Origin of the sequence: Arthrobacter sp. Bi83 (assembly GCF_918698095.1) — a bacterium.
Taxonomy (GTDB): domain Bacteria; phylum Actinomycetota; class Actinomycetes; order Actinomycetales; family Micrococcaceae; genus Arthrobacter.
In genome coordinates, this window is record NZ_CAKKLY010000001.1 from 56324 (window position 1) to 113994 (window position 57671).

46 protein-coding genes and 2 pseudogenes (2 of these 48 running past the window's edge) are annotated in these 57671 nt (G+C 62.6%); 26 read left to right on the top strand and 22 right to left on the bottom strand.

The window, feature by feature from the left end:
* From LQ144_RS00285 to LQ144_RS00315, 7 genes are all read left to right on the top strand, one after another.
* Positions 1-895: the 3' portion of a carbohydrate ABC transporter permease gene (locus tag LQ144_RS00285; protein WP_230116575.1), read on the top strand. 53 nt of this gene lie to the left of the window's left edge; only the last 895 of its 948 coding nucleotides appear in the window; the start codon falls outside the window, past its left edge; it ends in the stop codon at positions 893-895.
* A 60-nt stretch (positions 896-955) separates the two neighbouring features.
* Positions 956-1912, top strand: coding sequence for a nucleoside hydrolase (locus tag LQ144_RS00290; protein ID WP_230116576.1), 957 nt, complete (start codon positions 956-958; stop codon positions 1910-1912).
* A 90-nt stretch (positions 1913-2002) separates the two neighbouring features.
* Complete coding sequence (locus tag LQ144_RS00295) at positions 2003-2788, top strand: SDR family oxidoreductase (RefSeq protein WP_230116577.1); 786 nt, start codon at positions 2003-2005, stop codon at positions 2786-2788.
* The gene (locus LQ144_RS00300; protein ID WP_230116578.1) at positions 2788-3717 is read left to right on the top strand and encodes a polysaccharide deacetylase family protein; all 930 of its coding nucleotides are present in this window, start codon (positions 2788-2790) and stop codon (positions 3715-3717) included. Before LQ144_RS00295 ends, LQ144_RS00300 begins: the two co-directional genes overlap by 1 nt.
* Before the next feature lie 69 nt (positions 3718-3786).
* Positions 3787-4851 (top strand): M24 family metallopeptidase, encoded by a 1065-nt coding sequence (locus tag LQ144_RS00305; protein WP_230116579.1) that lies wholly within the window; start codon positions 3787-3789, stop codon positions 4849-4851.
* A gap of 29 nt (positions 4852-4880) precedes the next feature.
* A complete protein-coding gene (locus LQ144_RS00310; RefSeq protein ID WP_230116580.1) occupies positions 4881-5648 on the top strand; it encodes an SDR family oxidoreductase in 768 nt (255 codons plus the stop codon).
* Between the two features lie 146 nt (positions 5649-5794).
* Positions 5795-7144, top strand: coding sequence for a multidrug effflux MFS transporter (locus LQ144_RS00315; RefSeq protein WP_230116581.1), 1350 nt, complete (start codon positions 5795-5797; stop codon positions 7142-7144).
* A gap of 425 nt (positions 7145-7569) precedes the next feature.
* Here LQ144_RS00315 and LQ144_RS00320 read toward each other — a convergent pair whose 3' ends face one another.
* Entirely contained in the window at positions 7570-8421 is an 852-nt protein-coding gene (locus tag LQ144_RS00320; protein WP_354962044.1) for an NAD(P)-binding domain-containing protein, read from the bottom strand.
* Complete coding sequence (locus LQ144_RS00325; RefSeq protein ID WP_230116583.1) at positions 8324-8947, bottom strand: TetR/AcrR family transcriptional regulator; 624 nt, start codon at positions 8945-8947, stop codon at positions 8324-8326. Before LQ144_RS00325 ends, LQ144_RS00320 begins: the two co-directional genes overlap by 98 nt.
* 190 nt (positions 8948-9137) lie before the next feature.
* Here LQ144_RS00325 and LQ144_RS00330 point away from each other — a divergent pair, with 190 nt between their 5' ends.
* The 5 genes from LQ144_RS00330 (at position 9138) to LQ144_RS00350 (ending at position 15992) form a co-directional block, all read left to right on the top strand.
* Positions 9138-10616, top strand: a complete 1479-nt coding sequence (locus tag LQ144_RS00330) for an MDR family MFS transporter (RefSeq protein ID WP_230116584.1) — start codon at positions 9138-9140, stop codon at positions 10614-10616.
* A gap of 83 nt (positions 10617-10699) precedes the next feature.
* On the top strand, positions 10700-11164 hold the full coding sequence (locus LQ144_RS00335; RefSeq protein WP_290369689.1) for a flavin reductase family protein: 465 nt from the start codon (positions 10700-10702) through the stop codon (positions 11162-11164).
* Positions 11165-11167: 3 nt separating this feature from the next.
* Complete coding sequence (locus LQ144_RS00340; protein ID WP_230116586.1) at positions 11168-12496, top strand: NtaA/DmoA family FMN-dependent monooxygenase; 1329 nt, start codon at positions 11168-11170, stop codon at positions 12494-12496.
* An 83-nt stretch (positions 12497-12579) separates the two neighbouring features.
* Positions 12580-13902 carry an NtaA/DmoA family FMN-dependent monooxygenase gene (locus LQ144_RS00345; protein ID WP_230116587.1) on the top strand — a complete coding sequence of 441 codons (1323 nt, stop codon included), beginning with the start codon at positions 12580-12582 and terminating at the stop codon, positions 13900-13902.
* Positions 13903-14960: 1058 nt separating this feature from the next.
* Positions 14961-15992, top strand: coding sequence for a DUF4192 domain-containing protein (locus LQ144_RS00350; protein ID WP_230116588.1), 1032 nt, complete (start codon positions 14961-14963; stop codon positions 15990-15992).
* Between the two features lie 8 nt (positions 15993-16000).
* Here LQ144_RS00350 and LQ144_RS00355 read toward each other — a convergent pair whose 3' ends face one another.
* The 5 genes from LQ144_RS00355 to LQ144_RS00375 all read right to left on the bottom strand — a co-directional run bounded on the left by LQ144_RS00355 (position 16001) and on the right by LQ144_RS00375 (position 19961).
* On the bottom strand, positions 16001-17053 hold the full coding sequence (locus tag LQ144_RS00355) for an alpha/beta fold hydrolase (protein WP_230116589.1): 1053 nt from the start codon (positions 17051-17053) through the stop codon (positions 16001-16003).
* A 127-nt stretch (positions 17054-17180) separates the two neighbouring features.
* Positions 17181-17630: a hypothetical protein gene (locus LQ144_RS00360; protein ID WP_230116590.1), complete on the bottom strand. Its 450-nt coding sequence runs from the start codon at positions 17628-17630 to the stop codon at positions 17181-17183.
* Entirely contained in the window at positions 17627-18658 is a 1032-nt protein-coding gene (locus LQ144_RS00365; protein WP_230116591.1) for a hypothetical protein, read from the bottom strand. The genes LQ144_RS00360 and LQ144_RS00365 overlap by 4 nt, the downstream gene beginning before the upstream one ends.
* The gene (locus LQ144_RS00370; RefSeq protein WP_230116592.1) at positions 18655-19143 is read right to left on the bottom strand and encodes a hypothetical protein; all 489 of its coding nucleotides are present in this window, start codon (positions 19141-19143) and stop codon (positions 18655-18657) included. Before LQ144_RS00370 ends, LQ144_RS00365 begins: the two co-directional genes overlap by 4 nt.
* A gap of 494 nt (positions 19144-19637) precedes the next feature.
* Positions 19638-19961: a hypothetical protein gene (locus LQ144_RS00375; protein ID WP_230116593.1), complete on the bottom strand. Its 324-nt coding sequence runs from the start codon at positions 19959-19961 to the stop codon at positions 19638-19640.
* Between LQ144_RS00375 and mobF the strand changes: the two genes are divergently transcribed.
* Positions 19961-23533, top strand: a complete 3573-nt coding sequence (mobF, locus tag LQ144_RS00380) for a MobF family relaxase (protein WP_230116594.1) — start codon at positions 19961-19963, stop codon at positions 23531-23533. The two genes, LQ144_RS00375 and mobF, sit on opposite strands and share 1 nt — an antisense overlap.
* Before the next feature lie 884 nt (positions 23534-24417).
* Here the strand turns inward: mobF and LQ144_RS00385 are convergent.
* Complete coding sequence (locus LQ144_RS00385) at positions 24418-24624, bottom strand: DUF1508 domain-containing protein (RefSeq protein WP_230116595.1); 207 nt, start codon at positions 24622-24624, stop codon at positions 24418-24420.
* 460 nt (positions 24625-25084) lie between these two features.
* Here LQ144_RS00385 and LQ144_RS00390 point away from each other — a divergent pair, with 460 nt between their 5' ends.
* Together LQ144_RS00390 and LQ144_RS00395 are read left to right on the top strand one after the other, a co-directional pair.
* Positions 25085-25930 (top strand): hypothetical protein, encoded by an 846-nt coding sequence (locus LQ144_RS00390; protein ID WP_230116596.1) that lies wholly within the window; start codon positions 25085-25087, stop codon positions 25928-25930.
* A gap of 88 nt (positions 25931-26018) precedes the next feature.
* Positions 26019-26411, top strand: coding sequence for a hypothetical protein (locus tag LQ144_RS00395; protein WP_230116597.1), 393 nt, complete (start codon positions 26019-26021; stop codon positions 26409-26411).
* 441 nt (positions 26412-26852) lie between these two features.
* Here LQ144_RS00395 and LQ144_RS00400 read toward each other — a convergent pair whose 3' ends face one another.
* A complete protein-coding gene (locus LQ144_RS00400; protein WP_230116598.1) occupies positions 26853-30374 on the bottom strand; it encodes a hypothetical protein in 3522 nt (1173 codons plus the stop codon).
* A 408-nt stretch (positions 30375-30782) separates the two neighbouring features.
* On the opposite strand from LQ144_RS00400, the gene LQ144_RS00405 reads away from it, so the two are divergent.
* Entirely contained in the window at positions 30783-32129 is a 1347-nt protein-coding gene (locus tag LQ144_RS00405) for a competence protein CoiA family protein (protein WP_230116599.1), read from the top strand.
* On the opposite strand, the gene LQ144_RS00410 is transcribed toward LQ144_RS00405, so the two are convergent.
* The 3 genes and pseudogenes from LQ144_RS00410 to LQ144_RS00420 form a co-directional block, all read right to left on the bottom strand.
* Entirely contained in the window at positions 32126-32968 is an 843-nt protein-coding gene (locus LQ144_RS00410) for a GIY-YIG nuclease family protein (RefSeq protein WP_230116600.1), read from the bottom strand. The two genes, LQ144_RS00405 and LQ144_RS00410, sit on opposite strands and share 4 nt — an antisense overlap.
* Positions 32969-33042: 74 nt before the next feature.
* A complete protein-coding gene (locus LQ144_RS00415; RefSeq protein WP_230116601.1) occupies positions 33043-34884 on the bottom strand; it encodes a zinc-ribbon domain-containing protein in 1842 nt (613 codons plus the stop codon).
* Positions 34885-35305: 421 nt separating this feature from the next.
* Positions 35306-35775 (bottom strand): annotated as a pseudogene (locus LQ144_RS00420) (GatB/YqeY domain-containing protein); the annotation flags it as partial.
* A 156-nt stretch (positions 35776-35931) separates the two neighbouring features.
* On the opposite strand from LQ144_RS00420, the gene LQ144_RS00425 reads away from it, so the two are divergent.
* From LQ144_RS00425 to LQ144_RS00435, 3 genes are read left to right on the top strand one after another with little or no spacing between them, the layout of a single operon-like run.
* On the top strand, positions 35932-36387 hold the full coding sequence (locus tag LQ144_RS00425) for a hypothetical protein (protein ID WP_230116602.1): 456 nt from the start codon (positions 35932-35934) through the stop codon (positions 36385-36387).
* Entirely contained in the window at positions 36387-36584 is a 198-nt protein-coding gene (locus tag LQ144_RS00430) for a hypothetical protein (RefSeq protein WP_230116603.1), read from the top strand. Before LQ144_RS00425 ends, LQ144_RS00430 begins: the two co-directional genes overlap by 1 nt.
* Positions 36585-36619: 35 nt before the next feature.
* Positions 36620-37300 (top strand): hypothetical protein, encoded by a 681-nt coding sequence (locus LQ144_RS00435; protein WP_230116604.1) that lies wholly within the window; start codon positions 36620-36622, stop codon positions 37298-37300.
* Here the strand turns inward: LQ144_RS00435 and LQ144_RS00440 are convergent.
* Positions 37297-37413, bottom strand: a pseudogene (locus LQ144_RS00440) (thymidylate synthase); the annotation flags it as partial. The gene LQ144_RS00435 and the pseudogene LQ144_RS00440 sit on opposite strands and share 4 nt — an antisense overlap.
* 372 nt (positions 37414-37785) lie before the next feature.
* Between LQ144_RS00440 and LQ144_RS00445 the strand changes: the two are divergent.
* Positions 37786-39534: a hypothetical protein gene (locus tag LQ144_RS00445; RefSeq protein WP_230116605.1), complete on the top strand. Its 1749-nt coding sequence runs from the start codon at positions 37786-37788 to the stop codon at positions 39532-39534.
* 417 nt (positions 39535-39951) lie between these two features.
* Positions 39952-40725: a hypothetical protein gene (locus LQ144_RS00450; protein WP_230116606.1), complete on the top strand. Its 774-nt coding sequence runs from the start codon at positions 39952-39954 to the stop codon at positions 40723-40725.
* Positions 40726-40980: 255 nt separating this feature from the next.
* Here LQ144_RS00450 and LQ144_RS00455 read toward each other — a convergent pair whose 3' ends face one another.
* From LQ144_RS00455 to LQ144_RS00465, 3 genes are all read right to left on the bottom strand, one after another.
* A complete protein-coding gene (locus LQ144_RS00455; protein ID WP_230116607.1) occupies positions 40981-41406 on the bottom strand; it encodes a recombinase family protein in 426 nt (141 codons plus the stop codon).
* 252 nt (positions 41407-41658) lie between these two features.
* Positions 41659-42171 carry a single-stranded DNA-binding protein gene (locus tag LQ144_RS00460; RefSeq protein WP_230116608.1) on the bottom strand — a complete coding sequence of 171 codons (513 nt, stop codon included), beginning with the start codon at positions 42169-42171 and terminating at the stop codon, positions 41659-41661.
* Positions 42172-42232: 61 nt separating this feature from the next.
* The gene (locus LQ144_RS00465) at positions 42233-43396 is read right to left on the bottom strand and encodes an ImmA/IrrE family metallo-endopeptidase (protein ID WP_230116609.1); all 1164 of its coding nucleotides are present in this window, start codon (positions 43394-43396) and stop codon (positions 42233-42235) included.
* Positions 43397-44181: 785 nt separating this feature from the next.
* Between LQ144_RS00465 and LQ144_RS00470 the strand changes: the two genes are divergently transcribed.
* Positions 44182-46926, top strand: a complete 2745-nt coding sequence (locus LQ144_RS00470; protein WP_230116610.1) for a restriction endonuclease — start codon at positions 44182-44184, stop codon at positions 46924-46926.
* 289 nt (positions 46927-47215) lie between these two features.
* On the opposite strand, the gene LQ144_RS00475 is transcribed toward LQ144_RS00470, so the two are convergent.
* The 6 genes from LQ144_RS00475 to LQ144_RS00500 form a co-directional block, all read right to left on the bottom strand.
* Positions 47216-47725, bottom strand: coding sequence for a hypothetical protein (locus LQ144_RS00475; protein WP_230116611.1), 510 nt, complete (start codon positions 47723-47725; stop codon positions 47216-47218).
* A complete protein-coding gene (locus tag LQ144_RS00480) occupies positions 47712-49523 on the bottom strand; it encodes a type IV secretory system conjugative DNA transfer family protein (protein WP_230116612.1) in 1812 nt (603 codons plus the stop codon). The genes LQ144_RS00475 and LQ144_RS00480 overlap by 14 nt, the downstream gene beginning before the upstream one ends.
* 9 nt (positions 49524-49532) lie before the next feature.
* Positions 49533-50951, bottom strand: coding sequence for an ATP-binding protein (locus LQ144_RS00485; RefSeq protein ID WP_230116613.1), 1419 nt, complete (start codon positions 50949-50951; stop codon positions 49533-49535).
* 38 nt (positions 50952-50989) lie between these two features.
* Positions 50990-52480, bottom strand: coding sequence for an SCO6880 family protein (locus tag LQ144_RS00490; RefSeq protein WP_230116614.1), 1491 nt, complete (start codon positions 52478-52480; stop codon positions 50990-50992).
* Entirely contained in the window at positions 52473-53639 is a 1167-nt protein-coding gene (locus LQ144_RS00495) for a type IV secretion system protein (RefSeq protein ID WP_230116615.1), read from the bottom strand. Before LQ144_RS00495 ends, LQ144_RS00490 begins: the two co-directional genes overlap by 8 nt.
* 237 nt (positions 53640-53876) lie before the next feature.
* Positions 53877-54164, bottom strand: coding sequence for a hypothetical protein (locus LQ144_RS00500; protein WP_230116616.1), 288 nt, complete (start codon positions 54162-54164; stop codon positions 53877-53879).
* A gap of 255 nt (positions 54165-54419) precedes the next feature.
* Between LQ144_RS00500 and LQ144_RS00505 the strand changes: the two genes are divergently transcribed.
* The 4 genes from LQ144_RS00505 to kdpB all read left to right on the top strand — a co-directional run.
* Positions 54420-55004 carry a hypothetical protein gene (locus LQ144_RS00505; RefSeq protein WP_230116617.1) on the top strand — a complete coding sequence of 195 codons (585 nt, stop codon included), beginning with the start codon at positions 54420-54422 and terminating at the stop codon, positions 55002-55004.
* An 892-nt stretch (positions 55005-55896) separates the two neighbouring features.
* Positions 55897-55995 carry a potassium-transporting ATPase subunit F gene (locus LQ144_RS00510; RefSeq protein ID WP_230116618.1) on the top strand — a complete coding sequence of 33 codons (99 nt, stop codon included), beginning with the start codon at positions 55897-55899 and terminating at the stop codon, positions 55993-55995.
* Positions 55996-56002: 7 nt separating this feature from the next.
* Entirely contained in the window at positions 56003-57670 is a 1668-nt protein-coding gene (gene kdpA, locus LQ144_RS00515; RefSeq protein ID WP_230116619.1) for a potassium-transporting ATPase subunit KdpA, read from the top strand.
* A protein-coding gene (kdpB, locus tag LQ144_RS00520; RefSeq protein ID WP_230116620.1) for a potassium-transporting ATPase subunit KdpB crosses the window boundary here: on the top strand, positions 57667-57671 show its 5' end (the start). 2134 nt of this gene lie beyond the right edge of the window; 5 of the gene's 2139 nt are visible here — the first part of the coding sequence; its start codon is at positions 57667-57669; the stop codon falls past the right edge of the window. The genes kdpA and kdpB overlap by 4 nt, the downstream gene beginning before the upstream one ends.

Genomic DNA, 57671 nt, shown 5'->3' on the forward strand with positions numbered 1-57671 from the left:
ACCGGCACCCGGGTCCCATGGCCCGTCCGGTCCGCCCATAGGTTCCAAGCACCCCTCAACACGGCGGATCTGGCGGCGAGTCTGGACGACAGCAGTTATCCTGCTGATCATCGCAGTCTTCCTCCTGCCCTACGAATGGATGTTCATCTCGGGACTGAAGACCCAGGCCGCCATATTCGACGACATCAAGCCGCTCAGCTGGAAGACGTTCGTTCCTCTTGAGACCACGTTCGAGAACGTCCGTGAGCTCTTTATGGACCGGGGGGTCGGCAGGGCGCTGCTGAACTCCGCGTTCGTCGCCGCCTTCCAGGTGGTCTGCTCACTGGTACTGTGCACCACGGCAGCCTATGCACTGACTCGCATCAAATTCCGCGGGCGGGGCGTGATCTTCGCGATCATCCTCGCGACCTTCATGCTCCCCGCCGAGGCCCTCGTCGTTCCCCTTTACCAGCTCATCTCAACGATGAACCTCCAGGACACCCTGGTCTCCGTGGGCCTTCCGTGGATTGCCAGCGCGTTCGGGCTCTTCCTGCTCCGCCAGTCGTTCGAAAGCGTCCCCGTCGAACTTGATGAAGCCGCGAAGATCGACGGGGCGGGGCACTTCCGGGTTTTCTGGTCGGTCATCCTGCCGGTTGTGAGGGTCGACCTCATCACCTTCATCCTGATGATCTTCCTCTTCTCCTGGAACGCATTCCTCTGGCCCCTTGTGGTTATCCAGAGTCAGGAGAACACCCTGGTTCAGGTTGCCGTAGCCCAGTCAGTCTCCCCCGGCGCTCTGCCCAACTGGGGCCTGACCTTCGCCGGTGCCTCAGTGGCCACAGCCCCGCTCATCATCCTCTTCCTCTTCCTGCAGCGCCTGTTCCTGCCAGGACTGGCCCGCACCGGCCTCAAATGACCCATCAGGCCCCCAAGGCCTGATGCACCTCTAGTACACCCATCCATGAAGGAGAAACACATGCCGAAGAAGATCATCCTCGACGTTGACCCCGGTCACGACGATGCAATCGCCATCCTGCTCGCCAAGGGCAACCCCGAGATCGAACTGGCCGCGATCACCTCGGTCGCCGGCAACCAGATCCTGTCCAAGACCACCTACAACACTCTGAGGGTGGCAACCCTGGTCGGCGCCACTGACATCCCGATCGCCGCCGGCGCCGAGTTCCCGCTCGTCCGCGACCAAATCACCGACGCCGATTCCATCGCAGGGTCCGTGCACGGCGAGTCCGGGCTGGACGGGCCCGTCCTGCCCGAACCGGCGATGGAGCTTGACCCGCGTCATGCAGCCCAGCTCATCATCGACCTCGTCATGGCCGGAGAGCCCGGGGAATATACCCTCGTCCCGACCGGGCCTTTGACCAACATCGCCCTGGCGATGCGTCTTCAGCCCGAGATCGTTACCCGGGTCAAGGAAGTCGTCCTCATGGGCGGCGCCTACACCCAGGGCAATGTGACACCGGCGGCCGAATTCAACATCCTCGCCGACGCCGAGGCCGCGGCCGCGGTCTTCAACGCTGACTGGCAGGTCACCATGGTCGGACTCGACCTGACCCACCAGGCCGTCGCGACCCCCGAGATCAGGGAGCGCATCCGCGCCATCGACACCGACATCTCACGCGTCGTGGACGAATGGCTCGACTTCTTTGGAGCAAACTACGACTCCGTCTGGAAGATGCCGTACCCGCCCATCCACGACGCCTGCGCCGTGGCCCGGGTTATCAGCGCGGACATCGTCAAGGCCGAGAAGGCATTCATCACGGTCGAGACGGCAGGGAAGTGGACCTACGGCGAAACCGTCACCGACTTCCTCGGCGCGTACGGCCTGCCGTTCAACAACCTCGCAGCCACCGAGCTCGACTTCGACGCGTTCTGGGACCTCATCATCGATGCGATCAAGACGGTCAGCAAGTCCTGAACAGCGCCTTGTGAATGAAAGCGGGGCCGGCCACGCTACGGCCGGCCCCGCCGCACGGACCCACCCAACCGTCAACCGAAAGGTACACACATGCGTCTCTCCGGCCGCACCGCAATAGTCACCGGCGCCGCATCCGGCATCGGACGCGCCATCGCCCTCCGCTTCGCCAGAGAAGGCGCATCGGTGGTCGTCAGCGACATCCGCGAGGAGCCCATCTGGAGCGGCGAGGAAGCTGTCCCCACGGTAACTGCGATCCAACAGGAGGGCGGGACCGCGGTCTACCAGCAGACAGATGTCTCCAAGGCCCAGGACATCGACGCGCTTATTGCCCGGACCGTCGACGAGTTCGGCCGCCTCGACATCCTCGTGAACAACGCCGGCGTCGTCTTCTCCTCCTCGGTCCTTGACACTTCAGAAGAGGACTGGGACAAGGTCATGGATGTTAACCTCCGGGGCCAGTTCCTCAGCTGTAAACGCGCCATCCAGCAGATGATCGCCCAAGACCCGATCGGCGAAGTCCGGGGCCGCATTGTCAACATCGCATCCCAACAAGGCTTCATCGGGCCCCCCAACTTCTTCGCCTACGCGGTGAGCAAGGGCGGCATGATCCAGATGACAAGGCAGCTCGCCGTCGATTACGCCCAACACGGAATCCTGATCAACGGGGTCGCGCCCGGACGGATCATCACCGGCACTCACCCAGGGGAGATCGACATGAGCGACCCCGTGCTTGCCTACTCACGGTCCCGCACCCCATACCCCCGGCTCGGCAGGCCCGAAGATGTCGCCGGAGCCGTCCTGTTCCTCTCCTCCGACGACTGCACGTTCGTCTCAGGCCACAACCTGCCCGTCGACGGCGGATGGTTGGCCTACTGATGGCGCACACCTTGACGAACGGCCCGGAACGCGACCTCATAGGATATGGAAGGCTCCAGCCCAAGGTCACCTGGCCGGACGGGGCGAAGATCGCCGTCAACATCGTCGTCAACTACGAAGAGGGCTCCGAATACTCCTACGCTTCCGGCGACGGGGAGAACGACATCCTCGGCGACTCGGGATACCGATTCCCTGCCGGAGTCCGCGACCTCGCCCAAGAATCGATGTACGAGTACGGAAGCCGCGCCGGAGTCTGGAGGCTCCTGCGGCTCTTCGACGAGTTCGGCGTCAATTGCACCTTCTTCGGCTGCGCCGTGGCGTTCGAGAAGAACCCGGAGGTCGCCCGGGCGGCGAGCAACATGGGCCACGACCTCGTCTCCCACGGATGGCGTTGGGAGGAGCACTGGCGGCTGAGCCGGGAGGAGGAACGCGAGCACATCCGATTGGCCGTCAAGTCATTCGAATCTACCTGGGGGTCGCGGCCGACCGGCTGGTACTGCCGGTACGGGCCCTCGGTCAACACCCGGGAGCTCGTCGCCGCGGAGGGGGGCTTCGACTTCGATTGCGATGCCTACAACGACGACCTGCCCTACTTCACCACGGTTCAGGGGCGAAAGCACCTCGTGGTTCCCTACTCCCAGACGTACAACGACTCGCAAGGGTCGAAGAACCCGGCCGAGTTCTACGACTACATCCGGCGCGCCTTCGACGAGCTGTGGCTCGAGGGCGATCGTGGCTTCCCGAAGATGATGTCGATCGGGCTGCACCCCCGCCTCGTCGGGCAGGCGGCCCGAACCTCGGCGCTGCGGGATTTTCTGATCCATGCCCAGTCCAAAGGCGGGGTCTGGTTCGCACGTCGGACAGACATTGCCCAGTGGTGGCTTCAGCACGGCGAATCGTTCCCCCGAGCAAGCGTAGTGGGCGACTAGATGCGTACGCGGGCCCCAGAGGTCGCCGGCAGCATACTCCCAAGGCGGTGGGAACGGGTCTGGCGGGCGATGGATCAGGATCGGGTCGATTCCCTGATCGTCTACGGCCTCGGTGCACTCTCGAACTACGGCCCCTTCACGTACCTCACAGGCCACCTGCCCAGCAACAAGGGCCTCTACGCGGTCATCCGCCAAGGAGAAGCGCCGGTGATCATTGCCCCCAGCACCGTCGCCGCCCAGGCAATCCATGCCGATGACCCAGCGCCGGGGGCCCTCGTGGCAGCGGCATCCGGCATCGGGCGGGAGGCCTACTTCGAGACCGTCATCGGGCGTTCAGTCGGGGCGGTCGGGATCGTCGCCCCGACGGCCGCCGGGCTCCCGTACGCAGACTACCGCCGGCTGGTACGCCTCCTGGGCGCGGAGCCGCACGACAGCGCACCACTGCTCTCAGAAGTGAGACGCTGGACCGACCAAGACGACGTGCAGGCACTGGGCGAAGCCGTGCACAGGGCACAAAGGGCGCTGGAAGCATTCGGCCAGGTCGTCCGCGTCGGCGACACCGAGCAACAGGCGGCCGCCGCCGTCACATCCCAGCTGAAACGCCAGGGTTCCCGGATCGACGTCGTCCACGTATGCGCGGGCGTATTCCGCGGTCAGCACCCCACTACCGAACCCATAGCGGAAGGCTCCGTGGTCACAGCCTTCGCCGAAACCGCAGGATCGAGCGGACACTGGGCCGAGCTCGGGGCCGTGTTCCTCGCCGGCGAGGTCAGCGACGGGCGCAGGAAGCTGGCCTTGACGGCCATCTCAGCCCTATCGGAAGGAGCATCCCTACTCAGGGAGGGCGCACAGATCCAGAGCATCGCCCAATCGCTCACCGCGGCGATCGGCCGTGTTGGGCACCCGACGATAGGTCTGGGCCACAGCACGGGGGTCGACGAAGGCCACACCCTCATCGAAGCGAGCGAGGAGGAATCGGTGCGGGCTGGAGACACCTATGCCCTCCATCCCTCTGTTTCCTCCGGAGACCGGGCGGCCGCCGTGGCCGTCGCAAACACGTTCGTAGTCGCAGCCGACGGCCCCAAACCGTTCACCGATTTCCCCCATCATCTGCACCAAATCCCTGCTCACTAAGACTGCCCCGGCGGGCGGATTGGAGAAAAATGTCAACGCTGAAGAGCGCCATCATCACCGGAGCCGCAAGCGGTATCGGCCAGCAGACAGCCGTCGCATTCGCGCGGGCCGGAATCAGGTCAGTCATCGGCTGGTTCCCCGGTGACCCGCACGACCCCTACGAAACAGTCGCCCGCGTCAAGGAGAACGGCGGGGAAGCCGTCGTCCACGAACTCGACGTCAGATCCGCCCAAGAGACAGAGCGCTTCGCCCAACGCGCCTTGGACGAGTGGGGACGGCTCGACATCGCCGTCGCCAACGCCGGCATAGTGCGCCGGCACCCGCTCCCAGATCTCACCGACGAGGCGTGGGACGACCTGATGTCCGTCGACCTCACCGGAGTGATGCGGGTCTTCCGAAGCGCCGCAGCCCGGATGGGAAATGACGGCGCGCTAGTCGGTGTCTCCTCCATCTCCGGAGGCGTGTACGGCTGGCCAGAGCATGCCCACTACACCGCCGCCAAAGCAGGTGTCCTGGGCCTCTGCAAAGCCCTCGCAGTAGAACTGGCGCCCCGCGGCATTCGGGTCAACTCCGTGATTCCCGGCGTGATCGACACAGCCCAGACCCAGGATGAAATCAACTCCTTCGGCCGCCAAGGCCTCGGACGCGCCGGCGCCAGCATTCCAGCCGGGAGGGTGGGCCGGCCCGAGGAGGTCGCCGCCGCGATCAACTTCCTCGCCTCAGAAGCCGCCAGCTACATCACCGGACAGCAGCTGATCGTGGACGGAGGACTCACCGTCCACATGCCCGTCGCCTGAGCCGCACCGCATCCGCCAGTCAACCGCCGAGTTAGTTTTCGAAGAACCCCTTAGTGCTGAGGCTCTCCCCGCGAGCTCCCAATTTGCCATACCGGGCCACACCGACGCGCCCCCTCAGCCCATTGACCGACAAAAGGACCGCCGTCATGCCTCAGCCCACCGCGAATCGCGCATGCAGCCTCAGCACGGGGTGGCTCCTCGTGCTGGCCTTCCTCCAAACGGCCGGGCCAATGTCCACGGACTTATACATTCCCGCGTTCCCGCGGGTGCAGGGGGACTACGGGGCGACCGCGTCCGAAGTGCAGCTCACACTCACAGGGTTCTTCCTCGGCTTGGCCTGCGGGCAGCTGTGCTTCGGCGCGCTTTCCGATCGCTTCGGGCGGATCGTTCCTCTCCTGTTCGGCAACGTCCTCGCAATCGGGGCATCGGTGATCGCCGCCCTCGCGCCCTCGATCGAGGTGCTGATAGCAGCTCGCCTTGCGCAGGGACTCGGCGCCGCAGCCGGTCTCGTCATTGGTCAGGCCATACTCGTGGATCTCACCCGAGGTCCAGAAACGGCCCGGATAATGGGCCTCATGGGGACAATCGGCGGAGTCGCGCCGGTCCTTGCCCCTTCGATCGGGGCCCTCCTGGAGGGCCCAATAGGCTGGCGAGGCCTCATGTGGGCCCTCGCCGGGCTCTTCGCAATCATGATGGGCGCCGTCGCCCTGGTCCTCCGTGAGACGCGGCCGGCCGAGGCGAGGCGTACCGCAAGCCTCATCGGCGGGCTCGGGCAAGTGATGCAGGTGCCAAGCTATCGTCTGTTCGTCCTACTCTTCGGCACGACGTTCGCGGCCATGATTGGGTACGTTTCCGCGTCGAGCTTCGTGTACCAGGAAGTCATGGGATTCACCGCCTTGCAGTTCGGGATAGCCTTCGGGATCAATGCGGCGGGGATGATCTCCTCGGCATACGTGGCTTCGCGTCTCGCGCGTTCAACAGGGCCGCTCCGAATCGTGAAGATCGCAGTACCGGCCGCACTCGGGTTCAGCGTGTTGGTCCTCATAATCGCGGTCCTCCCCGTCCCCCGCTGGTACCTTGCCTTACCGATCTGGCTCACAGTCAGCACTATGGGCTTCATTCAGGGGAACTTGACCGCCCTCGCTCTCGAGGCTGTCCGGCATGTTTCCGGCAGCGGCGCGGCGGGGCTGGGGTTCACCCAGTTCATCTTCGGCGCCGCAGCTACTCCCCTATCAGGGCTTGGCGGCGCAGACACCGCCATTCCCATGGCGCTGCTCATGACAGCAGCGACAGGCCTCGCCATGCTCTTGCTAACCACGGCAATTCACCGCGGATCCCTGTGGGATGACGGACGTGGCGGGTGTGAGCAATCCTGGCCGTATAGCATTGAGCCGTTTCGCTTCGCCCCTCCGCGTACCGCGACCGAGCCCGACTCGACCCTGAGTACAGGCGAGAATTCATCGCCTACGGCCGCACGGCCGCCGTCCGAGCGTTGACCAGTCGTAAAAGTGCCCAGCATCGGGAGTTTGAGCAGACACCGTCTACGCACCCCGCTCGCCTGCCCACAGTCGGGGACAATTCTGATGGGTTATCCACTGCGACTGCTGCCGAGGGAGCTACCCCATTGGCTCCCACGTTCCAGCCGTGGATAACCCGGATTGACCCCATACGGTGTTGACCAGACGCCTGCCGAATCGATAGCTCCAGAACGAGTGAGGGCCCTGGTGTCCCACGAACCAAGTTCGGCAGCTGGGTCCATTTTGATTCCTGAGTCGATTCGTCGAGGACGAGTGCCAGGAGTCCGGGAAAGCGTAGATCGAGTTGTTCGCGGCGGAGTCAATTTGGGTGCCTGTTTCCCTGCGCCTCCTGCCTGACGAGACCTGACTCCCGCAGAATGCGCCAGTGCCGGGGTGGGTCGCGGTCAGAACTGTCGCGCGGCGACGTCGGGGCGGTGTGAGGCGGCGAGTAGCTCCCAGAGGCGTTCTGCGGAGACAGGCGCTCCGGGGTCAGCGAGGTAATCCCGCTTCATGCCTTCCAGGTCGGCGGCGTAGATCGGCGTGTAGGCACCGGAGTCCGGTTCGAAGCGCCATGACTCAGCGAGCGTTCCGGCGTCGACGGTGTCGAAGCCGAGGGCGTCCACGATCGCCGCGACCCGCGTCTTGGCCTCGTCGTCGTCACCGGCGAGTGCCAGCGCGGTCCGGGGAGTGGAATGCGCGAGGTTCGGGATGTGGTGGAAGAGGATGTTGTTGAAGGCCTTGACGATCACCGTGTTCGGAAGGAGCGACTGCTCGTACTCGGCGGTCGTGCTCTCGAGGGAGTCCAGCTGCTCGATGCGGCCTTCACGGTGGGGGTAGTAGTTCCCGGTGGAGAGCATCGTCTTCCCGGCGAAGGCCTCCACAGGCAGGTTCGGGTAGGCGGCCAGCGGCACCGCCAGGACCGGGATGTCGCCGAACTCAACTGCGGCGCGGACGTCGCCGGCCTGCGCCCGAGGGCCGAGCTCTTCGATCAGGCCGGCAAGTGTCTCCGGTCCTCGCGAGTTTGCGATGAGGACCTCGTAGCCGGCGGCGACGGCCAGTCGGGCTACGGCGGTTCCGATCGATCCGCTGCCAATGATTCCGATTCGGCTCATGGTGTTCTCCTTAATGGTGTCTATCCGTCTCATATGGTGTGACGTTCTAGTCGGCGGTTGTCGGTGACACCCCGCGTGTGTGGGACGGGTCCAGTTCCCACCCGTTCCTGGTGATACCGGCCAGGGCCGCGGCGGATGCGCCATCGGCCAAAGCCGCTCCGCGGACCCAGCTCGTGGCCAGTGCCACCAAGAAGAGATCCCGTGCCCGGATCTCCTTGCGGGCACTTCCGTCTCGTTGTGCGGCGTGCAGGAATTCCTCGGTTGTTGTGATGAATCCTTCGCACGTAACTGCGAGCGGGGATGTGCTGGTGGCCGCCGCAGCGCGGAGGGGGTCGGGCAGCCCGTCGAACGCGCCTGCCCACTCGGTCAGCGCGTCAAGCCAGCCGTCGAGTGCGTCGGCTGCGTTTGCCGCCTTGGTGCGGAGCTCGTCCCGGCGGGACATCAGAGCCTCATCGCGCGCGGCGAGCAAGGCCGCGAGCAGAGCTTCCCGGTTGGGGAAATGCCGGTACAGGGTTCCCGCGCCGACGCCTGCTTGTTTCGCGATCGCGTCGAGCGAGCCGCCCACTCCGTGCTTGGAAAAGTACTGCTCGGCGGTGTCGAGGATGTGATCTCGATTGCGTCGGGCATCAGCCCGCGGGGCGCGGGCACCGCTCGTAGCGGTCCTGGACATAACGGTTGCCTCACTTTTGACAAAACGGGGAGCGTCTCCGTATAGTCGTACGCCTAGGAGGAGACACTCTCCACTATAGAGCACACTGCAGGTGATCGATGGTGTGTCCCCACAGTCCGGCTCGGTCGACCCACTGTGATAACCGGGTGTCGTCGCCCCCAATCAACCTCTCAATGAACGGAATGTAGCTATGTCAGATACCTCCACCGCATCGCTTCCTCAGGTGACGCATTCTCACCGGCAGGAGGTCGACGCGCGCAATCGGCTCGTGATCGGGGTACTGCTTGCATCAACGTTTGTCGTGATCCTGAACGAGACGATCATGAGCGTCGCACTTCCTCACCTCATGGACGATTTCGACATCGAGGCAAGCGCGGCGCAGTGGCTCACCACCGCCTTCCTCCTTACGATGGCGGTCGTGATTCCGATCACCGGCTTCCTGCTGCAGCGCGTCAGTACCCGCGCGGTCTTCGTCAGCGCCATGTCGTTTTTCAGTGTCGGCACACTCATCGCGGCCATCGCGCCCGGCTTTGAGGTCCTGGTCGCCGCGCGTGTTGTGCAGGCCTTGGGTACAGCGATCATGATCCCCCTGCTTTTCACCACCGTGTTCACCCTCGTCCCCGCAGAGCGACGCGGACGCGTGATGGGCAACGTCTCGATCGTGATCTCTGTCGCCCCCGCGGTCGGCCCGACCGTGTCGGGCCTCATCCTGAGCGCGCTGAGCTGGCGCTGGATGTTCATCATCGTGCTGCCGGTCGCCGTACTTGCTCTCGTGGTCGGGGTCCTGCGCATTCCCAACGTCAGCGAGCCGCGCAAGACCCCGCTCGATTACGTGTCGGTCGTTCTTTCGGCCATCGGCTTCGGCGGGCTCGTTTTTGGCCTCAGTCACATCGGCGAGACCGAGGCAGGAATCTCCAGCCCGACCAGCTGGGCGCCCCTCGCCCTTGGCGCAGCAGGCATCGCGCTTTTCATCCTGCGCCAGTTGCAGCTGCAACGCACAGACCGCGCATTGCTTGACCTGCGCACCTTCACGAGCTCGGGCTTCACGCTCGCTATAGCGGTGATCGCGATCTACACGACCATATGGTTTGGCACTCTCACCCTGCTGCCGATCTACACGCAGAACGTGCTCGAACTCGATGCCCTGACCACCGGCTTGCTGATGCTGCCCGGCGGACTTGTGATGGGGGTCCTCGCGCCGTTCGTCGGGCGCCTCTATGACAAAGTCGGCCCGACCGTGCTCGTTGTTCCGGGCTCGATCATCGTGAGCGGTGCGCTGTGGTTCATGACGACGCTGGGCGCTGGTTCGAGCATCGTCACGGTCCTCGTCGCCCACATCGTGCTAAGTATCGGCCTGGCCCTCACATTCACCCCGTTGTTCACCTCGGGGCTCGCATCGCTCGGCCCGCGGTTCTACTCCCACGGCAGCGCCACGGTCAGCACCGTGCAGCAGCTCGCCGGCGCGGTCGGCATCGCGGTGTTTTTCACGGTGATGACCGCGACATCGACACGGCGAATCGAAGACGGGGCCAGCGTCGTCGCGGCCACGGCCGACGGCATCCACGCCGCGTTCGTCTGTGGAGCGGTCCTCTCGCTTATCGCAATCCCGCTCGCATTCTTCATCCGCAAGCCCGCCTCCAGCGGTGCCCCGGTGCCCGTCGGGCACTGAGCATCACCCCCCGTCTGCTCCGAAACAACCTCGATCATCCGATAGGGAAGATATCGACAGTGCAAACCTCGTCAGCCGCTACTATGCGTCACTCCTTCGCCGCCTACCCCACCGGGATGGCACTTATTGCCGCCGAGGTCAACGGCCAGAACGAGGCGATGCTCGCGAACTCCTTCACCAGCGTTTCTCTGGAACCGCCACTCGTCTCCATGGCCTTTACCCATACCTCGACCACCTGGCCCCGGCTTCGCCAAGCGCAGGAGTTGGGTATCACGATTCTGGGAGAGTCCCACCTCGCCCTCGTGTCTCAGTTTCGCCTGTCCGGCCCGGCCCGGCTCGACGGCATCGCTCTAGATCACGCCACCGCCCAGGCACGCACCCTGCCGCAGGCGGCAGCCACCTTCGTCGTTCGGCCCCACCAGCACGTGCCGGCTGGTGACCACGAGCTCGTACTCTTCGAAGTCATCGATCACGAGCGCTTCGACGACATGGGCCCCTTGACCTTTTACAACCGCCAGGTCGCTACGATCCAGCGCGAGAGAGAGTAGACGATGTCCCGTAAGAAGATGCATCTGGCCGCAGCAAGTGGCACTCCCTACGGCGCCAGCCCTTACGCGTGGTTGGATCCCGGGGTCGATCCCCAGGATTACGACAACATTCACGCCCTGGTGCGCGGCGCTCAGGCCGCCGAACGTGGGAAGTTCGATTTCCTTTTCCAGGGCGACTTCCTCGCGCAGACCCAGCGCAGTGAGGCGCACGCGCCGAACCAGACCCTCGAGCCGACCATCGTGGCCACCGCCATCGCCCTGGCTACCGAGCGGATCGGTCTCGTCACCACGGTCAGCGCCACCTTCCAGGAGCCCTACAACATCGCTCGCGTGCTCAAGTCACTCGACGTCGTTTCCGGCGGGCGCATAGGCTGGAACGCCGTGACCACCTCCTCACCTCAGGCCGCCGCGAACTTCGGGCGCGCGATCGAGGACCGTGACACCCGCTATGCCCGCGCCGACGAGGTCGTTCAGATCGTCCAGGCGCTCTGGGGGAGCTGGGAAGAGGATGCCTGGACCGGCGACCAGCAGTCCCGGAGGATCACCGACCTGTCCAAAATCTCGCCCGTGAACCTCAGAGGAACTTACGTCTCCTCCCGCGGCCCACTCGAGATCCCGCCGTCCAAGCAGGGCCAGCCGGTCATGGCCCACGCCGGCGCGAGCCCGCACAGCCTCGCCTTCGCCGGCCGCTACGCCGACATCCTGATCAGTGAGGTCTTCACTATCGAGGAGGCCCGGCACCAGCGCTCAGCAGTGCGCCACGCCGCCGAATCTGCCGGTCGCAGCCCTGACGATGTCAAGTTCTTCGTCGGGGTGATGCCCACCATCGCGCCGACCCACGCGCAGGCTCTTGCTCGACGCGGAAAGCTGATCGAACCCGACATCGCGCAGCAAGTGCGCCATCTCGGCCAGCTCCTCGGCCTGCCGTTGGGGCCAATGGACCTCGACGCCCCGTTGAGTGTGGATCAGTTGGCCGTTGCGTACGCCAATCCTGGTGACCCGCGGTCGCCCAGAGCGCTTGAGGTCGCCAAGGAAGGCTGGACGGCGCGTCAGGTACTCCACCACGCCGTCATCGACTACCACCCTTCCCCTATCGGTCCCCCCGAGGTGATCGCCGATCACCTGCAGGAATGGTTCGAAGCTGATGCCGCGGACGGCTTCTTAGTCATCCCCGGTGTTATTCCCGAGGGCATGGAGTCCTTTGTCGACGGAGTCATTCCGATCCTGCAGCAGCGCGGCCTGTTCCGCACCGAGTACGAAGGCGAGACCCTCCGCGAAAATCTCGGCATCGACCACCAGTACGGCCTGCAGCGCCGACCTCGGACTCCCTAACAACGGGTCCGCCTACACGGCCCACACCTAGAGCGCACTCGACAGCAACGACAGCTCAGATTTACACACGGAGAGAAAACATCATGACCAGACAGATGCTCATCGGCCTGCACTTGGGTAACGGGTACGGAAACTTGCCTGGCGCCTGGCGCGCCCCAGGAGTCGATCCCACAAGCTATACGAGCTTCGACGCGAAAGTTCGGCACGCCCAAGCCGCCGAACGCGGAAAACTCCAATTCCTGTTCCTCCCCGACGGCCCCACCCACGTCGGCGACATCGCGAACGAGCCACCCAATTTCAACCTCGACGTCATGGTCACCTTGGCAGCGGTCGCCCGCGAAACCAGCCAGATCGGCCTCGTAGCAACCGGCTCCACCACCTTCAACGAACCATTCAACCTCGCCCGACAGTTCAAAGCACTCGACGTCCTGAGTCACGGACGGACGGGATGGAACGCCGTCACGTCCAGCGGCGAAGACGTCGCCGCCAACTACGGCCAACATATTCCGTCCAGCCCGGAACGCTACGGAAGAGCACACGAGACAGTCCAGCTCGTGCAGGCTCTCTGGGGCAGCTGGGGCCAGACCGCCTGGGTACACGACAAGGCCACGGGCCGCTTCGCCGACCCGGAGCAGGTCGCCCCGATCAACCTTGGTGGCGAATACGTCGCCTCCCGCGGGCCCCTGTACATTCCTCCCTCTGAGCAGGGGCAACCCGTCATCTTCCACGCCGGAGGCAGTCCGAACGCCCACGAGTTCGCCGGACGCTGGGCCAACGCCGTCATCGGCGCGGCCTTCACGATCGACGATGCGCGGGCACAGCGTGCCGCGTTCCGGGAAGCAGCCGAACGCGCCGGACGGAACCCGGACGAGATCAAGTTCTTCGCCGGCCTGATGACGACGATCACCGCCGATAAACGAGGAGGCCTCGATCGCCGCATCACGCTGAGCGGACGAACGTTCCCTCAACGCGCGGCGTATCTCGGGCGGATGCTCGGCCTGTACCTTGATCCCGCACGCCTCGATGAACCACTCTCCGCTGCGCAGTTATCCGAAGCTCGACCATCACGGGCCGACCCCCGCTCGATCCACGCACTGAAGATCGCGCGTGAAGGCTGGACCGTCCGCGACGTACTCGCGCACGGCGTCATCGACTACCACCCCGTCATCGTCGGCCCGGCAGCTGAAGCCGCCGACCACATGCAGGAATGGTTTGAGGCAGAGGCTGTCGACGGCTTCTGGGTATCCCCGGACATCTATGACGGCGGAGTCGATGCCTTCGTCGACGGCGTCGTGCCGATCCTCCAAGACCGAGGTCTGTTCCACCGGGACTATAACGGAGCCACCCTGCGCGATCATTTGAACACCCCAGCCCAATATGGAGTCGACCCGCGCGTAATACGGTGATGCGGATCACCGCCGACTTCGCGATCGACGATTCCTTTATCGGCTCATCTATTGACATGGCATGGGAGCGGTCTGAAAGGGGGCTGGTTTCTGCCGCGCTGCCGGTTCATTGACCACCAGTATGCGCCGACGGTGGACTGCTCCTCTCCCCCACGGTGCGACTCTCAAGGGCCGCGGCCCGATGCCGGTGAGCAGAAGTTCGCGACCTATTGAAGTCTCATCGGCACATCGACTACCTCAAAATTGAACATTGGTGGTCACAAACTATCAGCCGGAGATGGGTAGCAGAACGGCTTTGACCTGCGGAAATGTGCGAAAGTGCCCGATTCTTGACCCATATAATTCTTCAATTAATCTTGCCGGAGACGGCGGTGAGATGGCTTAGTCTGCTGGCCTTTATCGCCGCGTCGAGGTCCGCGCTCACCTCTCGCCGTCGTCCACGGCGAGCCCGGGCAGCAGCTCGGCGGGCTCGGGCAGCCGCTGCTTCCCCCCGATGAATGTCGCGCTCATGTTTCACGGCAAGTCGGCCACCGCTCGTATGCCTTTACGCATACATGGTTACGGACGGCATCCGAATTCCGGCTCATTGTTAAGCCTTTGACCGACAGCACCTTCTCTTAACCGAACGGTGCTGTCGGTGAGGGTCGAAGCACGTCGCCGTCACAGACACGCCCCGACGCCGAACCGGCACCCAACGGACCCAGTGAAAGCCCAGCGCACGCAGAAGAATTCGTGCCGACGTGTGGCACTTTAACGCGTCATGCCGCCCCGCTCCCCCACCTCCATGAACCACCAGAAGCAACTTCGCTGTTTGTCACTCTGATTCCCATCATCGCTGGGCCGGTCCTCCGCGCAACCAGGGCGCCATGCGCCGGGTTCGGTCCAAAGTTTCGTTCGGCGCTTCTCCGTCGCTTATTTCCTCACGGAACTTTGGATCGCTCCCGGTCCCCCAAGTTGCACTCCGGACCCTCAAACCCAGCGGTGACTCCGTGTATCAGAACGACGCCGAAATCTGACAGACACATCCGGTGCCCGCCAGTCGCTGAAGGAGAAGGAACATGGAACCGCTCACCATCAAAACCCCGGCCGACGTCCTCAGTTTCGTCGGGCACACCCTCGGGTTCTGGCCGCAGGAAAGCCTCGTGTGCATCACGCTAGACGCCAACCGCATCGGCGCAACACTCAGAGTCGACCTCCCCACCCGCGAGGGCGGACTCAGCTACGCCCGCACAGTGGCCGACTACCTCGCCCACGACGCCAGCGCCGCCAGCGTGCTCTTCGCCGTATACACCTCCGAGCCACAAAAACCCGGGCAGCCCAAACCGCACGCAGCAACCATCGCAGCCCTAACGTGCGCGCTGGCCGAACGCGGAATGAGCATCCGTGACGGGCTCCTCGTCGGAGACAAAACCGTTTCCCAGTACGACGGCGATCCCCAGGACGGACTGACACTCCCGCTGAAGGCGACCCAGACCAGCCAGATCAACGCCGAATTCGTCTACCGCGGCAGCACCATCGCACCGACCAACCGCATCACCCTGCCGGCCTCCACAAAAGAAGGCCGCACAGCGGATGCCGTCGACGACCGAGTAAAGTCAATCCACAGGATGAACCCGGGCGAGGCCCTCGAGCAAGCCAGGACGCTCTGGGACGGCATGTTGGACGCGATCTCCTATCCGGACGACGACCAGACCATCAGCCTCATTGCCAACTTCCAAGCCCCCGCCATCCGGGACCAACTCGTGGCCGATATCCCAGGAATTGACGAACCCATGGACCGGGTTCTCCTGGCCCAAACGCACGGCGACCCTCAGTGGTCCCGCGTCGAATGGGCACAACAGCTGCTGCTCCACGCTTACACGCACAGCAGCACCAAACACTCGGCCCCCATCCTCACCGCCATCGCCTTCGTCAACTGGTGGGAAGGCCGAGGCAGCAAAGCCCACCAATTCCTGCAACTCGCCCTCGAAGCAGACCCCGCCTATAGTTTGGCCAGGCTCAGCGACCTCATGATCGGCTCCGGAATGGTCGCCGGCTGGAACATGGACAAGAACCGGGCCTTCCGGCCCTGGGGCCTCGAAGCGTCATAAGCCCGCAGTCATAGGGATACGGGGGCAGACGACGGCGGGTCGTTCCGAAGCCAGTTCTCCACCGCCGCGTCCCACCCGTCCGGGTCGGAATTCCACTCCTGCGTGTGCTCCGCGGAGGCGAAAGTGAGCAGCGTTGCCAGCTCTGGGCGCCGGGTGACGAACTCGCGAGAAATGGCAAAGGGTGTCGAGCGGTCCCCATCATTGTGGATGACAAGGATGGGAACGCTGAGTTCGTCCGCCCGGGCCAAAAAGTCCAAGGTATGAAAGCTCAAGGGAGCGTCCAGACCAGTAATCCAGCGTGTTCCAGATGAGCCGAGAATCTTCAGTCCGAGCCCCGCAACCTGCCGCGGAAGCTTACTGGACACGGCGTTGGCCACCAGCGTGCTTCTCCAGTCGATAACGGGGGCATTGAGCACGAGCCGAGAAATGTGATGCCGAAACTCCGATGTTGCCGCCAGCTGAAGGGCAATTGAGGCACCGAGTGACCAGCCGAATAGAACTATCTGCCTTGCTCCCTGGCCCACGACATATTTCACCGCAGCTTCGACATCGTGCCATTCGGACTGCCCCAGGTGGTACCGGCCGTCCGCGGAAGCAGGCGCATCGCGGTCGTTCCGGAGTGAAACAACGAGGGATGTGTATCCCAGTCGGTCCGCCACAGGCACGCCGCGGAGTGCGCCGGCTTTCGATCCACCCAAGCCATGAATGTGGATGGCCCAAGTGGTAGAACCTCCGGACGCCTGCGTCGGTGTGAACTTCCAGGCGGGCGCCATGCCGTTCTCCACCGGAATCTCAACGTCCGAGTAGGGCAGCCCTAACGGATGCGGTGTCGGATAGACGTAACCGCTCCAGATGCCGGCGGTGGCAGTCTTGAGATCGCCGGAGTCCACCCGTTCAACGAGGCGGGTTACTGTCCCCGCAGCATCGTCAGAGGACACGATTTCTCCAATACAGGCGTGGCCTGTGCCGCTGGAAAACCAGATGCTGTAGCGGCCTGGAGCCGTCGTCCGTGCAGTTGCCGGCAGCTCCACCATCAGCGTTTCGTCGGCGTCGTGGAACACACGACGGATTTGTAGATCTTCCCTCCGCTGCCTCTTGGGCACCACCACTTGCCGAGCAAAATAGGCAGCTGCGAGGAAGGCGGCAGCGCCGGCAATGCCACAACCTATGGCCACAGCTATAGCGGCCCTACGCATCGGCGTCGTCCTCGGGAGCTTTCAGGCGTTCGTCGATGGCTTTGCGTAGACGCACTAGTGTCTCCGGAGAAATCCCGTGCAGTTGTCTCGCAGCGAAGTTTCTAACGCGGTTTTCCCGCAGTGTGCGCAGTAGTTCGAGTTGTGCGTCTACCAAGTCGGGAACCTCGCCGTCGTCGTCCAAAAGGTATCTGGGGTCAACGCCGAAGAATTCGGCGAGGTTCGTCAAAAGCTGCGGGTCCGTCGCCAGGGAACTGTCGCCGGCGCGCATGTAGGCCCAGCGGGAGCGAGACAACGGCGTACCGCGGTCTGACATGTGCTTGCTTATCTGTGGAAACGTCAGGGGCGATGATCCCTTGGCCTCAAAAAGATCCAGGAGGAGATTCAGCTTCCGCGCGAGTCTCGCCTGCGGCTGTTCGGATATCCCGCCGTCGCTGTCGGTCACGGAGTCGTATCCCCTTTCCGTGACAACAACCCTGGCCGTCGATGTCCGGATCCTGCAAACCGAGCTCCGAGATGCTGCTCCGCTTCTCTGAGTACATTCAAATCATCTTGACTCAGTAATTGGGCGAGGTGCGGGTCCACGAACAGTGCGTCCTGGATCTCCACCAGCATCCGATGCAGCCGGCGCTTGGGGGCATCGTGGCGGTCGACCGCAGTTTGAGACACTTTTAGTCGGATCTCAGATCGTTCCGACGTGATTCGATCCCAGGGCCCAGCCAGTCGTTCGACGAGGACAGCTGCGGCCCGGGCATCAGATCTGCGCTCCAGCCGACGTGCGACGGGCGGCAAGGCCAGACCCATGCAGAGGAAGACCATGGCGCCCACTTCGGCTGCGTCGTAAACGTAGGAGAGACACTTCGTTGCCTCAAGCTCACCCATGAGATGAAGAACGTCCATCCCCAACACGGCAAGGACCAACACCACAGCCAGTGCGCAGCCGAGGCCGATGAGCTCGAAAGCGACGCGAAAGTACGGCCTTGCCATCTCGCCGCGGAACCTGAAACAGGTTATGCCGGTGATGGCCACCACCGCGCCGATGTAAAGGAACTGAACACTTGAGTACACGGCCGCCGGCCACTGACTTCCAAAATCCCTCATAAAGGAGGTGGAAGTCCGCGGAGCATCAACCAGGCTGAAGCTGACAATCAAAGCCACGACGACAATCCCCAGAACCGCTTGCCCGACCCTGTTGTGGATGCCCACCGTCTCACTGACATCGGCGGCGCGCAGAATCGCCCGGGACAGGAAGTAGATACCGACAACCATGAAGATGTTGGCAACGAGGTCAAGCAGGTTGCGGTTCCCGAGTACCTGGTCCCCCGCGATGTAGATTCGGTCAACGTTGAGCGTGAGTGCAGTGGCGATGGTTACGGCCGCCACCAGGATGCTCTGGTCTTTGCGCCGCTTCAGATCGGGCAGGAGGCACAACGCCAGACACCAAATCACGCCTGCGGAAATCTCTTGAATCATCCGAATATCCGTTCAAACGACCGCGGCTCGAGGCTGCTGTCCCGGATCGCAGCGGCAAAGAGATCCGCCAAAGTTTCGGCAGCGGCCTCGATATGGTCCAGGAAGTCACTTCGCCCGAGGATCCGAGACACCGTCTCGCCGGACAGGTTAGGAAACAAAGTCTCCGCATAGTTTGAGGACACCACCAGCTCATCGTGTCGGAGCACCATATGGCCCAGTTCGTGAAGGATGAACTGCTGTCGATGTAGTGCCGACGGTGTCGGCGCGTGCAGGATTATCTCCGTGTTGTCCGTGGACAGCCACAGCCCGCAGACCGATCCTCCGTTTAGGGACTCGGAAACATCGATCTCAATCCGCCGATGCCGGAGGTTCTCAACAATCGATATCAGCCGTTCCAACGAAAGACGGCTCGGCAGATTGAGTGCGAGGAAGCCTTCTGCAGCGCATCGCGCCGGCGAATATTTGGCGGAAGCTGTGCCGTCCATTGGAACCCCATCCTGCGGCCGACGTGTACCGCCCGGTCGCCGTTCAATCCAACGGCCCCGTCTTCCAAGGACCGTCAAGAATCGCCTAACTTCCATTGAACGCTCAGGCTCTGGACATGTCCAGAGCCGATCAAGCCCCTGTTCATCTCCGGCGTACCCCCTCCGATTGTCTAACGCTCACAGCGCACCAACGGCCAACAGCCTCACACCTCTGGCATCCAAGGTATTCGCCGTGAGCGCAGACTCACGGCAAGTCATGTCGTCAGCAGAGCTCTCAAAGATGAACCAACGTGAGCGGTAAGATTTGCAGGGAATGTGGCGAGAGCTTCACGCCGTCGCGCGCGTCTCAGCGCTTCTGTTCTGTTCGCTGCGCCAACAGACAACGCGATCGACGACGGCGGCACCCAGTTGCAGCGTTACGCCCGAAACCCGCCTCGGCCGTTCAACTCCGGGACACCGATGCAGAGACGGGCCAGGCGGCCACCCACTCTAAATCACTGGCCAGGCTGGCTACCGCTCTCGCCGGCGGCAAGCAAAGCCAAGACTCCTTCCAAACCCAGCTCCGATCTCAAGCTGTAGACATCGACCGACTCGAAGCCGAGAACGACGAGCAGCATGACGTCATCAGGACCCTCCGTGCCGACCTCGCACGTCTCCAAACTATCCAGCGGGCCGATGCCCACGACCTGGTCCACCTCGCCGGCAGGCTCCTGGCTGTCTCCCATGCCGCCGGCGTCGAGCTCCACAGCAGCACCAAGGCACTCTTCCGCCGCCGGGGCTGGACGGCCACCAAACGGAACCCAGAAACCCAAAGCCAATGACCATGTCCATTGCCCGGCTCTCCGCTCAGTCGGGCCTGAAGTATCTCTTCAAGACCACCATGATGGACGACCTGACAATCACGCCCGCCGATGCCACCACCTACTACATGAAAGCCGGTACGCCGCTGGGCCGCTGGCTCGGCTCCGGCCTGCGAGGCATCAACCGGACCGCGGGAGACGTCGTCACGGAATCGGACGCCAAGGCAATCTTCGATCACGCCACCCACCCGGACTCCGGCGCAACTCTGGGCCGCCCCCACGGCCAACCCACCATCGTGCAAAACAGCCAGGGCCGCACCGAGACGCGTCACGCCGTCGTCGGTTTCGACCTGACCTTCAGCGTCCCCAAATCGATGTCCGTCCTCTGGGCGCTGAGCCCCTGTACACTTCAAGACCAAATCCTCGAGACCCACCACCAGGCGCTCAACGCCACCCTTGAGTGGCTCGAAACTTACGTCATCCACACGAGGGCCGGCCGCAACGGTGTCGCCCACCTCGGCACACGCGGAGCTATCGCTGCTGCCTTCGACCACTGGGAGTCGCGGGCCGGGGATCCGCAGCTCCATACGCACATGGTCATCGCCAACCGCATCCAGCGCATCACTGACGGCGCATGGGTCACGCTCGACTCGCGGACTCTGTACAAGGCCGCGGTAGCTGCCAGCGAGCACTACAACGGTCTCCTCTTCGACGCCCTCCACCGGAACCTCGGCACCGATACGGATGTCCGAGTGCCGGCCGCGAACACCCACAACCCCAGCCAGCAACTGACCGGTGTCGACGATGCGCTGATCCGCGAATTCTCCAACCGATCGCGTCTCATCGATCTCGAAACCGACCGGCTGGTGGCCGAATGGACCGCCAGTCATGGCACTCCCCCAACCGCGACAACCACCATCAAGCTCCGCCAGCAGGCAACACTTTCCACCCGGACCGCCAAGCCGGAAACAGCCATCCCTCTGCGCCAGCTCTCCGCCCAGTGGTGCGCGCGGGCGGCCGCCATGGGCTTCGAATCCCGAGAAGTGCTCGCCAACACCATTCGGCGCTCCCGGATAGCGCCCTTCCGCACCTGCGACTTCACGCCAGGCTGGGTAGACGCGGTGGGCTCCCTGACCCGCGAGCGCGTGGCCACGAAGCGCGCCACCTGGAACCGGTGGAACCTCATCGCGGAAGCCGAACGTGTCTGCGCCGAAATCCGCTGCCACACACCGGCGGACCGTCACACCATGATTGACATCGTAGCCAGCGCCGCCGAAGCACAGTCCGTTCCACTCAATGAGTACCGGTACACCGTCCCCGCGGACGCCCAGGCCGATCTCCGCTTCGCAGACCACAGCATCTTCGATTTCCACGGCTCCCGCCTCTATACGGACGCATCCACCCTCGCCAACGAGGACGTCGTACTGGGAGCAAGGAACGACGACGGCGGCCCAGCGGTGAGTGCGGCCGTCACCATGGAATCACTCGCCAGCTATAAGCACCGTGGTCGGCTCGATCTGCACTCCGACCAACGGGCGGCGGCCGCCAACGTCTTGCTCAGCGGCAACCGGCTTGACGCCGTCGTCGGTCCTGCCGGAACCGGCAAGACGACCACCCTCGGCGCGGTCAAGGCAGCCTGGGAAGCGGAGTTCGGGGCCGGCACCGTGGTCGGGTTGGCGCCAGCGGCGGCGAGCGCCGAGGTCCTTGGGCGGGAGCTTGCACTGACCACGGAGAATGTAGCCAAGTGGCTCTACGAATCTGTCGGTCAGGGCGCCGGCAACCGGACCGCACAGTTCTTCGACACCGAACAGCGGCTCGCCAACCAGGTGACCGTCGGAAGCCCGCAGGCCACTCGCCTCGCCCAGAAGACCACCCGGCTTGCCGCCGAACAGGACAGATGGCGGTTTCATCCCAACCAACTAGTCGTGGTCGACGAGGCCTCCATGGTGTCCACCCTGCAGCTGTCTGCACTGGTACAGCAGGCGCGGGATGCCGGAGCCAAAGTGCTCTTGGTGGGAGACCCGGGCCAACTGGACGCCATTGACGCCGGCGGTGTTCTCGGCTGGCTGGACCGGCAAGGCAAGACGGTACGGCTGAGCACGATTTGGCGGTTCAAGGAGGCATGGGAGCAAGGCGCCTCGCTGAAGCTTCGTGCCGGGGACTTCGGTGCCATTGCTGACTACGACAGCCACGGGCGCATCCAACACGGGGTGCACCTCGACATGGTCGACCAGGCGTACCTCAGATGGAAGGCCGACACACTCGCCGGCAAGTCGTCCATTCTCATCGCAGCGGACAATGCCACGGTTGGCATGCTCAACCAGCGTGCCCAGGCCGATCGCGTGGTCCAAGGTGCCGTGGATGCGGACGACTCGGTACGGCTCAGCGACGGACTTCATGCCGGCACTGGCGACACTGTCATTGCCCGCCAGAATGACCGGGCTATTACCGATAGCAGCGGTGACTTCATCCGGAACGGAACCATGCTCGACGTCGTCCGTATAGGTAGGCGCGACGGCTCGCTGATCGCGGTTCGCCGGGACACCGGCGCAAGGATTAGCTTGAGCCGTGACTACGTCGAGGCTTCAGTTGAGCTGGGATATGCGACGACGGCCCACCGATCGCAGGGCATCACCGTGGACACGGGCCACACCGTGGTGACACAAGGCAGGCTGACGCGTGAGCTGTTGTACGTGAGCATGACGCGGGGACGCACAGGGAACCACGCGTATGTCAGCGAGAATGATCCCCTGGATGACGAGCCTATGGATCCCGCTATGCAAGCGTCGTGGCGGCAAATCCTAGGCGAAGTCCTTGCCGCCAAAGGCGCCGAACGAACGGCTCACGAAGTCCGTGATGCCGAGCAGTCGAAAGCGGACAGCTTGGAGCGCCTCAGTGCTGAGTACGACTACCTCGCACAACTGGCTGCGGCTGAGGATTTGCGGGAGTTCCTTGAGGCGCACTCGCCGGGCAGGGCCTCCGCTCTTCAGCAATCGCCCTCGTGGGGCGCAGCTGTCACTGCGTGGCGCAGGTCCGTTGAAGTGAGCCGACCAAGCACGCAGCGTGTTGTCTCTACCGCACTGGATACGAGCGCATCCGCCCACGACACAGTGGCGATCGTCCACTCTCGGCTCCGGCAGTTCCTGTCCGCGATGCCCGCGGGCGGAATTGATCCCTTGACCGAGGAACTCCGCACCGTTCGTCCTGACCTTGCCAACTTGATAACCCAGGTGCGGGAGCGGATGCAGCGCAGGACGGACCACGTCACCGTAGCCGCGATGGTGAGCGACACCGAATGGAAACGGAACCTCCTTGCGGCCCTGGGACCCTTCGTCACACAAGAAGAGACCGCCGGTGTGCTTCGCCGAATCGCCATCTATAGGGACCGGTGGGGAATGGACGATTCGCCGCTTCCCCTGGGGCCAGTTCCAGCTGCCTATGAGTGGGAGCAAAAGGAGCAGCGTGTAAGTATCGATCGACTCGTTGAGCAAGCAGGTGTCTCGTCCCCCGGCCCCGTGGACTCCCCGACGTGGACTGATGACCCGAAAACTAGGGAAGACCGCCTTATCAATGTCGGCTGGCAACTCTAAACTGGTCGGGAAGGTAAGCCATGAATGCGAATCCAGTCCTTAGGCCTAAGGTTGCAACGCCTGCTTTGATTCTGGGCAGCGTGGCAATCGCTGCGTGCGTCGTTTATCTCTTCGGAGCCGCGGCCGCCAACGGGCCGGGTAACTTGTTTTTGTTACTGACCGCGGCCATGGCCCTCCTCGCATCCGCAGCCGTTGGAGAGGTCTGGTGGGTCCGAGCACGCCGCCGGCGTTCATGGATGGCTGGCGCTAACGAAAAGTGGGATCACTTCAACGACATGAAGCGAAGCAGTGGCACGACGGCAGAGGTCACAGTCGTGAGCGTTGACGCCCTCGAACCCACAGGCTCTTGGATCACGATCAAGTGGAACCGCTTCGACCACGTTCAGCCTGCATGGATCGAAGCCCTGCCGGAACCGATCTGGCCCGGATCTGTTCTGCTTATCTCACCGGACCCGACACAGGTCAGGCCTGGCGCACCATGGCCGGCAACTTATTACCTACGGGCTTCAGATTCCCTGACCTGGGCACCGGGCAGCGAGGCTTGATCAAGGCCGGAGCCCACCCCTCAAGGCGTGCGTATGCGCTTGAGACGTCAAAATACTCCCCGCACTCAGCACTGAGCGTCCGAGTAGCCGAGCCCACGGGACGTGAGGGTCAGGATATTGGTGAACGGACGGTGCCGTGGGTGAGTTCAGACTTTGGTGACACCCTCAAAGGTGGTGCAACTATGACGTGTACCTGAACGCTAGACGATCACGGTAAAAATGGAACAGTTTGCCATAGCCAGTCCTCCCACCTCAAGCAGCCAGGGCGCCCAGTTCCCGCCCGGCCAACGGCGGAGACGCAGAAGTGGGCTGCCTATTTGAACCTGTTGCCGGACGCCTTCACGTCCGCCCCAGTTCGCCTTCGCCCTGAGTCAGGTCCTCGACTCTTATCGTGGCGGTGTTCTTCCAGAATCGCTCGATACCCTGGACAACACTGCTTATGGTTTTGTATCTCTCCGACGTCGCAGTGACGTCACCGTTTGATGCCTTGAGCCGGAACCGGAAACCGCCGGTTTCATCAGCAAAGATCTCGTACCTTCCTGCCATGATCTCCCCTTCGTTCCTAGTCAGGCCAGCCCAGTGGCAGGCCCAACTTTTCTGCCGGTCAGCGGTCACCTCCCGGCGAGCCAATCCTAACGACTGCTCGTCAAAGCCGACCGGGGACGGTAGGCCTGCACACCTCCGCTGACGCGGCAGACCATGCCGCCCTTGGCTCTATCCAGCCTGCCTTGGTCATCTCCCCAAAGTCGGTAGCTCTCTTCCCCGGACTAACCGTCCGCCACGCCACCGACGAACCTCTCGGATCAGTCATCGCCGTACAGGTCAAACTCTCCGGACGCGCAGACGGCAAAGCCTGGAAACTCATCAGCGTCACCAACCCCGACCAGGTGACGGAGGCCCTGCCGCTCCTGGAGGCGGGGAGCCGTGGATCCGCTGGCAGCCGGAGGCACCCTCCGAGAACGTTTCCGTCCAGCCTGCCGAAACACCGGTTCCGCCCGAGTCTGCGGTGCCGGCAACGGCACCATCTCCCGCACCGGCTACACCCGAGTTCGCAGGCGGGGACGCCTTCGCCGCACTGGATGCGGTCCGGGCACGCCTTGAACACCTGTCCGCTGAAAACGATCGCCTGAGCGGCGAGCTTGAGGCACGGCTCCTGGAATCCGTCGCGGAACAGACGGGCGCACCGCTGCCCTCCCCTGTCCCTGGCGGCGCCGAAGTGGAACGCCTCCGCGCCCAGGTGGCCCTGATGACCCGGGAACGGGTCGACATGCTCAAGGACCACCGCCGCGCGATGGCCGACGCAGACGATTTGGCCGCAGAAAATGCCCGCTTGGTCCACACCGTCGAACGCCTCCGCGATGACGTCCGCAAGGAACGCGCACGTGCTGACCGGGCACGGCAGATGAGCCGCGACATCGACGACGTCACCGACAGCGGGCCGCTGTTCAACGACCCCGCCGAGCAGTTCCGCCACGAGGTCTATCTGGAGTGGGCCAAGCGGATCCCGGCCGGCTCCAAGGCCGAGACTCCGCTGGCCGAGTACGGCTTCGCTGACGGCTACATGACGACGGGCCGGGACATCCAGGGAATCGACCGGTCTAAAATCATTGCAGTCGCCGTCGAGGTGCTGACAGGGCTGGCCGATTCGCTGCCGGGCCGGGACATGCACCGCCTGCGGGGCGGTGTAGCCGGAACATCCGGCTTCGTCGAGGACCCGGAGCTCGGCACTGCCTGGCGGGTGGCACTGCAGGTGAAGACCGCCTCGGCCCGGCGCGTGCAATTCTGGCGCGGCACCGACAGGAAGATCGTCTTCGCGACGGTCGGCCTGCATGACGACATGGACATCGGGTAGCCGGCCCCTATCGCGGTCTCACGTTGCGGCGTACCCTGATGCCCACCAAGGCCTGTAGACCTTGGCACTGCGTGAGAGGGAGAAGGTCATGGACTCGTATGTGAAGATCATCGGCGAACTCGTACAGGGCATACAGCGGGAGGGATACGCCGGCCTCGTGCGGGCGGTGGCTCTCGATAACGACATCGACCCCAACAGTCCAAACGCGGACTGCATCTCGGCCGCCGATGACGCCATGGACTCAGCAGCCAGCCCGGAGGATTTCTGGGGTGCAGCACTGGGCATGGCTACCTGCCTGAGGAACTCGCCTCCCGAACTCGCCCCTCCCGACCCTGGCGAGCCGGAAGACCCGGAACCGCCAGACCCTCCCGAACCCCCGGACGATCCGGGGCTTCCAGAGCCGCCGGCAAAGCCATCGCTTGGGGACCTGGTGCTCGCGGCCCTCATCGTCAACCTTCGCGGAGGTTCCGGGAAGAGCTGACGGTGGCCGTCCGGGGAGCGTACTGGCTGTTTCCGCACACATGGCAAAACATGAAATCCCTTGACTTCTTTGCAGGGTTCGTGGCTGTGGTGACGCACACCCACAGTCCGCTCTAAGCCGGAGGTTGATTGTGTGAATATGCTCGGTCGGGAACAGCGGAAAACACAGTTTGCTGCATACGCATCGCTCGACGCGGTTGCGAAGGAGAAAAGCAAGAAACCCGCTGCGCATCACCATGCTGATCGGTTGTCGAAACCCGCACGTACCCCAGTAGCAGTCCCATGCACACATGCTAATCAGGGGGTGTGTCAATAAGCCTCGAGGGTTTGTGAGACGATCCGGTGAGACGGACTTGGTGAGACATTTCCCAGGCCTCAAAAGCCCGGATTTCAGCGGTTGTAGCGGCGTCCCATCAAACTAGAGTTCGTGAGACGCTGCGAACTAAACGCGAGGAACCCTCGGGACCCACTCCCTGCCTCTCGCTTCGTCGGCCAATGCTGATTCTCGGTTTGAGGCGGAGTACCAGCCTTCCGCTGCGCCTACCCAAGCGCTTGGGTATGCCGCAGGGGCCTGGAGGATGAGGTCCGTAACCCTTGCATCTACTGGGGATCCGACATACCCGATTCCAACGGGACAGTCGGGTCCAAGCGCGGCTAAAGCTCTCACAAGAGGGTCGCTGAACTTGTGAAGCAACCGAGAGGTAACGGCTTTAGCGATGCTCCAGTTGTGGGGTCCTGGCGAGGCCATCTCGAGTAGTTGCTCATCGCTCAGAGGCTCTAAGGAGTCACCATCGTGGTCCGCGCTGAAGTGCGATACGACAAGCGCTAAACGGTTCGATTGCAAGGCAGCGGCACTAAGGATGCCACCACCGAGCCGGCGTGGAATAGGCGTTGCCCCAAGCCGGCTCGTTGACGTGGCAAAGGCATAAAAATCGTCATCCGAAGTGTTCGCTAGGACGTCGGCAACATGCGGCAGATGTTCCAGAACGATGCTCTCGTCCGCCGTCGCCAAGAGGGCAAATGCCCAGGTCCTCCCTGAAAGAGAATCCTGGTAGTTCTCAAAGGCGTCCTCCCACCAATCAAGTGGCGGCTTCTTACGGAGGGCCATCACAAGAGTCCCGTAGTCCACTTCGGGGCCGAAAGGTTTTCCATCCCTGTTCGCTGTGCCTTCAGGTCGCGTATCTTGGGTGGCGGCGCCGATGACTGCGATGTCGGCGGCAAGCCAGCAAGGGCCGTGCAAGCGAGCCAGTTCTCGAGCCGCATTCTGCCACGGCTCCGTAGTACCTTTCTGACCCATCGCCTGTGATCTAGCCGCCAACTGAAGGCGCCCGTATCGATCATCTTTCTCGATGAGAGACTTAAAGAATTCAGCCCGAGGAGGACGCTCCGTCTGCTCGGTCCAGAAGTGATAGGAGGGAACGCGGGTCCCCTCCCGGCCTTCTTCAGCGATGCGGATGAACCAAAACGGGCGCATACTCCGGAGGAGGTAGCCAGCTTGGCTTGTGCTTGTGGTCTCCACCTCGGAGCACCAGCCGTCGAGTACGGACTGGAGCAGCCGGTTATCGTGGGTTGTTCCCCAGGCAGGGGATGCGCCTGCCCGCAATGCCGAACGGCATGTTTCTGCGTCGACCAGTCCGAGTCGCTGCGTTGCAGGGTCGCTAACCCCGGGGACTCCAAAGCGGCCACCAATTGCCAGCCAGGCCGACTCGAGGCGAGTGCCGAGAGCAGCCTCTGCCTTGGGGAGCCACCATGCTGCGAAGGACTTGGCGTCGACCATGCTGTGCTGTCGGAGCATGGAAACTTTTGCAAGTGAAATGTGGGCTTCGGGCGCCCGGTAGATGTCCTCCATCAGTGCTGACGCCAAGTCATCACCTCCAGACCCTGCCGCCAGTCGTGGAAAGCTAGTCCCACTTACCTGTGGCGAGGTAGCCAGCCTGACCGTAAGGTCGTCGGTGAGCAATTTGGCGACGTCTCGCTGAACCGCAGGCTTATTGGTGAATATTCCGTCACTGAGCAAAGTCCAAGCAGCGACTCGCTCCTGCAAGGGGTGTGCCCCTTCGGCTATTACCTCGTCCAGACCGTACCGTAGGCTTGCCAGCTCGTTTGGATTTGCAAAGCCAGCGTAAAACCTGGCTGTGTTCAGCCAGAAGTTTCGCTTGATGAGCTCTTTCAGAACATCTGATTTCGGCAACGGATCCCGACGATCCTGTCCAGCCCACTCGGCAAGGAACTTAGCAGCAAAGTATTCGCGGACAGGTTGCACGGCAAACTCAAATGTCCCCTCCGACTTGCTCGTGAGGGCCCAAAACCTGTCAGTGACGGCCTGAAAAAGCTCCTCTGCGCGGTCAGCCGGCCCACCAGTGCGACGGAAGTAAAGCAGCAGTGTGTCCTGAATGGCCTGCAAAGTCATACGGTCCGCTCCGCGCTCACTCTCCACGCCGGATTGCATGTGCCACCCGAGGAAGGACGTTACTTCAATGACGTGTGGAACGTGGTCGCGATGGATCTGCTGTTTGTTCACCTCTCGGTCCATGAACGTGGCCATGTAATCCGTATAGAGAGGCGTTCTGCTAATCGGCACGGCGTCACCTTTTCTGCTGATAAGGAACAACAGAATCGTCAGCTGCATCGGGTTGTCAGCAAGCTGGGCTACGTGATCGTAAGTCGTCCGTTCCTCAAATGTCCGGAGCAGTTTCTGGAGCGCCAAGCCGCGGACTCCATTTACCTCTGTCCAACGGTTTACAAATTCCCGCTGCAGGCTTGCATCAAGAGGGCACAGTTCAAGGGTCTGGAACTTCTCTTTATCCGGCTCAGGCAAGCTCGAAGCGTTGGGCCGTGCCGTCACCAAGATCTGGAATCGCCGTTTAGCCTCAGATCGTCCCATCCTCAACGAGAATCGATCGATTTCTTCGACGACAACCTTGCGCAGGCGCTGATCGCCGACCTCGTCCAGACCATCTAGGACCAGCAGGCTGGGGTACCGCTCCAAGTGGCTCTGAAGGTGCTCGACCGTCACGTGACGCCCGCCGCTATGGAAAGTACAGAGAGCTACCAGGAACAACTCAAGGGAACGCTGGTCCTTACGGCGATCGCGAGGCTTGCGTGTCGATTCCTCTTCCCCAAACGGGTCGCGTCCCGAGAGCCATAACGCATAATCGCTCAGATCTACGCGCAGTGGCAGCTTCGGGTCCACCACTGGAGGCAACCCGGTGATGTTTGTCGCCAGATCAGGTGCGATCGCAGCTCGGTGGATCTGGCAGAGATACTGCCCGAGGGTCGACTTTCCCTGCCCCGGAACGCCAAGAAGATAAGTCAAGGGGAAAAGGGTGTTCAGCATGTAGCCGACAGCACCGGTGCCATCACCTACGTCCTCGTGGCTGGCGAGGAAGCGCTCCTTCGGGGCTGCGGGCTGCTGGACCTGTCTTGCCTTGACATCGATGAAAAGCTCCGCGATGTCCACCCGGTCCATATCTAGCTGGGAGAACTTGATCTTTGAGTCGTCTCCCCACTGTGAGGCCATGACCTTGAGCATCGTCGCTCGCATTTCATGAGCCTCACCTTCCTTGTCTGCGCCAAATATGAGATAGCGGATGGCCTCGGTGCCAGCCAACATGTCCTGGTAGGACCACTTGATTGAATCGGGCGCGGCATCGACTTCAGCATCAAGGTCCGCCTGCCACCAGCACTCAACAGGGATCCCGAACTCTTCACTGAATTCCTCCAGGGATTTTTGGAGTCGCTGCATACTCCCGGTGTCTTCGCTCGTGGTAGTCCCGGCTACGCAGGTCATCAAGATGTAGCGGGTGGCACCTTTCTCAACCAGTGCTGAAATCTTCTTGCGCTCACCCTCAATGGTTGCTTTCAACCATGTATGGGGGTTCTGCTGTACTTTGCTCGACCACTTGACTTGGTAGATGATGCTGCCGTGCGACATGGCATCGATACCACCGTCAGCCATTCCCACCGGAAAACATTGAGCAGGGTCGTACTTCCGGCGGATGAGTGCGCCGCAGAGTTGCTGAAAGGCACCTTCACTAAGCCGGGAGTAAAGGTACTTGAACGAATTTCCTGGCTGCTCGGATGCGGACCGCCGGGCCCGAGATCCTGGTTGCTGCGGCCCTCGTGCCCCCCGATTGGACGGGCGGGGGACCACTCGGTCTCTGTCCTGTCGCGAATGGATTCGATCCTGGACGCGGCCTTGGTAACTTTCCTGAATCCATAGGGACCATCCTGCCCTACTTCAAAACCACTTCGTCTCTCACGGTTGCGGCTCAAATTGTCCATTGACATACAGGCGGGGCCTTGTGGTCGAATCACTCCCAGGGGGCCGGGCCCGGCTCATGATTTGGGGGGGACATTGCTGCTGACCGCCATGCTCGATGGGAGTCGGGTCGACGCCACGACGTACACGGCCGAGGGCTGGTCGGAGCTTCAGGAGTCCGAGGACCGCAAGCGGATGGTCATGCCCGTGTGCGGTATCCGTGCAGTCGCCAAAACCCGAGGTCCCTCCACGCGATATTTTGCCCACCACCGGAAGAACGGCTGCAAGGTCGAGCACGGAGGGGAGACGCCGCAGCATCTGGCTATGAAGGAAGCCTTGAAGCTGTGCATCGACAATGTCCCCGGCTGGCATGCGATCGTGGAACATCCCCACCCGTCCCGTGAGTGGATCATCGATGTCCTGGCGGAGTCGGACGACTTCAGGGCCCGGGTGGCCTTCGAAGTGCAGCTGTCATCGCAATCCCCGCAGAACTACTTCGTCCGATCCCAGCGGTATTTCGAGAGCGGCGCGTTCCCGGTCTGGCTTATCCCCCGCCCGCTGGAGCCCCATCAGACCAAAGTCCCCACGGTAGTAACCGGCTTCGGCAAGACCTCTCCTATCCCTGATGACGTCAGCCGATTGCTGGCTCTGTCCGCCGGTCAGGAGTTCGTCACGGCGGACGACAGGCTCGGCGTGTTCGTGGAAGCGCTTCTGCAGCGAGGCCACTCCTGGACGCACGGCTCCCCCGGAGACCAGGCAGCCAGGCAGAAGGCGGAGGCTGAACGGGTGGCCGAAGCCGCTAAGGCGCAACGCAAGAAGCAAGAGGCATTCGAGCAGGCTATCGCCGAGATGAACGACCGCTCCGCATCTCCTGAATCAGCCTTTGGCCCTCATACCGTACTTGTCGATACGGACACGTTCGTTTGGGGAAGCCTCACCTCCTGCTGGAACTGTGAGGAGCCGATGCTGGTCTGGGATGCACGCAGCCCAGGGTTCAGAAAAAGATGGGCCCGGGTCCCCCGCCCGGCTGTGAAGTCCGAAGTCGGTGAGAAGCGGTTCGAGAACCACCCCGAAGTGCACCGTGCGGTCGACAAGTGGATGCGGGTGGCCGGGTCCGACATCGCCAAGGCAGCCATCAAGCCGCGGCGCACCAAGGCCAGCGGCCGTCTCTACGCCGCATTCGTTTGCCCCAGCTGCGACAGCACCATGGGGCAGTTCTTCATCTCCTGCGTTCGGCCCGAGAAATGGTCCATCCTGAGTGGCCCGGCCGTGGAGCCTCCACCACCAGCCCCAACTGCAAAGCCTTCTGCCGCGCCCCGGAGCACCGTTGCAAGCGCCCGTACGGCGGTCCAGACTGTCACTCCCCCACGCCCGGCCGCCGGGGCCGGCACGTTGCGGTGCCGCCTCCACTCGGCGCCGAAGCAGGGGTGTGACTATTGCCGGCTGGCGCAGAGCTAGTTCAGGTTCATGCCGAACTGCCGGGTCAGGAGTGCCCGTTTGAAATGGGCTTCGGCTGCATCGACCTGCGCGGCCGGCGCGCTCGGCGAGAAGACCTGCAGGATGCTGAACTGGAAGTGCTGCCGGTGCCGGGCGTCGGCGGCAGCCAGCTCCCGGAGCGCGACGTTTCCGCCGTGGCCGTTCCTGGCATACTCGCTCCAGCGGCCAAAGAAGCGTTCGGCGCCGTCGGCCTTCCCCACATACATCCTGCCGGTGCTGGTATCGGCGATGAGGTAGATGCCCTGGACGGAGCTGAGGGCCGTCCGCCACTGCCCGTAGCGGTCATCGGTGATGACGGCCTGGAGCTCGTCGAAGCTGACCAGGAGCGAATCGAAGCCCGGGAACGGCACGCTGGACGGGTCGGAGATCTCCACAACCGTCATGGCCGTTGCCTGGTCACCCGTCTTGGCCCAGTTCACCGTGTCTTTCGTCCACTCGATCACCAGCCGGTCCGCCAGGGCTGCGAACACCGGGGTGGGCCGCAGGTCAAAGAAGCGGCGGATGTCGGTCCGTTCTGCCAGGACTTCGCCGTGGTTCTCGTGCGCGGTAATGAACCGTGCGCGCCGGCCGGTCGTGGCGAGGAAGTTCAGCCAGATCCTCGGAGGAGTCGCCGGCAGCTTGCTGTTGCGGATGCCCTGTTCGCGCACGTACGGCAGCAGGCCGGGCCCCATCGCATCCGCCCGGGTCTTCAGCCCGTCGGGCTTGAGCGTGTGCCGGATGACCTGCACATCCTCCGGCGCCAGACCGGAAGCCCGAAAGAGATCTCCGAGGCACAGTTCGCCCGATTTGCCGTTATCCATGTCCTGCCTTCGCTTCGGTCACCTGCCCCCGGATCCCGGAACGCCCCTTCGCAGTTCCGGAGACGCCGGGGAGCTTATCGCTCAGCGGATTCTAGCCCGCCCAGCCATGATGAGATTTCCTCCATAGCTTTCTGCGGCTGGGGAGCAGCCGAGTACACGCGAATCTCAAGGTAGCGGTCGCTGCTGATCTCCAGCGGCGGCAGGTCATCTTCCCGTAGCCGGACCACCAGGTAGCCGGCGGCCAGCAGGTCGGCTGTCTTCCGCACATCGGTCATTATCTTGGCGGGCTCGCGATGCCAGTAGGCTCCGTCGTACTCCACGACGAGGAGTAGGCCGCCGACGTTGACACTGATGTCCGCCGACCAGGACTTGCGGGTCGTGAACGCTTTGTCCCGCAGCACCGCCCCTGAGCGTGCGCCGGGGAAGCATTCCTCCGCGGCGGCGTGGTGGGCCAGTTCGACCTTGGACTTCCCGACTTCACGACATTCAGGGCACTCGGCCCCGTTCGAGCGGACGCTGAGGGAGCCCGTCCAGATGTGCGCGGGGTTGGTGGCGCAGATCCACTCCGGGACGAAGGGCGTTGACGCATAGGGCCGGACGTGCCAGGCCGTCACCGGATTCGCGGGGCTCCACTCTGCCGCCAGTCCGGGGTCCTGCCACGCCAGGGATCCGAGGATGGTTCGGCACTGCGGGCAGCGCAGCCGGTCGTATTTGTCCCGGGACCGCGGGGACTCCTCCCACTCATGACCGCAGCAATCGGCCAGCCACCACACGACCCGTTTTGAATCCCAGACGACGTCCGCCGCGGTGAGCTTTCCATTGCGGATCGGGTGCCATTGGGAGGCGATCTCCGGCAGGGTGTCGGCCAGCCAGTTCTTTTGTGCCTTCCGCGTTTCGGCTCCCCGGCAGCTCGGGCATCCGGATTCGAGGAAGGTGAGGGGACTGATCCTGGGGTGATGGCCGGCGGGGCAGCGGAAGCGGCGCAGTTCCCAGTCTCCGGCGACCATGACGGTCTGCGGGTCGGCTTCATCCGCCCAGGCGGCGGCCAGTTCGGGGACGTCGGCAACCGGGGTCGACTTCCACCGTTCGTACTCCTTCTGCCATTTGGCGTTCCGGATGGCACTGCAGGGCGGGCAGGAGTGGCGGCCCACGGTCATGTCCAGGACCTTGGCTTCGAACTGATGCCCGCACTCGGGACAAACCCAGTGGCATGTCCGCGTCGCACGGAGGGTCACCGTACGGAATGTCTTCTCGTCGTTGCGCTCATGATCCCACCACTCCTTGGCGGGATCGTCGGACTGCGCCAGAAGGACTCCGGACTTGCGCGGGCTCGCGGAACGGACGTTACGGGCCGGGGCTGCCGTCACCGTTTGGGAGGTAGGGGTGGCGGAGCGGGTGTTGCGGGAGCAGGAGCAGCCCCAGCTGATGTCGCCCATGCGCTCAGCGGAGATCCTTTTGCACGCGCGGCACTGCGCCACGACGGGCTCGTAGTCGTCTGTAAGTTCACCTGTGGTGGCGACGAAGTCATAGCCGTGCTTGTCGAGGTGGGCAATGATTTCCTCAGTTGAATACGTGTGCCGGAATGGCACCTCTCCCGCAAGGGCCCGTGCGTCCTTCGCCCACTGTTTCCAGTAGCAGGCCCGGCAGGTCTTCTCACCCACGGTGTTCTTCTCGAGGGTATAGACGAACCGGTAGTGGGCCTGCACCCCGCATTCCATGCATTTGGTGAGGCGCCAGGCCTTGGGCCCCTCGAAGTACTCCACCGCGGTGAGGCCGCCTTTGGCCAGGATGACGTCGATGCACCCGGCACACCAGGCCGGCTGGCTACGGGTTTTGTAGGCTGCAGAATTCGAACAGCCGGCGGTCGAACACAACTGGCCCGTGGCTGAAGAGACGGTGGCGGCAGTTACTTCCATGGTTCCTCACAATTCCTCGGCCGTACCCTGCCAACCATGCGCAGAGCAGCGATTAGACCCTAACCGGTCCCGGAGCCACAAGTGCCAACGACACCTCTTGCCCAAACCTTGGCGGATGCACTAACTCGGGCTCGGACCGGAACGGACCGACGGCCGTAACATCGGCCCCTCGCCGCGAGCCCATTTGCACCGCAGCTACCCTGAAAAAGCACGATTCTACGAGTCCGGACCAACCGGCAAGGAGGCCAGCCACATGATGTACGCGCTGGATGGCCCTATCATGGTGAGCTTTCTAGGTCGGTTCACCCAAGTACCCGACGGCGCGATCTCTCCGTATCCCGCTACGGTGCCATCGCCAACAAGGTCTTCGGCTAGCGGGCCGACCAGGTCTCGATGCGGTAGCGCATTCCGCTCCCGGCGGTGCCAGCTTCGCCTTCACGATCTCGCTGACTGCCTTGCCATCGAAGCGGCCGGCGATCTGGGTGGTGACCGGCTTCATGACGGCACCGATTGAGCGCATGCTCGCCTCATGACCTGCGGCATTCAGGGCGGCCCGCAGCTCGGCGACCTCCTTATCGACAATGGCCTCGGCTTCCTCTCGCGTCAGGGCCTTGGGCAGGTACGCCTCGATAATGACGGCCTCGGCGATCTCCGTGTGGGCCCGGTCAGCGTGGCCGGCGGCCTCGTAGGTGGCGGCGGTGTCGCGGCGCTTGGCTGCTTCCCTCTGCAGCAGGGACGGGACCTGGAGGTCGTCGAGCTCGACCGGGGTCTTCCAGACTTCTCGCGCCTTTCGATCTCGCCCAGTACGTTACGGACGCTTGTCAGGGCCAGCTTGTTGCCGGCCTTCATGTGGACGACGACGTCGCCCTTGAGCTTTTCCTTCAGGGACATGGTTTGCCTCATTCTTCGTTAGGGTGAGGGCTATGTGTGCGGAAGTACGCCTGCGCTTCACCGTCTTCCTTGCCCGCTGCCGAGCGCCCTCACACAACGAAACCAAAAGCCGGAGCGCAGGCTCAGGCTCTGACCCGCCGAACCCTAGGACTGAACGTGGTTTACGACCGTGAACGTGAGCGCCGGAACGACGCCACCTACGCCGAGCACAAGCGTGCCGTTGCCGCCGGCGAGAAGCGGGTGCTGCGCACGACCAGCACCGGTGAGCTGCACAGCCATCCCGGCGATGAAATCGGCTTCACTCCCGGCCGCGGCCAGGCCCAGGTCAGTACCTGGTGGGGCATGGGGATCCTTGCCGCTGTCGCCATCCTGCTGGCTGTCTTCTCGGTGGCGATATTTCTGGGCCCCACCGCAACGGGAGGGGGCCCGTTCTGGCCCGCACTGTTCCTGACCGTCTTTTCGGGAGCCGGCGGCTGGTATACGTTCACCCTCGCCCGCGACGAATACCGCGCCACCCGCCTCCGCAAGCTTCGAGGCTCCCCCAAGCCGGGCACTTCCGGAAACGTTGACATCAACCTTCTGGAACTCGGCCAGGAACATCGGGAGCACTGATGGAGTATCTGATCGGCATGGGGTGCTTTGTGGTCTTTATGGTGGGGCTGCGAGTCCTGAACGCCGTCTGGCAGCGCAAGCACCGCCAGACGCGGCCGCCGCGGCACCAGGGCGAGCCCCGGTCCCAGCGAGGACGGGCCTACAAGGACCCGCCGCCGACAAGCCACAACGCCGATCCGTACAGCGGCTGGCCCTGATCGGTATCGCGTCCTGCCCCGGATAGGCTCATGACATGACGGGAACGACAAGCCTGGCCGATTCGCCGGCGGCGCGGGCAGCAGCAGCATCCAGGGCTCAGTACAAGCAGGAGGACTACCTCCAAAGCCTGAGCGACCTCAGCGAAGAAGAGCTTCGGGAACAAATGAGGGTAACCCTGGCCTTGGAGAAGGAAGCCATGAAGGAGTGGATGGATTCCGGCGACTGCTACATCATCTCCCAGGCCGGAAAGGTCCACGTGCCCACCTGCCAGAGCATGGGCAGGTTCGTGAACAGGGACGCCGCCTGGGGGCTGAACCTCCGCTACCCTGATCGGCTGCTGGACGGCCCGGACGAGGACCCCATACCTGTCTGGCCGATACTGCGTACCCGCGCCCAGATCGAAAGCCTGGCCAAGCGCACGGCTTGCCCTCTGTGCGCGCTGGATCTGGCGTTTTTGGACAAGCCCGAGCGGGCAATCACCTGGACGTACCTCCGTGCACGCAGCCTCAACTCCCAGCACTTCGGCACCGACTTCAAGCTTGCCGACGGCACGCCCCTCGGGGCACTGACCAAGATCACGACCGAGGAGACCATCGACGGGCTCACCTTCAGCGCTACATTCAGCCAGGCAGAAGCCCCCATCACCGAACCGGACACCGAGCTGATGTACCGGACCGGGATGAGGGCCTTGGGTAACGCCGCGCAGAAGTCCTAGACGGCAACCGGCGCTTTGATCCTGTCGTGCGGGTCGTAGCCGATGATCTCGAAGTCCTCGAGGTTGTAGTCGAAGATCGAAGCCGGAACGCGATTGAACTTCAGCTCCGGGTAGGAGCGAACGTCATCACAATCTGCCCCCGCTGTTTGCGGCCCTTTTCAGGTGGACATTAACAATGGATCGCACGTGAGCGATGCTTCTAAATTAACGATCTGTGCCTGCCTTGAGCACCTCCGGCAGCCGGTAGGAGTAGCGTCGGCTGCCTTGTCGGTGCCTGCCCCAAGAAGCCGGATTCGTTCGAACTGCGAGACGGAACCTTCCTAGATAGATAGGAGAAGGTATCCCTTCCGACTCGAGAGGTTCCAAGCCTGTACGACGCGGAGCTCGTGTGCATTCTCGCATTCCCGTTCGACACGCGCGAGGTGGGTCGCGTAACAAACGCCCGAGTCACGCTCGAGCGACGGTTGTCCGGTGAGAATGTGCCTATGAAAAAGCCTGTGCGGGTAGCTCTTCTCGCTGTCGCTCTGCTGTGCGTCGTGGCCGTCGGGCTCGTCTTCACAGGAGTGTGGTCACCGCCCTGGGTGGCGAAGGCTGCCCCGGCGACCGACGGTAGCATCGCCGTCGAGCAGGGCAAGGATGTCACGTTGCCCAGCAAGGACGGCTCCCCGGAGGTGACCATTCCCGGATCAGCGATCTCCGGCGAAGGACGGCTACATGTCAAGCCGGTCGAGCTGCCCGAGAACCGCTCCGGGTGGGCGATCAAAATGGACGGGGCACAACTGACCGGCAAAGCCACCCTGGTCTTCAAGAACGTTGTCGAAGACGATGAACCTGCCCCGCTCGTTGGGTTCAACGAGAACCCCGGCGACGCTGTCCAGTACGTTCTCGATACCGAGGTCTCCGGCAAGGACCTGCTCGTCCGCACGTCGCACTTCTCCAATTGGTTTACCGAAAAGTGGGACTGGTTGATGGATCAGGCTCGCGGCCAGCTGGACCGCATCTACCGGGATTCCGGCACCGGGGAGCAGCCGCAGTGCGAGCTCGAGGTGGAGGCAAGGGCAGGAGGCGTGTCGGTTACCAGCGACAGCGGCGGCAGGGTGCAATGGTGCCTGGGCAGGGCGCCGGACGGCACAACTGTTCTGAAGGTGAACAACTCCCGCGGTTACGCCGTGGCCGCGGAGCGGACCCCGGGCCTGACAATGAGCACCCGCAGCCTGGATTTCGGGCAGATGGTGCCACGGCTCGCCAAGTACATCACCGCGCCCTCGAAGCGTGGCAACGTCATCGACATCATCGGACCTGGCGAGACGGTGGAGTACAAGGTGGATGAATCGAGTGGTTTGAATGGTGTGAACCTCCAGCCCTCTCCCCCGGCCTACCTGGCAACGGCGCTTTGGTTTGGCATCCAGACAGCAGCCATGGCGTTCGAGAAGACCAATCTCCTCGGCAAGGTTCCGGTCGAGAAGATCCAGACAGCTGTTGACGCAGCCGACTGTGTGGCAGGATTTCAGGGGATGGCCACGGCTGACGTCACGAACGCTAAGGGCGCAGGAAACTATCTGAACGGCGCGATAGGCACAATCATGTCGTGCATGGGCAAAGTAATGGAACGCGTGGCCATAGACGAAGCTCCGGAAGAAATACTCAAGAATTTTGTCGCTGTCAGGCTTGCCCAGATGATGAGCTGGCTATGGTCGGGCCTCCAGACAGCTGCCAGCGGTTTCGCGGCAGCCGCAGACACGGCCCTGAATTACAAGGGCTACACCATAGCCCTCACCTATCCAGCAGCTGCCACCACCCCATCTCGGTCCCCCTCCCCCGAAGCTGCCGCCATCCCCGGGCTTCCCGACACGGTCAGCGGAAAATGGTGTACCCGGGCAGCCCCGACGACCTGCTTCGACGGCGCTGAAATCAAAAAGAGGTCGCCAGCTGTGCAAGTGGAAACTGCCGGCCCTTCCGACCATGTTCCAGGAGCGACGGACTACACACTCTGCCTGCAGCTGGACCTGGGAGACCACTGCACGACCGCCAGCTCGATTTACCTGCGATATTTTCCTGCGGGAACACCGTGGAACTGTGCGCGGATGCTGGCCGCCAGCGGAATCCCATTGCCGTCCTGCGAGCCCGACTACACCTCAGCGCACGACCCCTCGGAGCCAAGGCTCATCATTCGCCCCAACCATCAACAGGCAGCCACGTACATAGATTCACCCCCGATGTACCGGACCCAGTAGTTCGGGAAGTTCCCTGCCTGCCCCATCCTCAACCGCGCCGCGTGCTGCTGATGGGACTGACGCCGCAGACGGGGCAGGAGTGACTGATGTGAGCGGTATGACACACGTGTTTGATCCGGCAGAAGGTTAGCAATCAGCCCTTGTGTCTACGGGCCTTTTGGGCGGACATTAAGAATCAGGACCGCCTGCTTTCCGCCTGTTAGTTAACAATTCGTGTACCCCCTGGAGGGACATCCGCGACAACCCGCAGGAGACAAGGCGAGCGTTAATTTTGACCTGAAGTGTTAACTTTCAGCAGGACTGGACCGGAGGAGTCCCAATGCCGCCGAAGATTGACATCCAAGTGCTTGCGCGACCGCGGTTATTTCAGCTGCAGGTTCCGCGGTTCGCAATAGGCGGGCACATAGACTTCCTTCCATGCGCGTCTTCGACATCGCCTTCGACTACCTTCTCGACACCACGCCTCCAGGAAAGGACCCGGACTCCCATAGTCCGCGGCTCAAGGCTGACCATCAGCTGCTCTGGAAGAAGGAGCTAAGCGAGGGGCAGCTGTTCGAACTGGCGGTCTCGGAAGTTCCCAAGGTGCGTCGGAAAAACTACCTGATGTTCGAGCAGACGCCCGACAAGTGGTTCACGGTCGGTAGTGACGCCATCACGAACTCCTACACCAGGTGGGGGAAGCCCAAGGCCTTGGTCGAGGCTAAAGCCGAGTTGAGTGAGGAGCAGAAGCGCCGCTATTTCAACCCGCCGTACACGATCGGCAGCGCCATGATCTGGCCCGTCAGGACAATACACCTGCCCACCCTCAACACCGCCAGGGGAATGCGGATACGGATTGCGGACCGGATGGACCTGACTCTGGAATGCATCCGGCGCCACTACGCCAAGCAGCCAGGCAGCCCCCTCGCCGACGTCACCACTAACTATGGGGACTTCTTCGAACTCTTCTGCACGTTCGAGAAATTCGTGGAGTTCTTCCACTTCCAGGATCTCGTGACGCCGGAGGGGAAGATCGACTTCTTCCTCGAGGAGGATGAGGAAAAGGTCTTCACGCGCCTCGGCGTCCCGGTCACGAAGGACGAGTACATCAGGGTTCAGGAAGCCTCGCTGAAGTTCATAGCGCTGCGGGGCAACCGGATGGCCGACTGGGTCGAGAAGAACCACCGCGACATTGAGGTCCGACGGCAATAAACACCGGCCTGTCCCTGCCCGAGAATGCGAGAACAGGCGACGAATCACGGCGCTCCGCCTGTCACAGCATCTAGGAATCTCCCCAGGAGATTGGCCAGTTCGCCTTGCTGGCCTCTCGTCTGAGCAAGTGCTGCAATTCGGTTGCAGGAGAAGCCTCGAAGCGTGGTAGTTGTCTCCCCTATTCCAGGAACCTAGCAGGCGGAAAACTAGCCTGCTGCCGCGTCCAGGCGGTCCGAAAATTAACAATTGTTAAGGTCAGGAAAATGTATACCCAAAATTGTTAACTTTGAGCCATTCTGGACAACTGGCTATTGGTATGGGGATACCGCATCGCCGAGTGAGAAGTATGGAAGATACACGGCGAGGGCAACGATCCCCACCATAACGCCGATGAACACCAGGAAGAGTTTCGATGAAGCCCGTCTGCGAATAGACGACGACTACATCCACAGCACCCGCCTCCATAAATGCTTTTAGCCAGTCATAGGCCAGCCGCACTTTTCCTCCTGAGGCGGAGATGTCGTTGTCCTCAAATTTCTCTTCAATGACTTCCCAGTCATATTTTGCGGCGAGGGCAAAGCAGTCTTTGTGTTGCCGAGCTACTCCCAAACCTTCAAGCTGGAGGTCCTTGGAAATCCGGGTGTAGATCGCGGCACGGGCACCTTCTGTTTGAGCGTTCATGCTGGGCTTCTATGCGTGGGGCAGCCGCGGGCGTCGTGTCTTGTACACGTCATGATCAACCCACCACTTCGTCGGTGGAGTTAGCCTGCACCTACCTTAGCTACGAAGATAGCCGTGCTGCTGGCGTGAACTTTCTCAAACCAAGTGACCCCTTGCACTCCGGCGCTCACAGCAAGGGAAAGCGAGCTGGCTTGCTCACCAACCCGCCTAGGTAATACCTCACGTCCGTCAGGCGGACGGTCCCTACAGGTCTTAGAAACTCATCTCATTCCCCGCCACGCCCCCGAAAGGGGGCACCACCACCGGGCTCTTCGAACTGACGTTGTATGCCGGCGTGGCCGCCTCAGCCGCGACGGGCGCCTCAACGCCTGCACGCAGTTCAGCATCCGGCGCAGCAACCTGCGCGTGCGACATGCGCTGATACACCGCGGTCCCGAAACGGAGATCCGGTCCGATGGTGTCGGCGACAATGCGTCGGGCTTCGCGGCGTTCGCCGTCCTTCTCGTACGAGCGGAATTCCAGCTCGCCCGCCACGGTTACCGGGTCGCCCTTTCGCAGTGAACTCGCCGAGTTCTCGGCCAGCGCACGGAATGCAGAGACGTTGTGGAAGACGGGTTCTCCGTCCTGCCAGGTGCCGTCCGCGCCCTGGATTCGCTGGTTGACAGCGACCCGGAGCTTAGCGTGGGCCACTCCGCTTTCGCCTACGCTGAGTTCGGGATCGGCAACCAGGTTGCCTGCGATGTTGATCGGGATTTTGGTGCCCATGGTTCTTGTCCTTTCCAAAGCCGGCGGGACTTTCCCGCCGGACAAATTAGTGCCAGTCGGCTCACGGCCCGGCCATTACTGGTCCGTCAACGGACCGCAAAGTTTGTTCCACGCCCGCGTAGGTCGCTGCCGGCCTCAGCCGTGGGTCCGCGTCGACGGCGGTGATCTTGCCGCCAAACCCCGGCGGGTGTGTGATCTCAAGAATCCCCTTGCTGGCAGCAGTGACCCGTCCCAGTACTGACTTCGCAATATCCGCACGGGACGCTGGGAGCCTGCGCCTGGCGTCATGAGCCATCGCGTCTTTCTCCGCGTCAATGACGGCGTCAGCCCATCCGGCAAGATACGTCGCGGACTGGGGTCCGCGGTCGATCCCGTGGGCCTTCAGCACCGTGTAAGCCACGGATTCGGCTTCCACCTCGGCCAGTCCCCGGTGGTCTGCGCTGCTGCCATACAACCGGCCGACCGCGTCGTCGGGACCATGAAGCAGCACATGTCCAAGTTCGTGTGCAAGGACGGCCGCACGCTCTTCTGGGCTGAGCCAGGCGCCCACCTGGACCCGGCGGTGAGTGAAATCCGTAAAGCCGCTCGTCAGCCCATACTGGGCATCCGTCACATCGACGTTGAAGCCATGGCTGCCCGCCACCGAGGCGAGAGATCCGCACAGCTCAGCTACGTCCAGCACTGACTCGGCACCGCCGCGGGGTACGAGCAGCGGTGTGCCCTGCGTTTGTGAGACATCGAAGACTGCCTGGCCGCGCCAGCCCGTGATGACCGTCTTCTTTCCCTCGTCGACGGCGCCGTGGGGCACGTGCTCACCCGCAGGGATGCGTTGCCGGGTACCGTCAGGAAGCGTGACCTGCTGGAGTCGGGCTGTGCGGGGAGCGATGACCCAGAGCGCGTGCTCACCCCTGAGCACCGTACGGCCGTGGCGGGCCCACTCCTTGTACCCGGCCACCAGAGTCGGTTCATCGGTACCGCGCTGGGCCATCTGCATCATGAGCAGGGCAACATTGCCGCCCGAGTAACGCCACAACGTTGCCGAAGCGTCCAGCAGCACTTGCCACTGCGACGGAGATTCAACTGCCTTTTCCAGGACCTTGTGGAGGCCATCCGTCAAGGCAGAGATGCGCTCCTCGGGCGTCATGCGGGAATTGCCCGATTCGCTCCGGCCCGGCACGGGATCTGCCGCCACCGCACTCGATACGTCTTCAGATTCAGGGGCCACGACAGCCGCCCTTCATGCTTCTTGGAATCCAGCCGGGACCACCCCGCGGATACTTGTTCATGTCCTGAGGAAGGTCCAACAGCATGACATCAGAATTCGTCTCCGACCTGGCGGGAAGCCGCCTGCCATTCAGCGAAGCCCGGGGCCTCGAGCCGGATGGTTCTCACTGCGGACTCCTTGTGCGCCTGCAGACCGACACACCCGGCCGTCCGGGTATGGATCCGCAGCCGCTCGACGGCGTGCGGCAGCCGTTCGTGAAAGGCCAGCCACGTAGAACTCAGATTGTCCCAGGTGCGGCGTGTATGGCAGCCCAGCTTTGAACACCTGTTGTGATACCTCAAAACCCGCCGGACTTACGACCTCTCGACTCAGGCGGAGTCCTTCATTCTGCGCTCGACACTGCAGATCTCCTCCTGGTGCTGCTCTTAGCTTCTTCGGCGATGAGGTCCGAAAATGAGCTGCTGAATGAGCCGCTCGATTCCGTTCGCTTTGAGGCCTCTCGCGTCTGCCCAGTCCCGAATCGATGCCGTAAGAGGTTACAGCGCAAGTCTCGAGTCATCCGCGCCAAGGCGTCGCTGCGCGTATCAGCAGTGGTTTGGCGGACCGGCAATTGACGGACTACTGACGCTGGGGAGGTCGTCCGATACCTAATAAGCAACGCGCTCGCACCGGGCTCGAACGCAAAAGGCAAGTCGCAAACACCTCTCTCTAGCAGATACAGGTCCTACTCGTAATACTGACGATCTCGCAGAATCGGTTTCGCTTGCTAAGTTCAGCAGGATTATGTGGCAACATCAGATTTCATGACTCAAATCGGCTTGGTTTCTAAGACTGTCCTCGTTCTCGCAAAGGGAGATTCCGCCGGAGCCGTGAGCCATGCCCGGGGTCATCTATTTGAGCTGTTCGTCGCCAGACTTCTCCAGGCCTATGGATATAAAGAGCCAAGTGCGAGCAACGTGACGGTCAATTCGAACGGGATTGAACTCGACGTGGTGACAAGTACAAGACTGGACGGCAGAGTCGCCATAGCTGAGTGCAAGGCCTATTCACAGCCAGTGGCAGCCAAAGAACTCACGAATTTTTACGGAAAAGTCACGATTGAGAGGTTTACCACGCCTGATGCCCTCGGGCTCATGATGGTAGTTCCTGGTCTAACTCCGAGCGGTCAGCAGGCGGCCAGAGCGATTGAGCTGAAGGACAAGAATTTCAAGTACATGGATGTGGAAGCCATTACCGACGCTTTGGACGGTGAGGGACTCATCGTCGATGCGCCGGTTCCGCTCTCACTACCCAGCGACTTCGCTGTAGTGGTGACCGAGTTCGGCATCTATTCAGCTGCCTTGGAACTCGATACGCACACTCGTTTGCCTGTACGCGCGGCTGTGTGGGCCGCCCAAGGGGGCGTTCCTGCTCCCGCATTGGAACTGATTGCCTCGCACGGCTATTCCCAGGGTCTGGAGGTTTGGGACGCTCGCACCCCGACTCTCCACCCCCCGGCCAAACCGGACTCTCCGGACCAAGTTGTCCTAGCTACCGTCCTCCCGTCGCATAGCGATTTTCAGTACCAGTTGCCAGCGGGCCCCAAGTACTTCGTGGGACGGAAAACACTTCTAAAGACCCTCAGAGGCTTCATCGACTCAACATCCAAAACCATCATCTTCAACGCCCAATCGGGTTGGGGAAAAAGCAGCCTCGCTCTGAAGTTTGCGGAACTGATTGAGTCAAAGGGAGGATCCGCACTTGTGATGGACTCTCGAACCGCAAGTTCCTCCCGCTATGTCACAGAGGTGCTGCGACGCGCGATCGACGGAGCAGTCCAGAAGGGACTGATGCAGCTAGGAGCTGATGTGAGCTGGGCGAGTCTACCGAGCGCTCTCAACACGATAAGGAACGCCACCTGGAAATCTACCGACAAGCCAGTTCTTGTTTTCTTTGACCAATTTGAGAACGTTTTTCGATCACCAGAAATCACTCAGAGTTTCCGCGACCTGGCCCTCGGGATCAGAGACATAGAAGGGCCTATCAAAATTGGCTTTGCGTGGAAGACCGACCTGGTCGGATGGATCGAGGGCTACCCATACCAGTTACGGGACGAAATCCGAAGCGCCTCGGAGACCGTCCTTGTGGAGCCCTTCGGTGCGGCCGAAGTCAACACACTTCTCAACAGGCTCCAGAAGAAAGCTCAAGTGAATCTTGGCCGGGACCTTCGTACTCGCCTACGCGAGTACAGCCAAGGCCTGCCTTGGCTGCTAAAAAAGCTAGCTGACCACGTCCTGCAAGAGCTTACGAACGGTACCAGCCCAGAGCAGCTACTAGCCGACTCCCTCAATATTCAAAACCTCTTCGATGTGGACCTTGCGCAACTTGAACCGGAGTCACTAGAGATACTCAGGCACATCGCTCAAAATGCACCTATCCCTGCTGGCGAAGTTACGGATCGATATGCCCCTGAGGCGGTCCAATCCTTGGTGGACCGCCGCTTGATCGTTCAGGTTGGTGACCGGCTAGACACATACTGGGATATTTTCAGAGACTACCTAAACACTGGCCGGGTCCCTCTCGAGGACTCGTATATTCTTCGATCCGCACCCAACCAAATTGCTCGCATGCTGCCGCTAGTAATGAAGAAGGGCGGCAGTGCCGGTGTCGCATCTCTTGCATCTGACCTCAAGACCAGCGACAACGTGATCTTCAACCTTTCGCGGGAACTGCGTTTGCTGGGGGTCACTTCATACGAGCCTTTGACGGTTCGCATCGTCGACGATATTGTCGCTGCCTCGGACCCGGAGTTGGCGGCCCGGCAAAAGGTGACTAACGCATTGAGACGGCACCGTGCTTACTCAGCGTTATCGGACGTGGCGGCAAAGCAAGACGGATTAGCTACGACAGAAGCATTCAGCCATGCCCTACCTGGAATCTTCCCGGCAGTTGACGCTACGCAAGGAACGTGGTCCATCTACGCTAGGGTCTTTCTCTCGTGGTTCGAATACGCCGGCCTGGCATCACGTCGCGGCAATAGATGGGATGTTCAAGGTGACGCGACTGGCCAGAAGCCCCAACGTCTGTTGTCGCCTCCGTCCGCCATTCGCTCCCGCCCGGGCGTGCCGCAAGAGGCACCACGGCGTTCTTTTGACCTACTGTGCGAGATTGCATCAGGGGCGGTCGTCACTGTTCCAGATAGCAGCACTCCCCAACGGGACGCCCTGCGCACCTTAGCCGCTTTGGGAGCCGTTCTCGTAACTCCGGAAGGTCGCGTCGTCGCTGCCCGCGCAGACCTCATTAACAGTGACGGCTCAATTTCACGTCCGGTACTCCTTCGGCTCCTGAAATCGGTGCCCGGAGGCGAAGCGGGCCTGAAGACCTTGGAAGCCGATTCCTCGGCATCACCGCTAACAGTCGGCATGGCAATTCGTGAGGCAGCAGGCGGAAAGTGGACAGAAAGTAGTACGCATTCGATTGGCGGCGCGTTCCGCTCGTGGGCCAAGGAGCTAGGAGTGAAAGTCGAAGCAGTTCCCCGCAGCAAGACTTAGCTACCGGCCCAGCAAGGAGGGTGGCGATAACATGACATCGATCACTTCAGATCGTACAGCGCATCCCACAGCAATCCCGTCGATGACCCAACACCACCACGGACGGCAGGTCGGTCCCTCAGGAGAACCGCTGCAAAGCTTCGACGCACGGCCTTCGGAACCCATTCATCACCAAGACACACCCGATCAACCTCCGGACTCCGATTGCCGTCCCATACGTCCTTACATCCGGCGGGCTACTCTGCAAATACTGATTCACACCACCCTGGTTCTCGTGAAGTGACCACCTTCAGAATGTGTCCGCGATCTGGTGGGAACCCGCCTGCCACTCAACGAAGCCCGCTGCATCGAGCCGCAGGATTCTCACGGCGGACTCCTTGTGCGCCTGCAGCCCGACACAACCGGCCGTCCGGGTATGGATCCGCAGACGCTCGACGGCGTGCGGCAGCCGTTCGTGAAAGGCCAGGGGCCCGAACCCGGGATCGTCGCTGGCGTAGGAGGCCAGTTCAGCCCGCTGCATAGCATAGAGCTCGGCCACGATCTCGGTGTGGCGCCACCAGCAGTCCGGAACCACCGACGTCGTCAGCTGGTACGTCGCAACAAGCCAGCGGACCCAGACCGCCAAAGAACGCCACACACTTCCGGCCTGGTCAGCTGTCATTTCCCGCCAACGGTAGGTCACGCCGGATGCCCGCCCCGGTGGCCGGAAGGCAGAGCGGAAGAGCTCCGCCGTCAGCTCGTCGTCGTCCGCTCCGGCTGACGGGATCTCAAAGCGTTCGACGTCGTCATGGCTGGCCATCGGCTGGCTCCTCAGTTGCTGCCTGCCGCAGACGGTGCCCATCTGCCAGGGCCCGTTCAAGCTCCAGCTTTGACCGACCCAGCTCGGCGGCGTCTTTGCGTTTGTGCCATTCGCGCAAGTCCAAGAGGATGGGCCGGGTTCGACGTCCCAGCATCAGGGCCGTTCCTGCCGGCAAGCGCCTGATCTCATGAAGCGGCAGGACCGGGCTCTCCCTGATCTGTTCGCCGTCCTGCCGACCCTGTGCAGACCAGGAACGGGTATTAAGGGTCAGGCTCCGCTCCCCCAGCAGCCCAGCCAGCGAGCGCAGGTCACGTTCGTCGGAGCCTCCGCCGAAAATCACCTTGATGATGGCCGAGTCCCAAATTGTGGCTGCCTCATCGATTGACCAGCCAGTACGGGCCTGGGACAGAGATTGGAGAACTACCAGCGTTGAGATGCCGATGCCGCCGCCGTCAGAGAGGGCGATGGGCAGGCCCGGCCATGGTGCCAGATTGGCAATCTCGTCCAGAACCAGGGACAGCGGCGGATCCAGCCTTCCTCCCGGAGAGACAAATGCCATTTCGCGAGCGGCGTTGTCGATGTCGTCAATCAGAGCCGAAAGATACGGCCCTGCCGCAGCAGCTCCCGCACGGGTGCCGATCAGATACAGGGTCCCGCAGTCCCGGATGAACCTCTTTGGGTCAAATTCCTCCGACTCGTCCCGGGGATCGAGTGCGGCGAGCACTTTCGGTGACGACAGTGGTGCGACAGCGGCCGACACACCAATCCAGGAGTTGGACGTGTTCCGGGGGTCATCCTCAAGGATGCCCATGAGATCGGCCTGCCACCCCAGCGCCGCCGCCGGTAGGCTCAGGACCTCCAACGCCTCACGTGCCAAGACCGGGCTCGAAGACCAGCGCCGAAACGCACGGACACCCTCGCCGGACAGGGCCGCAGCATGAAGGAGGCACTGCAGGATGATCAGCGAGCGCTTTTGCCATGCAGCGTTCTCTCCCTTCATCTCCGTGTCCGCAGTGATAACGAGAGCGCGGCGCGTGGCGATATCCGGGTCCTCGCAGCCACGAACGGGAGACCAGCGAAGTGTCGAGGGCAGTCCGGACATGCCTTGTGGGTCGAAGACCGTGACTGGCCTGCCGCGTGTAGCGCGGGCCTTCATAGTTACCACCAAGTTGTCGGCGCGGGTGGATGTCGTGACTACAGCACCCGGCGCATCGAGGATGGCGTTGATGACCACATAGAGGCCCTTACCGGATCGCGGAGCACCCTGGATGACCATCGATTCCTCCGTGGATACATGGATCGTGACGCCTCGGGAGCGGCCCAAAGTCCAGGCCACGTCCTGGATCCGCGGCTTGGCGAGGCCTGGCCGCGTGAATTTGCCTCGCTTTAGGACGGCCCTCGCTCCGAAATCTTGGAGGATCTCGGTACGGCGCGCGATGCCCTCGCGGCTCAGTATGTCCTGGCGCAGCCACGCCCCGGATTGCTTCCACCTTCGCCAGGCAAAGACAGACCCGACGGCGAGCGCAGCCGCCAGAAGGAGGATTGGGCCAACGAGCCACCAGATACTGCCGATCCCGACGTCGCATCCCTCTGGTACGGGTACCACCCAGTTGATCCGGCCGATGAAAAGTCCGACGGCGGCGGCCGGGTTGAACGGCGACGGCAGACTGCCGCCGCAGCGCCAGGCCATCACGACGTTAGCTGCCCCCTGGACCAGGAAACACAGACAGACATAACCGGCCACGGCGATGAGCCCGGCCGTGACCAACGGACTGTCGGTGCCTCGCCGCGAATTCATCTGTGGCATTCAGATCATCCGGTCGTCGGTGCCGAAGACTTCAAGCTCATCGGTCGTGACCTGGTTCGCCACAATGAAGGAACGATTCCCGACCTTCCAGAGGCCAACACCTTTGGGGAGGTTCTCTACGTGCTCACATTCGGCCTCCGACAAGCCCAGGGCTTCTTTCGTTAGTCTCATCGCGTCGTGCTTTTGCCGGTAGATGATCCTGGTGTCCGCCTCGGTCAACAGGCCGAGTGCCTTCTGCCGGTGCCCGCTGGAGCTGTCTCCGATTTCGTTGAGGTCCGCGACTTTATGCATGATGAGCAGGTTCGCAATGCCGTATGTACGGGCTAACCGCCACTGCTCGCTCATTTTGGCGAGCATGTACGGGTCGGCCAGCATGCGCCAACCTTCGTCGTAAACCACCAGCCGCTTGCCGCCATCGGGATTGGTGACGGCTGCCTCCAGCCACGTGGCACCGCACGCGGCTGCCAGGGACAATGCTTGTTCCGAGGCGCCGATGAGCGCAGAAGTGTCCATAACCATCATGGGCGCATCGGCGTCGAAAGCGACCGTAGACGGGGCGTCAAACATGCCTTCCAGGTCACCAGAGACCGTCCGCCTCAGGGAGTGGCTGACCGCCACTCCCCCATCTTTGCCCACCAGCCCGATCGTTTCCTTCGACGGGTTCAACAGATGGTCCAGAACCATTGGCAGCGTCGGATTCGAGTTCTCGGCTACCGTCTCCATGAGAGCCATGTCCAGGGCAGTGTGCTCCACAGGACGGAGGGGCATGCCCTGCCGCATGAGAGAAACCAGTGCCACCAACAGGTAGCGACGGCGTTGGCGCACCACGGCCTGCCACTGCGCCTCACTCAAGGCGCTGGACCGCGGCCCCGCGTCGAGTGGATTGACGCGGGCAGCGCGACCGGGGCCCACGGAAATGACCTTGCCGCCGACCGCATTGGCGACGGCAACCCATTCGCCTTTGGGATCGGAGGCGACGGCGGCCTTCCGCCCCAGCGTTATGGACCTGGCCACCAGGGACTTTCCGCACATGGATTTGCCGGTCCCCACGGTGCCGATGACAACGATCGAGGGTCCGCTGATGACGCCCTTGTCATAGAGAATCCACGGGTCGTAGGAGAACGCTCCCGAGCCGAAGACGTCGGTGCCGATATAGGTGCCTTCGTGGCCGAGCCCCGATTCTGTGATGAATGGATACGCCGCGGCGAAGGTCAGGGTGGACGCGCGATGCGGTGCCGGACGCAGGCGGTGCGGGCCACGCAGCGAGACAGGTTCCCTGCTCCCCCAGTCTCCGCCGTGCTCGGCGGTGTCCAACCGGGTGCCGACCATCTCGCCGGCCCGGTTCAGAGCGGCCGCCCACGGTAGGCTGTCAGCGGCAGCCGCCCGCCGCCGTCGTTCCTTCCGCTCCCTGCGGTTCACTCCCGACGGCAAGTATTCAACCGACTGGTTTGTCCGCATCATCGCAGCCCCCGCCCGAACGGGAGCGCACCGGCGACGAATGCAGCCCATTGCTGCCCCGCCAGCAGGCGCAATTCGACGAAGGCTCCCGCGGCCGCCGACTCCAGTTCCTGCCGGTGGCGGGCCAGGTCCTCCAAGGTCCCTGCAGTAACGGTCACGTAGGCAGCGGGCCTCACGTCTCCGTGGCCTGCGACGATCTCCTCCTCGCGCTGGGCGACCTCTTCTTCCTCAGCTCGTTGCTCTCGGGTCAGTGGCCTGTCGAAGCGGGTGTTGATGCGGCGCCTAGTTTCATGGGCCTCCTGGGCGGAGCGGATGTCCCGCAGCGCCTCAGTTGTGGGCACGGCCCGAATCACCTCCGTCACCGTGTGCCGGAAGTCGCCCACATAAATCAGAGGATGGAGGAAACCCGGAGATACCTTCTGCCGTGGCCACTCAGCGATCCAGAACGTTTGATGAAAACCGGAATCCGTTCGTACGTATGTCCAGTGCTCTTCCACGGCCATGGGGCCTCCAGGCATGTTAGGCGGCATGGAGTCTCGGGGTTGTAATTCCTTCTTGGCCGGATTCCTTGCCCCGCTTGCGACGGCGGCAGGATCGAATGCGCCCCGAACGACGTCGAGGATTCCGCCTTCCGGCAGCCACTCCTCCACCTTGACGCTGTGCGTCCCCAGCGCTGTGGTCATGGCCTCAACCTCCAGACGAAGCACCCGTTCGACACCGACCAGTCCCCCGCCTGACTCTCTGATCCGGCGTCGCGCCTTGGCCATATCCACCACAAGTGCGATCAGGAGATCGTGGCTCATCGTGGAGCCGGCTGCAGAAATCAGATCCTCGTACGCGCGCTGGCCCCAAGTGAGTTCGCTCGAGACGCCCGGCGGCCGCGGGGACGTCATTTCGTAGAAGTCCCGCAGGGCGGTGGACGGATACGGAACCGTGTAGTCCTGCACGGCGATTCTTGCGAGGCTTGTTCGCTGGGCCATGCCCGCCTGCACGCGGGACCACGCCTGCACGGCCCATGCTTTGTCGTCGCTGTCTAACAGCGCAAATGACCGGGTGCTGCAGCGAAGTACGGCTATCGCCTCCCTGCCGCGGGCGTCCACGATGAAACACTCCCCTCGCGAGGTCCGACGCAATTCCAGGTTCCCTAGCCCTCCAGGAAGCGCCAGCCGTCCGGCCAGGACTGCTCGTTCGGGTCTGGTCAGGAACCGTGTTTGTCCGGCTATGAATCGGTAGAAGAACAGGACGGCATGGCTGGCCCATACCGGGTACGGAATCCTTGAATACTGCAGCAGGCCAAGGAGCATCAGGACCAGCCACAACGGTCCCGACGCGAACAAGCCGATCGGTCCTTGAGATGCCGATGCCAGGCTTGCCACCACCACGCCGGCCGCGAGCAACAGCAATTGATACCATTTCAGTCCCATGAACAAGCCGCGGCGCTCATAGCGGGGGAAATTGACTGCCTCGAGGGTGCGTGAAGTTTCAGACATGGAACTCACCGTCGGTTGGGGGCTGGATTACTCCTGGCCGGTGGATGGGAGACTGGGTCGTCGGGGCGATCGGTGGCGCGCCGTTCGGTAGCTTCGACGACGGCGGCTTTGGTGGCTCGCTAGGGGCCTTGCCCCCACTTCTGCTTCCCGATGCCGGTGCGCCCGGGGCCGGGCGCGGCTGTGCGCTGCTTCCCGGTGGCGAGGCTGGGCTGGCCGCCGTGGTGCCTGCGTCGAGCATCAACGCACCAGCGTTGCCAGCTGGCGCCGATGACGGCGTTGTACCCGTTGGCCCTCCCGGAACAGGGGCACCGGTCGGCAGCGTGCGGGTGGGAAATTGGTGACGACTCGACTGGATTGGGCGGGTCATCGACGAACGGCCAGCCATCCCTGCCAGAGTGAATCGCCCACCGGTTTGCCGGCTAATCTGCCGGGCGGTGAAGCTGGAGGTTCGAGTGAGGACGTGGCCACCACCGGCAGTTTGCGCGGCCGCGGCCAGCTCGCCTCCGGCGAAACTCACGAGCCGCAATGCCATCAGAGGCGCACCGCAGGCCAGTGCCATGCCCACAACACCAGCGGCCAGCCCGGCGAATGACTTCGAGTCGGCAAAGAGCTTGATGGCCACGGCGAGCACGGTCGCGGCCAGCGGTTTGGCGAGCAGCAACGCAACGACGATCTCGCACCACCGCCTTGCCCAGGTTTTCGTCTTCTCCCATGGCATCAGCATGAGCGCGACCGGGGCGACGGCGGCGAGCACGATCAGCGCGAAGGACCGGAAGATCATCGAACACATCAGGATGAACGCCAGGATCCACACTACGATCACGGCCATCACCGTGACGAAGACCGCCCCGGCCGCGCCGCCGGTGCTTCCCGGGGCCAAGGAAACGACGTTCCATTCCCGGCCGGAGTCCGCGGGGGCGCGCTCGAAGCCAAAGAGCCGCATGAACACCAGATAGGGATCCGTCCCCATGGAGTCGAGGAGTGCCGAAGCTGCAGAATCGCCCACCTTCGTGAGCTGGCGGACGAGGTAAACGGCACCGGCCACCAGAGGAATGGCGGCCGCGCCGCCAACCAGGGCGCGCACCAGGCGGCGGGGTTGTTGGCTGATCAGACCGGACAGCAGCTGGAGGATCATGGCCACGACCAGCGGTGTCATCATGATGACAACCCACCAACTCGTCAGACCTTCGACCGCCGTCCATTGAGAATCATCAAGGTCGGAGACGCTAAACGCGCCCGTGATGAAGGACCATATCCAGGACGCGGTGCTCTGGAGTATGTTCGCGAAGAATGACGTGATGGAGCCTTGGACGCCGTCGTTCGCTTGTGAGACGAGACCGCAACCGGGCGGCCACCATCCGTCCAGGTCGCATTGAACCGGCATGACTGACTGGACCTAAAATCCGAGATTGAACGCCGACTGGGACCAGAGAATGTAGCCATTGATCCCGCCGAGTATCGCGGCCACCGGTCCTGTCCAAAGCAGGATCATGCCACCACCCGAAGCGAGCCTCGATGACTGGCTGAGCTTGCCTGCGAGGAGCATGGCGGCTCCGACGATCGCCACAATCGCGATCACAATGAAGGCTCCGACCAGGATGCCTCCGCCGATCAGTTTGAGCGATTCGAGAAAAGGGAAGTTCGTGTTTGGGGTGATGCCAGGATCCACCGCTGCCAGAAACATCGCGCGCTCCATCTGTCGTCTTCCAAGGGAATGAGGGGTTTGGGCTCACGACTTCATGGAGGTGGCGGGACGGGACGACATGACCGCACTGCTTAGTCGCGGCCGTTGAGGCAACTTCTGCGCGGTTTACTGTCCGGACTAGCTACAACCCCCGCCGAACCAGACGCAGTTTCGGCCGACGGGGTAAAGTCTGTTCTCGAAACCGTACAAGCATTTCAGCCGGGAGGCCTCTGATTTAGGAAACACCCCCGAGGCATGGAGCAGCAGCAGGAGGACTACCAAGTCTTAGTCCAGCAGCTCGGCGGCTCTGTCGTTGCTGCATATTCGGACAATGACCACAGCGCATACTCAGGCAAACCTCGTCCCGGCTACCTGGCGCTTGATGTCGGCACTCATACGGTGAAGGCTGGCCACTTTGACCTGGCTACACTGTCCGGCCGCGCAGTCGCTAAGACGCTCGCTGCATGGGCAGTGTACGAGGTCGAAACGTCCGCTGACCGGGTGAAAGCAACCAAGCTTCAGGCGGCCAAGGCAGGCACGTCGTCCGGTGGTAACCGCGCCTATGGCTGGAATCAGAACGGCATGACGCTCAGCGAGACAGAGGCTCCCATCGTCCGCGAGATAGAGGACGGATTCAAAAAGATCGCGCTCGACTTAAACGCCGGTCGATCCCCGCGGCCAAGGGCAAGATGTGTACAGCCATCAACGGCGCCAAACTCAAACGCCGCTATGGCATCCGAGAGCACAACGGCAAGCGTACGAAGCAGCCTGGACTCCCCTTACTCCGCAGTAGGTTCTAGTTTCGGGAAGAACGCTTATTCGAACATATATTCCCATTAGCCCTCAGCGTGTCTTGGCATGCTGACCTGCGGGTTTTCTTTGAGGACGCCTGTCCTTTTCGAAGCAAAGGCTGTCACGAGGGACCGACAGGATTGAGAATCGAATGTTTATTCTCATTGAGAGGGAGAACATGAGCCCGGAAGTGGTGCCCTTTTCGCCTTTGGCTGGTCGCTCACGGCTCGGCTCATGCTTGGCCCAGGGCGGCTCAGGTGGGCGGTGATGGTCTACTGGTGGATGTTTCCTTCAAGGTTCTGGGATGCTCGGCGCGTTCAATTACTGTGGCGGAGGACGCCCCCTCACCGGTCAGTTCAGGGGAGGGGTGCCCTGGGATGCTTCTGACTATGTCAACCCCTTCTTGGCCTCGGCTGGACGATCGCAGAATCTATATCTGGCCCCCCGCAGCCGTAGAGCGGTTCTGCCTCTCTCGGGCTTAGCCTTCTCCGTGGCCAGTTCAGGACGACGAAGAAGAGAACCATCGCCGTCACGCCCCTTGGCCTCCGGCTCTGCACAAACGCCCCGGTCCGCTTAGACCGCCCGAATGAATCACGGCCTGAAGCGGGCATCCTGACGAATTCAGCACCTCACTGGGACTGAACGTGACGCGCAGGGCGGTGCTCGGGTGGGCCGGATGTGACCTCATTGAGCGGGTGCCGTAAAGAGGCCATCAATATTTTGGTCTGCGGCGTAAAGATAGCGTCAAGACGGCCGTTCGGGGTGGATTTGGGGGGTTGACTGGCCATATCCGCTGTGGATGGCTTTGTCGAAAGGACTTTGTGATGGCTGATGTGGCTGTCGTTGCGATTCTCGTGGCGTGTATGGGTTTCGTGGTGTGGATTAGCGAGTTGGTGTCCAAATTGGTCGGCGCCCTGGGCGACGGGACGGGGACCGGCCGGTGACTTTCGACGCCGTGATGTGGTTTGTTCTGCTCGGGTCTGGCCTGGCTTTGCTCGGGTACCTGGTCGCAGCCCTGCTGCATCCCGAGAAGTGGTGAGCCGGACATGACATTCAATACCGTTTCGTTCCTTGTTCAGGTCGGTGTCCTGATCCTGGCCCTGGCCCTGCTGCACAAACCGCTCGGGGTCTATATGACCGGCGTTTTCACCGGCACGACAAACGCCCGCCCTGAACGGTTGTTCTACCGGCTCGCCGGCGTTGATGCCGACGCCGACCAGAAATGGTCGATATACCTACGCAGCGTCCTGGTGTTTTCGGCCGTGTCGATTCTCGTGGTGTTCGGGCTGCAGCGGCTCCAGGGTGTGCTGCCCGGCAACAACGGCCTTGCCGGGGTCGACCCGTGGGTTGCGATGAACACGGCCATTTCCTTTGTCACCAACACGAACTGGCAGACCTACGTTCCGGAGGCGACGGTCGGGATTGTCGTGCAGATGTGCCTGCTGGCGGTGCAGAACTTTCTCTCGGCCGCGGTCGGCGTCGTGGTGGTGCTTGCGCTGATCCGGGGCATCACCCGGACCAGGACGGACCGGTTGGGAAATTTCTGGGTCGATTTGGCGCGGACCTCGTTCCGTCTTCTGCTGCCGTTGGCCGTCCTGGCGGCCGTCACCATGGTGCTCGGGGGAGTGGTGCAGAATTTCTGGGCCACGGATGTGGTCAACCAGGCCACCGGAGTCCAGCAGAGCATCCCGGGTGGCCCGGTTGCTTCACAGGAGGCGATCAAGATCTTGGGGACCAATGGCGGCGGCTACTTCAACGCGAACTCCGCCCATCCGTTTGAGAACCCGAGCGTCTTTATCAGTCTCTTCCAGGTCTTCCTGTTGCTGCTTATTCCCTCCGCGCTGCCCTACACGTATGGGCGGATGGTCGGGGACCAGCGCCAGGGTTACACGATCGCTGCCGTCATGGGGACACTCTGGCTGGCCTCCACGGTCCTGATGGGATGGGGTGTGGCGGCAGCGCAGGGAAGTGCTACGGCTGCGGCCGGCGGGCTGGGGGAGGGTTTCGAGCAACGCTTTGGCGGCGCGCCGAGCGCCATTTACGCGGCCGCGACCACCCTTACTTCCACCGGAGCGGTGAATGTCGCGCATGACTCCCTGCCGCCGCTGGCCGGCGGGACGGCGATGCTGAACATGATGCTCGGTGAGGTCGCCCCGGGGGGTACCGGCTCGGGCCTGTACGGCATGCTGATCCTGGCCATCATCGCCGTGTTCATCGCCGGCCTGATGGTGGGGAGGACTCCGGAGTTCTTGGGCAAGAGGATCGGCCCCCGGGAGATGAAGCTGGCAGCGATGTATATCCTGGTCACCCCGGCCCTGGTTCTTGCCCTGACGGGCCTCACTGTCCTCGTTCCTGAGCAGGTGGCCAACGCTCCGTCCTCGGGGCCGCACAAGTTCAGCGAGATCCTCTACGCCTTCACCTCCGGGGCAAACAACAACGGCTCGGCGTTCGGCGGTATCACCACCTCAGGTCCCTACCTGTCGGCCCTGCTGGGCGTGGCGATGCTGCTGGGCCGGTTCCTGCCCATCGTCCTGGTCCTGGCGCTGGCCGGATCCCTCGCCCAGCAGCGCCGCATCCCGCAATCCTCCGGGACCGTGCCGACCCACGGGTGGCTGTTCGGGTCCCTGCTCCTGGCAGTGACGGTGATCCTGACCGCCTTGAGCTACTTCCCGGCCCTGGCCTTGGGGCCCCTGGCAGAAGGACTTATCCGATGAC

Bases quoted from the DNA above. Each gene is read 5' to 3' on its own strand.
- LQ144_RS00290 (WP_230116576.1), top strand. From the start codon at position 956: ATGCCGAAGAAGATCATCCTCGACGTTGACCCCGGTCACGACGATGCA.
- LQ144_RS00295 (WP_230116577.1), top strand. From the start codon at position 2,003: ATGCGTCTCTCCGGCCGCACCGCAATAGTCACCGGCGCCGCATCCGGC.
- LQ144_RS00300 (WP_230116578.1), top strand. From the start codon at position 2,788: ATGGCGCACACCTTGACGAACGGCCCGGAACGCGACCTCATAGGATAT.
- LQ144_RS00305 (WP_230116579.1), top strand. From the start codon at position 3,787: ATGGATCAGGATCGGGTCGATTCCCTGATCGTCTACGGCCTCGGTGCA.
- LQ144_RS00310 (WP_230116580.1), top strand. From the start codon at position 4,881: ATGTCAACGCTGAAGAGCGCCATCATCACCGGAGCCGCAAGCGGTATC.
- LQ144_RS00315 (WP_230116581.1), top strand. From the start codon at position 5,795: ATGCCTCAGCCCACCGCGAATCGCGCATGCAGCCTCAGCACGGGGTGG.
- LQ144_RS00320 (WP_354962044.1), bottom strand. From the start codon at position 8,421: ATGGCGCATCCGCCGCGGCCCTGGCCGGTATCACCAGGAACGGGTGGG.
- LQ144_RS00325 (WP_230116583.1), bottom strand. From the start codon at position 8,947: ATGTCCAGGACCGCTACGAGCGGTGCCCGCGCCCCGCGGGCTGATGCC.
- LQ144_RS00330 (WP_230116584.1), top strand. From the start codon at position 9,138: ATGTCAGATACCTCCACCGCATCGCTTCCTCAGGTGACGCATTCTCAC.
- LQ144_RS00335 (WP_290369689.1), top strand. From the start codon at position 10,700: ATGCGTCACTCCTTCGCCGCCTACCCCACCGGGATGGCACTTATTGCC.
- LQ144_RS00340 (WP_230116586.1), top strand. From the start codon at position 11,168: ATGTCCCGTAAGAAGATGCATCTGGCCGCAGCAAGTGGCACTCCCTAC.
- LQ144_RS00345 (WP_230116587.1), top strand. From the start codon at position 12,580: ATGACCAGACAGATGCTCATCGGCCTGCACTTGGGTAACGGGTACGGA.
- LQ144_RS00350 (WP_230116588.1), top strand. From the start codon at position 14,961: ATGGAACCGCTCACCATCAAAACCCCGGCCGACGTCCTCAGTTTCGTC.
- LQ144_RS00365 (WP_230116591.1), bottom strand. From the start codon at position 18,658: ATGATTCAAGAGATTTCCGCAGGCGTGATTTGGTGTCTGGCGTTGTGC.
- LQ144_RS00370 (WP_230116592.1), bottom strand. From the start codon at position 19,143: ATGGACGGCACAGCTTCCGCCAAATATTCGCCGGCGCGATGCGCTGCA.
- mobF (WP_230116594.1), top strand. From the start codon at position 19,961: ATGACCATGTCCATTGCCCGGCTCTCCGCTCAGTCGGGCCTGAAGTAT.
- LQ144_RS00385 (WP_230116595.1), bottom strand. From the start codon at position 24,624: ATGGCAGGAAGGTACGAGATCTTTGCTGATGAAACCGGCGGTTTCCGG.
- LQ144_RS00395 (WP_230116597.1), top strand. From the start codon at position 26,019: ATGGACTCGTATGTGAAGATCATCGGCGAACTCGTACAGGGCATACAG.
- LQ144_RS00405 (WP_230116599.1), top strand. From the start codon at position 30,783: ATGCTCGATGGGAGTCGGGTCGACGCCACGACGTACACGGCCGAGGGC.
- LQ144_RS00410 (WP_230116600.1), bottom strand. From the start codon at position 32,968: ATGGATAACGGCAAATCGGGCGAACTGTGCCTCGGAGATCTCTTTCGG.
- LQ144_RS00415 (WP_230116601.1), bottom strand. From the start codon at position 34,884: ATGGAAGTAACTGCCGCCACCGTCTCTTCAGCCACGGGCCAGTTGTGT.
- LQ144_RS00430 (WP_230116603.1), top strand. From the start codon at position 36,387: ATGGAGTATCTGATCGGCATGGGGTGCTTTGTGGTCTTTATGGTGGGG.
- LQ144_RS00435 (WP_230116604.1), top strand. From the start codon at position 36,620: ATGACGGGAACGACAAGCCTGGCCGATTCGCCGGCGGCGCGGGCAGCA.
- LQ144_RS00445 (WP_230116605.1), top strand. From the start codon at position 37,786: ATGAAAAAGCCTGTGCGGGTAGCTCTTCTCGCTGTCGCTCTGCTGTGC.
- LQ144_RS00450 (WP_230116606.1), top strand. From the start codon at position 39,952: ATGCGCGTCTTCGACATCGCCTTCGACTACCTTCTCGACACCACGCCT.
- LQ144_RS00455 (WP_230116607.1), bottom strand. From the start codon at position 41,406: ATGAACGCTCAAACAGAAGGTGCCCGTGCCGCGATCTACACCCGGATT.
- LQ144_RS00460 (WP_230116608.1), bottom strand. From the start codon at position 42,171: ATGGGCACCAAAATCCCGATCAACATCGCAGGCAACCTGGTTGCCGAT.
- LQ144_RS00475 (WP_230116611.1), bottom strand. From the start codon at position 47,725: ATGGCCAGCCATGACGACGTCGAACGCTTTGAGATCCCGTCAGCCGGA.
- LQ144_RS00480 (WP_230116612.1), bottom strand. From the start codon at position 49,523: ATGAATTCGCGGCGAGGCACCGACAGTCCGTTGGTCACGGCCGGGCTC.
- LQ144_RS00490 (WP_230116614.1), bottom strand. From the start codon at position 52,480: ATGTCTGAAACTTCACGCACCCTCGAGGCAGTCAATTTCCCCCGCTAT.
- LQ144_RS00495 (WP_230116615.1), bottom strand. From the start codon at position 53,639: ATGATGACACCGCTGGTCGTGGCCATGATCCTCCAGCTGCTGTCCGGT.
- LQ144_RS00500 (WP_230116616.1), bottom strand. From the start codon at position 54,164: ATGTTTCTGGCAGCGGTGGATCCTGGCATCACCCCAAACACGAACTTC.
- LQ144_RS00505 (WP_230116617.1), top strand. From the start codon at position 54,420: ATGGAGCAGCAGCAGGAGGACTACCAAGTCTTAGTCCAGCAGCTCGGC.
- kdpA (WP_230116619.1), top strand. From the start codon at position 56,003: ATGACATTCAATACCGTTTCGTTCCTTGTTCAGGTCGGTGTCCTGATC.